Here is a 46,223-nt window from a genome sequence, read left to right on the forward strand (position 1 = left end):
CCTCGCTGCCGCACAGGCAGCTCAGAAGTCCGCCACAATCTCGTCGTGTACGTGCATCACCCTCGCTGCCGCACAGGCAGCTCAGAAGAATGCCGCAATCATGCAATGCGCGAATCATGACCTCGCTGCCGCACAGGCAGCTCAGAAGTGTTTGCGGGTCTACCATCAGGCTGATGTCGTCCTCGCTGCCGCACAGGCAGCTCAGAAGCAGGCCCATCGACAACACTAATGCGATGATAGCCTCGCTGCCGCACAGGCAGCTCAGAAGAGATGCACGATTACCAGGTGGAGGGGGCCGACCCTCGCTGCCGCACAGGCAGCTCAGAAGAGGGGCCGCCGATGCGGACGACATCATCGGGACCTCGCTGCCGCACAGGCAGCTCAGAAGTGGCCCGGGAGCACCATTGTCTCTACAAAGTCCCTCGCTGCCGCACAGGCAGCTCAGAAGAGGAGCGTGAGTTGGTTGCCACCTGTACTGACCCTCGCTGCCGCACAGGCAGCTCAGAAGAAGCACGGCCCTGACGTTCTTGGGCTTCCTGGCCTCGCTGCCGCACAGGCAGCTCAGAAGCTTGAGAGAATGCGGAGTTCCGCATCTAATAACCCTCGCTGCCGCACAGGCAGCTCAGAAGTTCGGGGCTGGGCATTGAGCATCACCAGAGCCCCTCGCTGCCGCACAGGCAGCTCAGAAGGAGAACGCAGGTCAGCGAGCACCGTGGCCGTCCCTCGCTGCCGCACAGGCAGCTCAGAAGGCGTGGCAGCTCGACTATCTCGTCCCCTGACACCTCGCTGCCGCACAGGCAGCTCAGAAGAGAGGCGGTACAAGCGGCGGAGCAGCTGCTCGCCTCGCTGCCGCACAGGCAGCTCAGAAGAAGGGCGAAACGGTAGCAGGCCACACCTTCGCCCTCGCTGCCGCACAGGCAGCTCAGAAGTTGCCGGTGCCTGATGTGTGGGCTCCATTGTCCCTCGCTGCCGCACAGGCAGCTCAGAAGATCTTCCCGCCGTGGGATGTGACCTCTACCCACCTCGCTGCCGCACAGGCAGCTCAGAAGGTCATGCCAATGGTTCCCGAACCGGTCAGGGTCCTCGCTGCCGCACAGGCAGCTCAGAAGTGGTTGAGCTGCTGCCGGTGCCTGGTACGTTGCCTCGCTGCCGCACAGGCAGCTCAGAAGGTACCGGATCGACATCACCCGCACCTCGACCACCTCGCTGCCGCACAGGCAGCTCAGAAGACCAAACAGTTTTCAACCAACCAAAGGAAATCCCCTCGCTGCCGCACAGGCAGCTCAGAAGAACTGAACATGGCCCGGGCGCGCGCTACTGGCCCTCGCTGCCGCACAGGCAGCTCAGAAGCGCAGCGTTTGTCTGTAACACCGAGTCGAGTTCCTCGCTGCCGCACAGGCAGCTCAGAAGTCGGAAGCCAAGCCGATTGCCTTCTGCTCGATCCTCGCTGCCGCACAGGCAGCTCAGAAGTCTGGTCACAGAAGGGAACCGGTGGAGCCACACCTCGCTGCCGCACAGGCAGCTCAGAAGAGCTCCATGACCTCACCGCTCTCACCTTCTGTCCTCGCTGCCGCACAGGCAGCTCAGAAGTGGCCCGGGAGCACCATTCGCTGTTTGCGGTCCCTCGCTGCCGCACAGGCAGCTCAGAAGGTAACCTGGACGATGAGCCGGCCCCGGAAAGCCCTCGCTGCCGCACAGGCAGCTCAGAAGAGGATGATGGAGATCCCCCAGCGCGAATATCTCCTCGCTGCCGCACAGGCAGCTCAGAAGAACTGAACACAGCCCGAGTGCGCGCCGCTGGCCCTCGCTGCCGCACAGGCAGCTCAGAAGTGGACTGGTTGGGTCACCCACTGACCGGCTATCCTCGCTGCCGCACAGGCAGCTCAGAAGAAGGTTCGCTGGCCTCACCCCAAGCGCACTTTCCTCGCTGCCGCACAGGCAGCTCAGAAGTCGGTCAGCTTGGTGGTAACGGCGGCATCAACCCTCGCTGCCGCACAGGCAGCTCAGAAGTGGCTGAAGAGACACATCACAGACCTGAAGAACCTCGCTGCCGCACAGGCAGCTCAGAAGATCGAACAACTGGCCGCAGACTACCACAACGCCCTCGCTGCCGCACAGGCAGCTCAGAAGGCTGATCTGGGCCTTGGTGTACCAGCCTGCCTCCTCGCTGCCGCACAGGCAGCTCAGAAGATGGGTGCCAGCTGGTTTGTGCAAACCTCCTACCTCGCTGCCGCACAGGCAGCTCAGAAGACCGACACACCTGGGTGCTGGCCAGCAACCCACCTCGCTGCCGCACAGGCAGCTCAGAAGTTTACCCAGCGCCGGATGCTGATGGGTGGATTCCTCGCTGCCGCACAGGCAGCTCAGAAGTGGCCAGCCTGTGCCGCCTTGGTCGTCACTGTCCTCGCTGCCGCACAGGCAGCTCAGAAGTGCTGGGGGCTCTGGTAACCAGGCGGAGCAATCCTCGCTGCCGCACAGGCAGCTCAGAAGGACAGCAGGCCATTGAAGATGGCCAAGCGAAGCCTCGCTGCCGCACAGGCAGCTCAGAAGAACGGTATCGAACTGCTCGGCAGTCACGTTGACCTCGCTGCCGCACAGGCAGCTCAGAAGAGGCCGAACACGGCGCGGCCCAGCGGCCCCATCCTCGCTGCCGCACAGGCAGCTCAGAAGTCGCCAGTGGCCAGTACCAGCAATACTTTAAGCCTCGCTGCCGCACAGGCAGCTCAGAAGTGTGAGACCGATGAGGAGTTCGATTACCTTGTACCTCGCTGCCGCACAGGCAGCTCAGAAGCCGGAGCCGTCCGCGTTCTGTAGCAGATACTCCCTCGCTGCCGCACAGGCAGCTCAGAAGCGGCCCCGCTGCACGTAGACCGTGCTAGCCATCCTCGCTGCCGCACAGGCAGCTCAGAAGAAAACGGTAAGCCAAAGAAATGATGGGGATGACCTCGCTGCCGCACAGGCAGCTCAGAAGGTTCGATGAGCGAGATACTCCCACGGCTTATCCCTCGCTGCCGCACAGGCAGCTCAGAAGCGGTCAACCCAGAGGTCCCGACATGAGCATCTCCTCGCTGCCGCACAGGCAGCTCAGAAGTGGTTAAGGTGGAAGATTAAGCGGGTAGTGATCCTCGCTGCCGCACAGGCAGCTCAGAAGTTGGCGAGGAGTGGCAACCAGAGCCTATCAATCCTCGCTGCCGCACAGGCAGCTCAGAAGGATTACGGCGGCATCAGTGCCAGCCTCGGTCACCTCGCTGCCGCACAGGCAGCTCAGAAGTCACCGGTAAATGACCCTTCTGAGGTATAGAGCCTCGCTGCTGCACAGGCAGCTCAGAAGCGCGACACCCCCAGCCGGCGGGCAACTTCGGTCCTCGCTGCCGCACAGGCAGCTCAGAAGGCTGAGCAGATAGCCGCGTTCAACGCAGCCAGCCTCGCTGCCGCACAGGCAGCTCAGAAGAACGAGTTCAACGTCAACGTTGCCGACCTGTTCCTCGCTGCCGCACAGGCAGCTCAGAAGTGGTGCCTCAAGCCCAGCAGCGGCATTAAGCCCCTCGCTGCCGCACAGGCAGCTCAGAAGTGAACACCAGCGATGAACGTGGCTCTGTTAGTCCTCGCTGCCGCACAGGCAGCTCAGAAGAGCTCGCCCGGCGCCGTATCGAAACCCCAGACCCTCGCTGCCGCACAGGCAGCTCAGAAGTGTTTCAGCAGTACATCGGAAGGCCGGCAGAACCTCGCTGCCGCACAGGCAGCTCAGAAGAGAAACAGAGGCGTTCATGGATGAAATGACCACCTCGCTGCCGCACAGGCAGCTCAGAAGCCGTTCATCTTCACCTGCGAGCCGGAGTAGTACCTCGCTGCCGCACAGGCAGCTCAGAAGAGACACCGGGATGATTGCTATACCGTCTCGCACCTCGCTGCCGCACAGGCAGCTCAGAAGAGGACTCGCTGGCTCAGATTGCGGCGGAGACCCCTCGCTGCCGCACAGGCAGCTCAGAAGATCCCGAGCCAGCTTATCAAAGCGCAGGTGCTCCTCGCTGCCGCACAGGCAGCTCAGAAGTGGAAACATCCAACGGCAAGACCCGTATCGAACCTCGCTGCCGCACAGGCAGCTCAGAAGAAGGCCCAGCTTCAGAACCTGCGCAACAAGAACCTCGCTGCCGCACAGGCAGCTCAGAAGTTGCCCCAAGTGCCAGCCGTCACGCCGCTGTTCCTCGCTGCCGCACAGGCAGCTCAGAAGAGTGAAATCACCATCGAGATCAGCAATACCCACCTCGCTGCCGCACAGGCAGCTCAGAAGAAGGCTGACGTAGCCCTTGGCAGTGTCAATAACCTCGCTGCCGCACAGGCAGCTCAGAAGTGACGACGACTGGGGGGAGTGTTCACCTCGGGAATATCTGCTCAGTCGGGTATCACAACCCTAAGCGGGAAAAAGTGTCTGGATCTATGTGGCCAAATCCAAAAGCATAGTGACAATTTCGAATCAGACCGATGTCAAGGGTTTACAACTAGTTAGTTTGCCAGCGAAGGTAAGGGGGCATCCGAGTGGATGATATGTCATTAGCATCAACTCTCGGCCACATACTAGGGGGAGCAGTCGATGGTGAAATGAATTGATATCGTGGAATACCTACTAGTTGCTAAATGTGGTACCCCACGTGGTACCCCAATCCAAAAAGCACAAAGGGCTAGCTTCACTGTTAAGCTAACACTTTGTTTTATATGGTGCCGATAAGGGGGATCGAACTCCTGACCTTCGCATTACGAATGCGCTGCTCTACCAGCTGAGCTATATCGGCGTGGCACTAGATTCCCGAAAACAGTGGGTCAAGTCAATGAGTCCCTCTTCTTTTTATGAATAAGCTCATGGAGTTAGCGTCGGGATCAGAGATCGGCAAACTCCGGGATATGGGCTCTGCCGCGGCTCTCGAGAAAATCGAGCAGGGCGCGTGGGGATCGTGCCAGGATCCTGTCCTGCGGGAAGTTTGCCTCGGTCACCAGCCGATGACAGTGCTCGAAATCCCCCAGGCTGAAAGCCACGTGGGAGTCGGAGCCGAAGGTGAGATAGGCGCCCAGATCCCGCGCTGATTCTACGATGGCGCGGCAGTTTCCTTCGCTACCCGGGCGGGAGTGACTGAAGGAGGAGTTGTTGAGTTCCAGCGCCACTCGGTATTCCGCGGCGGCTTTGACCACGGCCTGGATATCGATGGGGAAGGCGGGGTTGCCCGGGTGACTTATCATGTCGACCCGACCGCTCTTGATGGCGTTGATCATGGCCTGTGTATGAGTTGCCTGATCGCAGGGGGGAAATACAGGTTCGTGGAAGCCGGCCATGATCATGTCGAGCCGTGATTCGTAACGTTCGGGGAAGTCGATCTCGCCATCAATGTTTTTGATGTTGGCTTCGATGCCACGCAGTATGCCGACCCCGTCGACCATCCGCGGCAGCACATGCAGATTGACGAAGTGCCAGAAGTGGGGAGCATCGGCCATGTCCGGGCCGTGATCCGTGGTGGCAAACAGCTTGATCCCCTTCGCCCTGGCGATGGGCAGATAGTCGTGAATGGTACTGTAAGCGTGGGTGCTGGCGACGGTATGGGTGTGGGTATCGACCGTATACTTCATCTTATCTCCCCTTCTGGCGTGAGGCGCCAGCATAGCAAAGGCGGCGGGTCGAGACCACGTTGTGGCTTGTCATACTTTGTCACAAATTGCGTGGGCGTTGACAAAGTTTGAACACGCTTGGCCGCCATGATGGATGAATCGATGCAAGCCTGAACTCGCATCGATGGGTTGGATCCGGATGGTGCAACCTTTTTTTCCCCGCCGTCGCTCCCTGCGACGGTTTTTTTATCCGCGTATCGGTACCAGTGCCAACAGGGCAAAAAAATGCCCAACTAGCATGGAGCAGGTTGGGCGAGACTTAATGCTTAATTACAGTGGCATAGATATAGAGTGTTGTTTGCCCGATAAGTTCCCGCCTTGTTCTCCATTTTTAGCAAAAACATTCCACTAACACCTGTTCACATTCTCTTGACATAAAAGGTTGTGAAACGTACTTTTTAAACATTCGTTTAAGAGAGGTGTTCTGTGAGTAAAATCGATACCAAAAACCGTATTCTCGATGCCGCCGAGGTGTTGTTTGCCGAACGGGGGTTCGCCGATACCTCTTTGCGTCTGATCACCAGCGAGGCCGATGTCAACCTGGCCTCGGTCAACTATCACTTCGGCTCTAAAAAGGAGCTAATCCAGGCGGTGCTCGACCGTTATCTGAGCCTGTTCATGCCTGAGCTGGATGCGCGCCTGAACACCTTGATGGAGCAGGAGCAGCTGACACTGCTGCAACTCTTTGAGAGCTTTGTCGAGCCGCTGATGAAACTCTCGGCAGTGCGGGCCAACGGTCCGGCCATCTTCATGCAGCTGCTGGGGCGCGGCTATATCGACAGCCAGGGTCACCTACGCCGCTTTATCACCGCCCACTATGGCCCGATCTTGATGCGGATAACCCAGGCGATCTCCAAGGCCAATCCGGCCCTGTCGCCAGCGGATCTCTTCTGGCGCCTGCACTTCACCCTGGGCACGGTCGTGTTCACCATGGCCTCCGCCGATGCGCTACGCGACATTGCCCTGGCCGATTTTGGCCAACAGCTCGATGTGGAAGGGCTGGTGCGCAACGTTATTCCTTATCTGGCGTCCGGAGTCGGGGCGCCCGTGGAGTCGACCAGGCTCTCCCTGGCCGTGTAACAACCAACAATAAATCAACGGAAACAGTGAAATAGAAGGAACTTGAGTATGATCACATTGCTTGTCCTGCTGGTGCTGGCGATAGCCGTTGTGCTCGGCGTACCCTCCATCCGTAAAAAGGTGGTAACCCGTCCGGTGTTCGGCATCTTCAAAAAGATATTGCCGCCCTTGTCAGCTACCGAGCGGGAGGCCATGGAGGCCGGCTCCGTCTGGTGGGATGGCGAGTTGTTTCGCGGTAACCCCGACTGGAAAAAACTGCACGGTTACGGCAAGGCCGAACTGAGCGCCGAAGAGCAGGCCTTTATCGACAATCAGGTCGAAACCCTGCTCGCCATGGTCGATGACTTCAAGATCGTCAACGAAACCAAAGACCTGCCGGAGCCTGTGTGGGACTACCTGAAGAAGGAAGGCTTCTTCTCCCTGATCATTCCGAAATCCTACGGCGGCCGTGAATTCTCGGCGATTGCCAACTCCACCATCGTTACCCGCATCGCCACCAAGAGCCTGAGCGTAGCGGTCACCGTCATGGTGCCCAACTCCCTTGGCCCGGGCGAGCTGCTGATGCACTACGGCACCCAGGCCCAGAAAGATTTCTGGCTGCCGGGGCTGGCCAATGGCAAAGAGGTGCCCTGCTTCGCCCTGACCGGGCCGGAAGCGGGCTCGGATGCGGGCGCCATTCCCGACAAGGGGATCGTCTGCAAAGGGATGCACAAGGGTGAAGAGGTGCTGGGTATTCGCCTCAACTGGAACAAGCGCTACATCACCCTGGCGCCCCGCGCCACCGTGCTGGGGCTGGCGTTCAAACTCTATGACCCGGAACAACTGCTGGGTGACAAGGAAGAGCTCGGCATCACCTGCGCGCTCATCCCCACCAGCCACCCTGGCGTGCGCGTTGGCGATCGCCACTACCCCATGGGTCTGGCGTTCCTGAACGGCCCGACCTTCGGCAAGGATGTGTTCATTCCGCTCGACTGGATCATCGGCGGCCCGGATTACGCCGGTCGCGGCTGGCGCATGCTGGTCGAATGCCTCTCCGCCGGTCGCGGCATCTCGCTGCCTGCCCTGGGCACCGCTTGCGGTCACATGGCGAGCCGCACCGTGGGGGCTTACTCCTACGTGCGTAAACAGTTCGGCATGTCCATCGGCAAGTTTGAAGGGGTGCAAGAGGCGCTGGCTCGCATCGGCGGCCTCACCTATCAGCTGGAAGGGGCCCGTCGCATGACCGCAGGTTCCCTGGACTTGGGTCAGGCTCCGGCCATCGTCACCGCCATCTCCAAGTACCACATGACCGAAATGGCGCGCCAGATCATGGATGACTCCATGGACATCCACGCCGGTCGTGCCATCCAGCTCGGCCCGAAAAACTACACCGGCTACGCCTACATGGGTATTCCGGTCGCCATCACGGTGGAAGGGGCCAACATCCTGACCCGTAACCTGATGATCTTCGGGCAAGGGGCCACCCGCTGCCACCCTTACGTGTTTGCCGAGCTGGAAGCGGCCGCCGACACCGACGTGGAGCGCGGTCTCGAGAAGTTTGACGCCCTGCTGATGAAGCACATCGCCTTCGGTGCCGGCAACTTCTTCGGCGCCCTGTTCCAGGGGCTGACCCTGGGTCAGTTCAACGGCGCACCTGTGGCTGGCGAGACCGCCCGCTACTACAAGCAACTCTCTCGCATGAGTAAAGGGCTGGCGCTCTGTGCCGATGTCTCCATGCTGATGCTAGGTGGGGAGCTCAAGCGCAAGGAGATGATATCCGCCCGTCTTGGCGATGTGCTGAGCCACCTCTATCTGGCTTCCGCCACCCTCAAGCACTATGAGGATCAGGGGCGCATGGTCTCCGATCTGCCGTTCGTGCAGTACGCAGTGGAGCGTAACCTCTATCTGATCGGCAAGGCGTTCGAAGGTTTCTTCCAGAACTTCCCGAACAAGGTGGTGGGTGCCGTGCTCAAGCGGGTCGTCTTCCCGCTCGGCGTTGGCTACAAAATGCCGGCAGACGATCGCTGCCACGCCATCTGTCTGGCCATGATGAAGCCGGGCGAGTTCCGCGACCGTCTGACCGCCCTCTGTTATGTCGGCAAGGATGATGCGGATCCGGTCGGTCTGATGGAACGCGCCTTCCAAGCCATGGTGGCGGTACAGCCCTACGAGAAGAAGCTGGTGCAGGCCCAGAAAGAGGGCAAACTGCCCCGCAAGATGGCACTGCCGGAGCTGGTTGCCGCCGCGCTTGCCGGTTCCATCCTGAGCAAGGATGAAGCGGACAAACTGCTGGCCGCCGATGCCTTGCGCTACGAAGCAATTCAGGTAGACAACTTCGCCCCGGGCGAGCTGGAAGGTCTGTCTCAGCCGAACCCAGTGGTGCATGCCGCCTGAGTTTATCGCAGTCACTGAACCTCATGAGAAACCGGCCTGTTTGGCCGGTTTTTTTGTTTGTTCACCATGCATTTACAACCGCGATGACTTCCACCTCCCACCCTGGAGGCGAGAAGCAAGGCCAGCGGAATGGCCGATAACAACAACTCAGGGAGAGTGAATGAATCTCGCCAAAACGGCGATAGAGCGACCTGTCTTGGTGGCGGTCTTGATCGTGCTGATTTGTCTGCCGGGCCAGCTCAGCATCCGGGGACTGCCCATTCAGAATGGCAATCCCGCCATCGCGGTCAGAGGGGCAGGTGGGGCAGCCTGCCCCTCTGACAAGGTCGCGCTGTTTCGCGGCTGAAGCGGCCGCTGCACAATGAAAAACGGCTCCCGCGGGAGCCGTTTTGGTTGCAGTCAGATGGGCTAATTACTCGACCATCATCACCTTGCAGGTGTTGGTACTGCCGACGGTTTCCATCTTGTCACCGTGGGTCAGCAACACCATGTCGCCACTTTGCACCAGCCCCTTGTCCTTGAGCACATCCAGCGCCTCGCGGCACACTTCGTAGACCGGCTTGGTCTCGTCGCCGTCGAACAGCACTGGGGTGACGCCGCGGTAGAGGTTGGTCCAGGCCAGGGTCTTGTTGTGCGGTGACATGGCGAAGATCGGCAGGCCGGAGCTGATGCGGGACATCAGCAGCGGTGTGGTGCCGGATTCGGTCAGTGCCACGATTGCCTTGACCCCTTCCAGGTGGTTGGCCGCATACATGGTCGACATGGCAACCGCCTCTTCCACCGAGGTGAAGGTGTAGCTCATGCGGTGGTTGGAGACGTTTAGGCTCGGGTGTTTCTCGGCGCCCACGCAGACACTGGCCATGGAGGTCACTGTCTCGATGGGGAACTGGCCTGCGGCGGTCTCGGCGGAGAGCATCACTGCGTCTGTGCCATCCAGCACGGCGTTGGCCACGTCCATCACTTCCGCACGGGTCGGCAACGGGGCGTTGATCATGGACTCCATCATCTGGGTCGCTGTGATGACGACGCGGTTCAGACGGCGGGAGTGACGGATCAGCTTCTTCTGTACGCCGACCAGCTCGGGATCGCCGATCTCGACGCCCAGATCGCCACGGGCCACCATGACGGCATCGGAGCCGAGGATGATGTCTTCCATTGCTTCATCGGTGGCGACGGTCTCGGCGCGCTCGACCTTGGCCACTATCTTGGCGTTGGAACCGGCTTCACGAGCCAGTTCGCGGGCGTAGCGCAGGTCATCGCCACAACGGGGGAAGGAGACGGCCAGGTAGTCCACGTTCATCAGGGCGGCTGTCTTGATGTCTTCCTTGTCTTTCTCGGTCAGGGCCGGGGCGGAGAGACCGCCGCCTTTCTTGTTGATGCCCTTGTTGTTGGAGAGGGGGCCCGCCACCGTCACAGTGGTGTGAATGCGGGTGCCTTCGACCAGCTCCACCTTCAGCTGCACGCGACCGTCGTCCAGCAGCAGGATATCGCCGGCTATCACGTCATCGGGCAGGCTCTTGTAGTCGATGCCGACCTGTTCCTGACAGCCTTCGCCCTTGCCGAGCGCGGCATCGAGAATGAACTTGTCACCGATGGCCAGATAGACCTTGCCATCCTTGAAGGTGGAGACGCGGATTTTGGGGCCTTGCAGGTCCCCCATGATGGCGACGTGACGACCGAGTCTGGCGGCGATGTCGCGTACCTGCTTGGCGCGCAGTATGTGGTCTTCAGCAGTGCCGTGGGAGAAGTTCATCCGCACCATGTCGGCGCCGGCACGGATGATCCCCTCGAGGATCCCCTCGCGATCGGTCGCCGGACCGAGTGTGGTTACAATCTTTGTACGTCTTGGCATGAAAGACTCCAGTTTGAAGTTGATATGACTTGGGATACTGCCCCGTCAAGCGCATGGCCCATTGCACCCGCTTGCAAGCCATCTGGGTGGCTTTTGTTACTAAATTACAATACTACACCAAGGAAGGTGGCATAGACAGCCGGGGGCCAAGGCCCCCGCCCGTCAGGAAGCGTGGGGGGTATCAAAGCGGGATTCGCGCAAACCTTCTTTGACTTTCTTCAGGTTTTCGCGAAATTTCATGCCACGGCGCAGGGTAAAACCGGTCGCCAGCACGTCTACCAGAGCCAGCTGGGCAATACGCGATGCCATTGGCATGTAGACATCAGTGTCTTCCGGCACGTCCATGGAGAGCACCAGATTGCACTCGCGGGCCAGCGGGGAATCCTTGGCGGTCATGCCGATGACAGTGGCGTCGTTCTCGCGGGCCAGCGCGGCAATTTCCACCAGCGCCTTGGTGCGCCCGGTGTGGGAGATAAGTACCACCACGTCCCCTTCGCTGCTGTTGATGCAGCTCATGCGCATCATGACGATGTCCTCGAAGCTCACCACTGGGATGTTGAAGCGGAAGAATTTGTTCTGGGCATCGCGGGCGACGGCGGAGGAGGCGCCCAGCCCAAAGAAGCTGATCTTCTTGGACTGGGTCAGGATATCGACGCAACGATTGATGGCGGAGATATCCAGGCTGTTCTTGGCGGCATCCAGACAGGCCATGGTGGATTCGAAGATCTTGGCGGTATAGGTCTCCGGCCCGTCTTCCGCTTCCACGTGGCGGTTCACATAAGGGGTGCCGTTGGCCAGGCTCTGGGCCAGATGCAGTTTGAAGTCGGGAAAGCCCTTGGTATCGAGACGGCGGCAGAAACGGTTAACGGTCGGTTCACTGACGTCGGCCATCTTGGCGAGGGTAGCGATACTGGAATGAATGGCCGTCTGCGGGGAGGCCAGAATGACCTCGGCAACTTTACGCTCTGATTTACTGAAACTTTCCAAATTATTAGTAATTTTATCAAGGGTATTCATCATCACCACCAGGCATTTTTGTAATTTAGCTTCAGTGTCTTTGCACTAAACTCACGGCTAAGCAGGTTTCCAATCAACTTGATGACTATACAAGACAAGCTCTTATCGAAACTAATCTTGGCCCTGCAAAGTATGACTCATGTCTAATTATTTCGTCTTTTTGGTTACAAACTTCCACCCTTCCCGTGAAAACGCTTACAAATGTTGCAAAGCAACAACACTGTGAGCGGGCGCACACTTGCATCCATCAATTGCGCCGCGGGGGGAGGGGCTCGGGTAGAATTGTTGCCAAATAATAATTGCGGGACGGTAAGGGCCGCCCCGACCCAAGTAACGAAGGAGTTGTTTTATGCAGCATACCCATGCACTGGTCGGCGACGTAGGCGGCACCAATGCGCGGCTGGCCCTGTGCGAGCTGGCGACTGGTACCATTTCCCGGGCCAAGACCTATTCCGGACTGGCTCACCCCAGTCTCGAGGCTGTAGTGCGCCTCTATCTGGATGAGCATCAGGTGCAGGTGAGTCAGGCCTGTATCGCCATCGCCTGTCCCATCAAGGGCGACTGGGTCGCCATGACCAACCACTGCTGGGAGTTCTCCATCAGCGAGATGCAGGCAAATCTGGGCCTGACCCGCTTGCAGGTGATCAACGACTTCACCGCCGTCTCCATGGCGGTGCCCGTACTGGCTGATACCGATCGCCTTCAGCTGGGCGGCGCTGCGCCCGTGGCCGGCAAACCCATCGCCATCTATGGTGCGGGCACTGGCCTGGGGGTTGCCCACCTGGTGCAGGCGGGTGAGCAATGGCTGAGCCTGCCGGGCGAGGGGGGTCACGTGGATTTTGCCACCAACAGCGAAGAAGAGGATGCCGTGCTGCAGGTGATGCGCGCCGAACTGGGTCATGTCTCGGCCGAGCGACTGCTCTCCGGGCCCGGTCTGGTCAACATCTATCGCGGTCTGGTGAAGTCCGATGGCCGCGAGCCAGCAGACTTTGCACCCAAAGACATCACAGAGCGGGCGCTGGCGGGCGAATGCCTGGATTGCCGGCGTACCCTCAGCTTGTTCTGCGTGCTGATGGGCCGCTTCGCCGGCAACCTGGCGCTTAACCTGGGCACCTTTGGCGGTGTCTACATCGCCGGTGGCATAGTGCCGCGTTTCCAGGAGTTCTTCATCGGCTCGGGCTTTCGGGTGGCGTTTGAAGACAAGGGACGTTTCAAGTCCTATCTGAAGGATATTCCCGTTTTCCTCATCACCCACGAGGGGCCGGGTCTGCTCGGTGCCGGTGCCTACCTGCGCCAATCGCTGGGCATCAAGTTGTAAGCCGAAACAGGGGCGGCAGCCAATTGTCCCATGGTACAGCTTTGATTCAGTGACCATGGGATAGAGTAACCACACGTACTCAAGAGGCCAGGGCACCATAAGGAATTGGGACTTGTCTTCATCCACTGGGTGCGTTTGTCACCTGACAAGCCTGAACTGTTTCACCGGCCCTTGCGGCCGGTTTTTTTATCTTTTGATCTCCTCCCTGCTCCCGGATTGTCGCTTCCCCTGCGTGATGTGAGCTTGCGGATGCCGGGCTGGGGGAAAAAGGGCGGGATAAAGCACAACGCCTGCGGGCAGGCGTTGTTATTCGTGTCGGGGCTGAGGCAAACTCAGGGCAGGTCCAGGGTGAAGCGGGCGCCCCCCAGCGGCGATTCATCCACCATGATCTGACCGCCATAGCTGTGCACTATCTCGGTGACCACGGCCAGACCTATGCCCTGGCCGGGAGAGCTGTCGGCGCGCACGCCGCGCTGGAAGATCTGTTGCGACTTGCTCGGGTCTATGCCCGGGCCATCGTCCTCAATCGCGATCCGCAAGCGGTCGTGGCGGCGGCTCACCGTCACCCGGATTTCGCTGATGGCGAACTTGAAGGCGTTGTCGAGCAGGTTGCCCATCAGCTCCATCAGGTCCCCCTGTTCGCCGGCGAAGAAGACGTCGTCATCGAATGTGAAGCGGGTCTGCAACTTCTTGTGGCGATAGACCTTGGCGAGGCTGGCCAGCAGCTTCTCGATGAGGGGCACGGGTTCCGTGCCCTTGCTGGCGAGGCGCTTGCGGCCGGTGACAGCGCGGCGCAGCTGGTACTGGATGATCTGATCCATGGTCAGGATCTGCTCACTGATGTTGTCATGGATGTCGTGCCCCAGCTTGATCTCCTGCGCCGTCATCTGGATCAGCGCTAGCCGGGTTTTCAGGCTGTGGGCCAGATCGTTCAGCGCGTGCTGATAGCGCTGGGTCTGTTGGCGTTCGTTCTCCAGCAGCTGGTTGACTGATTCGGTCAGCGGCGTCAGCTCTCGCTCGTAGTCGTCGGAGAGCGCCTCCCGCTTGCCCGCCCGGATCTCGTCGATCTGGCGCGCCATGGTGCGCAATGAGGTCAGGCTCCAGAAGCTGGTGAGCAGCAGCAGGGCACCGAGCAGCGAGTAGGCCAGCAGGGCCTGGCGGATGCACTGATAGAGGTAGCTGCGGGTCTGGATCAGGTAACGCTTGGCCGAGTCGACCATCACCACGTAATAGGTGGTGGGGCCCTCACCGTGATTGCGCAGAAAACGCAGGCTGTAGATGAAGTAGCTCTCGCCATTCTGGATGGTGTGACGCTTGAAGAAGTAGTCCTGATCCAGGCCGCCGAGGTACTTCATCAGATCCTGACAGATGGTGCCCTTGGCGCTGATCACCTCCGGCATGTGCAGGCTGGACCAGCTCAGCTGGCCATCGGCCCGGCAGATCAGGGTATCCAGATTGGGGTCGATGGCATCCGGCGTGATCTTGCCGAGATCCTTGGTGGTATGGAGATCCGGCAGCTTGGATGAGAACAGCTTGGAGAGGTTCTCCTGCATGCGGATGCTGGCCTTCTGGGCCTGCTCCTCGGTGTGGCCCAGATAGAGGATGTAGACGGAGAAGGCCATGATGAGCGCTATGACCAGCATGGCGCTCAGCATCAGCTTGATATGCAGCGAGCGATGGATCAGTCTCATGGGCCGTGGCAGGCGAAGGCGCATCAGCTGCAGGAGAGGTTGAAGATGTAACCCTGGCGCCGGATGGTGGAGATGGGCTGGGTGGTCCCCTCCGGGTCCAGCTTCTTGCGCAGTCGGCTCACCATCACCTCTATGGTGTTGGGGTCCCCTTCACCATCGCCGTAGAGCTGGTCCAGCAGTTGCTGCTTGGAGACTACCTGGCGGGCGTTGCGCATCAGGTATTCGAGGATCAGGTATTCGAAGCTGGTGAGCACGGCTGGCTCACCCGCGATGGTCAGCTCCTTGCGGGAGAGATCCAGCTCATAGTCGCCGGCTTTGACTTTGGGCGAGATGAAACCAGCGCTGCGCCGCACCAGGGCATTGAGCCGTGCCAGCAGCTCGTCTTTCTGGAACGGCTTGACCAGATAGTCGTCCGCCCCGGCTTCCAGCCCCTCCACCTTGTCCTGCCAGTTGCCACGGGCGGTCAGGATGATGATGGGGAAGGGGATCTGCCGCTCGCGCAGCTGTCTGATGAGTTGCAAGCCGTCCATGTCCGGTAGCCCCAAATCAATGATGGCCACGTCTATGGGGTAATCGGCGGCGTAATGCAGGGCCACCTGGGCACTGTCCGTGCTGTGGACCTGATTCTGGGCCTCGGTCAGCAGGGTGGAGAGGTGGTGATTGAGCAGCTTGTCGTCTTCGACCAACAATATTTTCATAAGGTGCGCGATCATGGGGATCCAGGCTGTCAATTAGAGGGTTTATGCCGGGGAGAGTCAATCCGGATCCTATCAGGAGTGCCTGTATCGGGACTGAATCAGGGCATTTTTATTCGCTGGTTAATCATCAAGGGGTGAGGACCTTTGGGTGCTCCGCCTCTTCCCCGGTCTGCTGGTGCCACAGCCGGGCATAGAGTCCCGGTCGTGCCAGCAGCGCCTCGTGGCTGCCTGACTCCACTATCTGCCCCTCGTCCATCACCAGGATGCGGTCGGCGTTGCGCAGGGTGTTGAGGCGGTGAGCGATGCTGATCAGGGTGCGGCCCTGGCGAATGGCCGCCATGTTGGCCATGATGGCCGCCTCGGATTCGTAGTCGAGGGCCGAGGTGGCCTCGTCGAGCAGCAGTATCCTGGGGTTGGCCAGCAGGGCGCGGGCTAGGGCGATGCGCTGGCGTTGTCCGCCAGAGAGGCGGGCGCCCTTCTCGCCCACCTGCTGCCCAAAGCCCTCGGGCAGCTCGCGAATAAAGCCGAGCGCGCCGGCCAGCTGCGCCGCCTGTTCCACCTCGGCCTGGCTGGCATCGGGGCGACAGATGCGGATGTTGTCGCCGATCGAGCCACAAAACAGAATGCTCTCCTGCAGCACCACGCTCATGTTGCGGCGCAATGAGACGGGGTCGGCGATGGCGAGATCCATGTTGTCGACCAGCACCTGGCCGTGCTGGGGCACGTAGAGCCGTTGCAGCAGGCGGGTGAGGGTGCTCTTGCCACAGCCGGAAGGGCCCGTGATGCCGATGAACTGCCCGGGCTCGATGGAGAGGGAGAGATTGGCCAGCACCTCGGGGGCATCCGGCTGGTAGCGAAAGCGGATATGGCGAAATTCGATGGCCCCCTCAAGGGCGGGGACGGAGGCGAGACCGCCATTGCCGTGTTCGGGCGTCTCGTCGAGTATGTCCCCCACCCGGCGCAGGGCGATCAGGGTGTGTTGAAAGTCCTGCCACACCTGAGCCAGCCGCAATACCGGCTGGGTGACGTGGCCTGCCAGCATGTTGAAGGCCACCAGCTCACCCGGGCTCAGCCGACCGTTCAGTACCTCGCCAACCCCGAGCCAGAGCAGCAGGGCAGCGGTGATCTTTTGCACCAGATCGATGCCCTGACCCGCGGCAAGCCCCACCTTTCTGGCCTGAAAACCGCGCCGTAGCTGGCGTGCCAGCAGACGCTGCCACTCCTGATAAAAACGTGGTTCCGTGGCCGTGGTCTTGATGGTTTCGATGCCGGTGACAGCCTCAGTCAGGAAGCTGGTGGCATCGGCATCCGCCTGATACTCGGCCTCGACCCGCTTGCGCACCAGAGGGCCAATCAGCAGCCACAGCAGAAAATAGACGAGCAAGGAACCCAGCACGCAGCCGGTCAAGACGGGGGCGTAATGGAACATGACGCCGACAAACAGCAGGATGAACACCAGATCCAGCACCAGCATCAGGGTGGAGCCGGTGAGGAACTGGCGGATCTGGGCCATCTCCTTGACCCGGGCGATGATCTGGCCGGTCTGGCGCGCCTTGAAATAGTCGATGGGCAGGCCGACCAGATGGCGATAGAGCTTGCCGGACAGCTCGGCGTTGACCTGATTGGCCAGATGGCCGAACACCTGGCCGCGCAGAAAGCTGTAGAGCGGCTCGGCGCAGGCCAGTGCCAGCATGGCCAGGGCAAGCACTTGCAGGCTGCCGAGGCTGCGCCCCACCAGCACCTTGTCGATGATGTTCTCAAACAGCAGCGGGCTGGCGAGGGCAATGAGCTGCAGCACGATGGCGAAGCAGAAGACGTCCCGTACCTGCTTCTGCTGGCGCAGTACCGCCGGGCTGAACCAGCCCAGCCCGAACTTGACCTCGGCCGGGGTGAGATCCTGCTGGGCCAGCAACAGATAGTGCCACTGCGCCGCCTGCGTCGGGCTAGGTAGCGGTTGCAGGCTGCTGGCGCCAGTCGCAGGATCAAACAGCTGCCAGCCGTCCTGTGCTATTGCGGTGATCGTGAACCAGCGTCCCTCCCGTTTGAGCAGAGCCGGCAGTGGCAGTGCCGCCAGCGGGCAACCCGGCCCCTGTGACAGGGCGCTGCGCAGGCCGAGCCGGGCGGCGGCCTCGCGCACCGTCAGATCTTCTGGCGTCAGATCGCACCCCATGGCGTGGGCCAGTTGCCCGGCATCCGCCGCCATCATCAGCTGATGGGCGGCATGGGCGAGGGCGTCCAGGGCGCCATTGGCGATGGGTGCAGGGTCGTTCACGGAGGCCTCGCAGGCCGGTAAAGCGTGCGTCATGGTCATCGCTCCCGCAGTGCCTCGGCCTGGTATTCACGGATCGGGCTCAGCAGGTAGTCGATCACCCGGCGCCTATCCGTCTTGACCTCTGCCACCACCGACATGCCCGGGGTGAGCCGTACCGGCTGATTGTCTATCTGCATCTCGCCCCGGCTCAGCTTGACCCTGGCGGGAAAGACCAGCCCCAGCTGCTCATCCGTGGTGGCATCGCGCGACACGCTGACCAGCTCGCCATCTATGGTGCCGTAACGGGTATAGGGGAAGGCATCCACCTTGATGCTGACTGTCTGCCCTTGGTGCACGAAGCCGATGTCCTTGTTGAGGATCTTCACCTCGGCGTACTGGACTCCCTCATTGGGGACTATGACCAGCAACTGCTGGGCCGGTTGTACCACGGCGCCCTGGGTGTGAATGGCCAGCTGCTGCACTGTGCCCGCCACCGGGGCGCGAATGACCTCCAGATGCTCCCGCTCGCTCAGCTTGGCGAGCTCCTGCTCGATGGCGGTCAGTTGCAGCTGGGCCTGCTGGCGTTTCTCGATCCACTCCCGCTGTTTCTGCGCCTTGAAACCGGCCAGCCGCTCCTGCAGGCTCTGCTGCTGGGATTGCAGTACCTCGAGTTCGGCCCGTTGCTGGGCGAGCTGGCGCTGGGTTTCCAACAGCTCTTTCTCCTGCTCCAGATATTCCACCCGTGAGATGGCCTGGGACTGGCTCAGGGTCCGGCGCGCTTGCAGGCGGGGCCGGATGTTGGCCAGCAGGGTCGTGAGGGAGGCCATGTCTCCCCGTCGGGCGGCCTGATTGGCCTGATTGACCCCAAGCTCGGCCCGCAGGTTGTTGAGGGTGCTCCGGTACTCGTGCAGCTCGCTCTGGTGGTTCTCCGCCAGCGCTTGCTGCTGCGCCAGGGTGAGTTTGGTGTAGTCGGGGTGCTGGGTGACGGCTTGGTTGCCATAGAGCGCCTGATAACGGATCAGGGTCTGATACTGGAACGCTTGTTGCTCACGCAACCGGCTCAGGTCCTGGCTCACCCCCAGGGTGTTGAGGGTCAGCAGCGGCGCGTTGGCAGCGACCGCCTGGCCGTCTTCCACGTGAATGGTGAGCACCCTGGCCTGTTCGTAGGACTGGATAATCTGGCTGCGGCCAAAGACCAGCAGACGCCCGCTGGCGGTGGCCTGGATATCGAGCTGGCCCCAGCAGGTCCAGAGCAGGGTGAGCAGCACACCGGCGCTCAGGGTGAGCGCCGTGATGCGGGCAAAGGGGGAGGGCGGCGTCTCGGCCAGCGCCAGATGGGCGGGCAGGAAGCCGTAGTGGGTCTCCTGCTGCCGGGCCGGACCGGGTTGGCGCAAGCGGCTCAGCCAGGTGCGCAGATTCATGGGGTCTCCTCGTGCAAGTCCTGTTGTAGCTGCCACAGCCTGGCGTAGTGCTGCCCCAGTGCCAGCAGGCTGGCGTGGTCGCCCTGCTCCACTATCTTGCCGCGCTGCAATACCAGGATGCGGTCGCAATGGCGCACGGTGGAGAGGCGGTGGGCAATGGTGATGACGGTGCGGCCGCTGGCGATGTGGCGCATGTTGTGCTGGATCCGCGCCTGGGACTCGTCATCCAGGGCGCTGGTGGCCTCGTCGAAGATGAGGATCCTGGGGTCTGCCAGCAGGGTACGGGCAATGGCCAGCCGTTGGCGTTGACCGCCCGACAGCGAACTGCCCCCTTCCGCCAGCACTGTGTCGTAGCCAAGGGGCAGTCGCAAAATGAACTCATGGGCGCCTGCCAGGGTTGCGGCCCGTATGATGTTGTCCAGGCTGGCGTGGGGCACCGACTGGGCTATGTTGTCGCGCACCGACTTGTTGAACAGGTGGTTTTCCTGCAACACCACCCCCATCTGCTGGCGCAGGTGGGCAAGGGGGATCCGCTGGATGGGCTGACCATCGATGAGGATCTGCCCCAGCTCCGGCTGATAGAGCCGTAGCAGCAGACGGGCCAGGGTGCTCTTGCCCGAGCCTGAGCCGCCGACAATGCCCAGCGTCTCGCCAGGGGCGATGGCGAGGGAGAGATCGTTGATGATGAGGGGGGCATCCGGTTGATAGCGAAAATGCACCCGCTCCAGCACTATGGCGCCTGCGTGGATGCGGCCATCCCCATCGCGCTGATGTTCCGGGGGGAGGTTGAGCATGTCACCGAGTTTGTCTACCGCGATCCGGGTCTGTATGAACTGACCCCACAGCTCGACCAGACGCGATAGCGGCTGTGCCACGTGGCTGGCCATCATGTTGAAGGCGATGAGCTGGCCTATGGTGAGTTGCAGCGCGATCACCTCGCTGGCACCGAGCCAGAGCACGCCGACTGTCACCAATTTTTGCAGCCACATGACCCCGTGCTGGGAGGCATTGTTGAGTTGCTGTACCCGGTAGCCAGCCTCCACCATCTGGCGGGTCTGCTCATCCCAGCGCCGCACGAAACGCGGCTCCAGCGCCAGGCTTTTCAGGGTCTCTGCCCCGGCGACCGTCTCGTTCAAGAAGGCGGTGTTGGTGGCCGCATGGCCAAACTGCTGCTCGACCGCCTGCTGCATGCGCGGCGTGATCCACCAGGCGATCAGCACATAGGCAGGTACCGAGAGCAGGATCACCAGGGTCAGCATGCCGGAGAGACTGGCCATGACGGCCAGGAAGACAAACATGAACAGCACGTCCACCGTCAGGGTGAACAGGGTGCCGGTCAGGAATTCGCGGATGGTGTTGAGCTCCTGCACCCGGGTCACAATGGCGCCCACCTGGCGACGCTTGAAATAGAGCAGCGGCAGGGCAAACAGGTGCTGCACCATGCGCAGACCGAGCTGGATATCGATCCGGTTGGCGGTGTGGGCATACTGATATTCCCGCAATCCGCGCAGGCAGACCTCCACCAGGGCCGTGATCAGCAGCCCGAACACCAGCACATCCAGGGTCGCCCAGGCCTGGTGTACCAGCACCTTGTCCATCACCACCTGAAAGAAGAGCGGGGAGATGAGCGCCAGGATCTGCAACACCAGCGAGAACAGCAATATCTCGCCGAGCAGGCGTTTTTGCTGCAAGAAGGCGGGGATGAACCAGCGGATGTCGAAGCGTCCCTGCCGTTTGCCGACCTCGAGCAGGCGGCCACCCCAGCGTGCCAGCAGGGCGTCTTGTGCTATGACTTGCGGCTTGCCGACTGCCGGATCCAGGATCAGCGCCTGTCCACCCTGGCGCTGGGCCAGCACAAACGCCTCGCCAGAGGGGCTCAGCAGTACCACCGGCAGGGTCAGTTTATCGAGTTTGCGAGGGGGGATATGACGCTGACGAATGCGGGACCCTGTCTGTTGTTGCAGCGTATCGACAATATTGTCAAAGGTATCGTCTGGCGTGGGTGCTATATCTTTAGAGGGACAACCCTGCATCCCGATAATAATATTGAGACACGCTAAAACAGACTCTTCGCTCGCCGTCATAATATATCCGTATGCCGCTGTGACACCCCTCCTGTTTATATGGGGTAAGGTGGCCTGTTGCAGGCAGGGCGCGCATACTAACGAGTCATTTTTTCACTGTCAAATATTATCTTGACTGATAGCCTGCATGATAAAAATGGCCGCACCCACTCAGCTAATAACTTATTACATAATACCAAGACATTAACCTTAATGATTGAGTTGATATTTGTGTTGACATTTTAATTCTGTTTTCAGGTCATTGTTTAATTGAACCTGAGAATGATTTCAAATATGGTAAATATAGTGAAAAGCAAAATGTTAACCTCATGTTATTTTACATGGGGACATTCTTTTCTTTTTTTTTTGTCGTTATGTTTATTGATAATGGAATTTATATGACAGAGCAGTTTGTACAGACAGTATCCAGCGTCAACTATAACAAGGGGATCTTCTCGCTCTATTTCGTCGGACAAGATCCGCTGAAGATGGCGCAAGGTGTCATGGCTGAAAGCGACAACGAGCTGATGCTGAAACAGACGGTCCATATGCCTGCAGCTGGCTTTATGTATATGGTTTCAATGATAAAAAATATGCTTGAAGATCCGCGTATGGCCGCCGAGTTTGACAATTTGATCGCCGCAGGCCTGATCCCGTCAGCCCCCGCTGACGAGCCGCAAGCCGCACCGGCTGCCACAGCACAGGCCGCGCCGCGCAAGAAAAAATAATGTTCCGGTTGGGGATCCAATGAGCTTGGTATTGCAATCAACGGAACCGAACTGGCAACAAAATCAACATATGTTGGGGGGAGTTATACTGCTGAGTCAGCACTCCTCCCTGCACCGGCGTTATTCCGTCGCCGAGTGGCAGCAGCGAATATTGCCTGCCTTTGAATTGAACCAGTTCAGCTATTATGAAGACGCACAAGGACGCCCGGTTGCATTTTGCAACTGGGCGTTTGTCTCTTTATCCATTCGTGACACCTTGCTGGCCGCCGAGCGGGAGCTGATCCGTGAGGATTGGCAATCCGGCAACCATATTTTTATTCCAGAGATGATAGCGCCTTACGGACATGCCCGTGCCGTGGTGAGCGATCTGCGTCGCCGGATATTTTTGCCATGGAAAGGGCAGCGGGTCTGTACCGTGCGTGGTCATGTTCATGCCGAACGTGGTCATTGTGTGCGCAGGGTGCAGTGGTTTTCCATTTAATCATAATGAGTTAATACATGGGACAGAGTGTATGGAGAAGTATTGAGTACTTCTTTACCGGTAATTACACGGCAGATGATGGCAATAATGACATCGATGCCGTTGGCTTTGGCGGCGTCATCCGTGCCTATGGCGGTGACGATACGATCAAAATCGGCTCTATTGGCGCCACCGTCTATACCGGCACGGGGAATGACAGCGTGTACGGCGGCGCCGCCTACCTCAAGGTGGTCGACGAATCCGGCAATCTGACCGTCAAGGGGGCAGCGGGCTATGCGGACATCAGCAAGTCCGAGTCGGGCAATATCCATTTTGCCGGTGCCAGCGGCGGCACCAACATTGATCACCAGGGGCGCGAGGGCGACATCCGCTATCAGGGGGCGGCCTTTGCCAACTTCCTGACCCGCAAGGGGATCAGTGGCAACGTGAGTTTTGAGGGGGCCGGCGGTTACAACAAGCTCTGGCACCAGACAGACAGGGGCGATGTGACCTTCAGCGGTGCCGGGGCGGCCAACCAGATAGATCGTACCTGGCACAGCCAGTATCAGGGATCGCGCGGCAACATCAGCTTCCATGGCGCCGGCGCGGCCAATATCATCAGCTCCCAGGTGGAATCCGGCAACCTATCCCTGAACGGGGCCGGGGCCTACAACAAGGTGTTTCGCAAGGGACGCGAGGGAGATGTCATCTTCAACGGCGCCGGCGGCTGGAACGAGATCTCCCGTCTGCGCCATGAGCATGATACCTATCTGCAGACCCGTGGCGACATCCGTTTCATCGGCGGTGGGGGTTACAACCGGCTGCTGTCCGATGTCGCCGAGGGTAACATTCACTTCAAGGGGGCCGGGGGATGCAACCACCTCTCCCGCCAGGGGGCGGGCAGCGACAGCTCTCCTTTTGCCGGCGCCCGCGCTGACGAGATTGTGCTGACCACGGCCACCATGGGCGGCAGCTGGATCAACCAGTCCCACGCCGTCACGGCCATCAAGTCCAGCCTGCAACCCAATACCTACCTGTTTGCCTTCTTCGACGGCATGTATACCAAGGTCAACCGGATCACGCTCTCCAATGAGGGCGAGCACGGTGCCCTGCGCTATCTCTCCACCTCCTGGTACAAGGAGGGTAACCAGCTCGAAGGGCTTGCCAGCCAGCAGATTGACGATCACCACGGCTTCATCTCGACCCAAACCGATGGCGCCTACCGGCTGAGCGATCTGGTGTTTGAGCGGCGCCAGCGCATCAAGCTGGATGCGGTGGAAGCGGATCTGACCGAAAACAGCTGGATCAACTACGGCGGTGGCGTGAACGTGGCGGCCGCCGACGTGACGCTCTCCAGCGCCAAGATGAGTGGCTACGCCATTTTTGAAGATGGCACCAAGGTCGATGTGAGCGCGATCACATCCCAAGTGCAGGCCAACACCTATGTGTTTGCCAAGCAGCTTGGCCCCTACACCAAGATAGTGGTGGTGGAGCTTGCCAATGACCAGGAGACAGGGGCGCTCAAGTATCTGTCCAAGGCCTGGTACAAGGAGGGAAACCATCTGGCAGGGTTGGCCAATCAGGTCATCTCTGAGCGCACCGGCTTTACCTCCATGGGCAAGGGGAGCTACTCCCTGAGCGAGGTGCACTATCAACTCGATACTGTGACTGCGGTATCGGATCGTCTGCCTGCCACCCGGGAGTTCTCCAGCCAGCTGTTGCTGCCCCGTCAGCAAGACGGCGGCAACAGCAAGGGGGACATCTTCTTCGACGGTGCCGGTGCCGGCAACCTCATCGAGTCCGACGTGACCGAGGGCAACATCCACTTCAATGGCGCCGGGGCGGCCAACGTGCTGATCAAACGCGGTCAGCGTGGCGATCTGGTGTTCCGTGGTGCCGGCCTTGCCAACGTACTGGTGCATCAGGGTGCGCAGGGGAAGATGGATGTCTATGCCGCCGGTGCGGCCAACGTGCTGGTACGCAGCGGGGACGGGGAGTACCTGGCCCGCCTGCTGGCCTATGGCAACATCTCGGTGCAGCAGGGACGTGGCGACAGCCAGGTCGTGATGCTGGGCGGCTACAACACCCACACCCAGCTCGGCGATGGCAATGGTCTCTGGCTGGCCGGCGGTGGGGCAAACGTGCTGACCCAGGTCGGTGAGGGGCAGCTTGATGCCATGCTGGTCGGCGGCGCCAACGTGCTGACCAAGCTGGGTGCTGGCCAGCTGACCGCCGGACTGTTGGGGGGCGCCAATGTGCTGACCCACATCAGCCAGGGGGACGAGGCAGCCGATACCCGCGCCGTGTTGCTGGGGGGCGCCAACGTGCTCACCAAGCAGGGCAACGGCAAGGTGCAGGCCATTCTGGGGGGCGGCGTGAATGTGCTGACCCAGATTGGCCGGGGTGATACCCAGGCGCTGCTGCTGGGGGCCGCCAACGTGCTGACCCGGGTCGGTGACGGCGATCTCTCTGCTGTGATGCTGGGGGCGGGCAACGTGCTGACCCATGTCGGCGATGGCGTAACCCTGGGGGTCATGGGGGCCGCTGGCAACCTGTTCACCAAGGTGGGCGACGGCACGGCCATTGCCGCCATGATAGGCGCGGGCAACCTGTTTACCCAGATAGGCAAAGGCGACGCCTGGGCACTGATGGGCGGGGTGGCCAACGTCTTCACCAAGGTGGGGGATGGCAATGCCCTGGCGCTGATGGTGGCCAAGGCCAACGTCTTCACCCATGTCGGTGACGGCCTGACCGTCGCCCTGATGCTGGCCCAGGGCAACCTGGCGACCAAGGTGGGCAACGGCATGACGCTGGCCGCCATGGTGGGCAATGCCAATGTCTTCACCCATGTCGGCCGGGGCGAGACCTTTGCTGCCATGTTGGGGCAGGCGAACCTGATGACCAAGGTGGGGGATGGCCTGACCGCCGCGCTGATGATTGGCAAGGCCAACGTCTACAGCCACATCGGCAACGGCACCAGCCTGGGGCTGTTCGCCGGTGAGCTGAACGTGATGACCAAAGTGGGCGATGGCACCACCCTGGCGGCCCTGTTTGGCAAGGCCAACATAGTGACCCATGTGGGCAGCGGTCTGACCGGGGTACTGGCGCTGGGCAAGGCGAACATCATCACCAAGGTCGGGGGTGACTTCCTCGGCGTCCTCGCCAAGGCCGATGCCAACGTGTTGACCCACGTGGGCAATGGCACCACGGCCGCCGTGTTGTGGGGCAAGGGCAATCTGCTGACCAAGATTGGTGACGGCACCACTGTGGGCCTGCTCATCTCCGAGGTGGGCAATGTCATGACCCATGTCGGCGCTGGCAGCACCATAGGCCTGGCCAAGGGCCGGGCAAACTTGATCACCAAGGTGGGTGACGGCCTGGTGGTGCAGGGGGCCTGGGGGGAGGCGAACCTGCTGACCCAGGTCGGTGACGGTGACCGTTACAGCTTCGCCAAGGGCCACGCCAACGTGCTGACCAAGGTCGGCGATGGCCGCGAGCTGGCGGTGCTGCAAGGGGAAGCCAACCTGGTCACCCAGGTTGGCGACGGTGACAGTTACACCGGTGCCTGGGGCCGCGCCAACATCATCACCAAGGTGGGGGATGGCCGTCAGGTCGTGCTGGCCAAGGGGGAGGCGAACATAGTCACCCAGGTGGGGGACGGCGAGAGCTATCAGGCGCTGCTCGGCAAGGCCAACGTCGTCACCCGGGTGGGCGACGGCATTCAGGTTACCCTCGCCAAGGGGGAGCTCAACCAGACCACCACAGTGGGGGATGGCCTGAGCGTCACCGCCGCCTACGGCAAGTTCAACAACAACATCAAGGTCGGCGATGGCAGCTCCATCAACCTGGCCTGGGGTGATTACAACCTCAACACCAAGGTGGGGGATGGGCTCAACGTCGCGGTCATGAAGGGCAAGGGTAATGCCAATGTCCAGATTGGCGACGGGCTCGACGTCACTGCGGCCTATGCCCGCCACAACGTGGCCATCAAGATAGGCAATGGCGACTTCTACAGCCTGGCCCTCGCCAGCAGCAACACCAGCAGCAACAAGCTCGGCACCCTGTTTGACAACATCAAGCAGACCCTGCTCGGTGCGGCAGGCAACCAGGCTATCAACTATCTGGTACAGGGCGATGAAGAGGGCCCGCTCAAGGCGCCACCAGCGGCCAGTTTGGGGGATGTACAGGCCCTGAGCGGCTTTGGTCTGGATGAGATTGGCGAGGTGAAATCCTCGCTGGCGAGCGGCCTGACCGGCCAGGTGAGCCAGACTGGCGAGCGGGATGAGCAAGCCATGGACAAGGGGTTGCAGCTCGATGAGCAAGGCCTGGCCAGAGGCGGCGAAAACCTCATCGTCAACGGCGATTTCGAACAGGGCGCCCACGGCTGGCAGCATGCCGGTGAGGGGATCGAAGCAGAGCATTCCGCCACCGCCTACGGGTTGGCTACCGAGGGGCACGGCGCTCGCGTCAGCGAACTCTCTACCGACCGAAACACCCAAATTTCCCAGGATCTTGTCGGCCTAAAGGCGGGCGAGACTGTCACTCTGAACTTCGATTTTGCCCGTCGGGCCAACATCTCGCTGCAGCACGGCATCGAGGTGCTGTGGAACGGCGAGCGGGTGTTTGCCAGCACGGGCGACGCCGACAGCTGGCAGAACAAACAGTTGACCCTGACTGCTCGCGCGGGCAGCAATACCCTGGCGTTTAGCGGCACGGGGGAAAACAACGGCTTTGGCTACCTGCTCGACAACGTGGTCGCCACGGCGGCTGGCAAGGCCGAGATCGGCCAGGTTAGCGCGCAGCTGGTGGAAGATGGCAACGCTGCCCGGGCCCAAGCCGATCGGGCGAGTGCCGATGCCGACAAACAGCGGCTGGAGCAGGAGAAAGCGCAGCAGCTCGCTGCCATCTCGGGCGCTCAGGCCCAGTTGGACGCCACCGACGAGGGCAAGCTGGCAACGAATGGTCAGGCGCAGCGTACCGCCATCGAGGCAGAAGCGCGCGACATCACGGCCCAGCTCGACACCCTGGCCCGTCAGTTTGAACCGCTCAAGCAGCCCGAAGCGGCCACCATCCCGTCCGGCCAGCACTGGCGCCATGGTTTTGCCGACCGCTTGCTAACCGATCTACAAGGCGACCTGGAAAAGGCCAGTGGCACGGCAGGTGAGGCGATCGCGGATGCCAGATCCCGCCGTGAGCAGCAGAGCCAGCAGGTCGATGCCGCCCTGGCCCAGTCCAAATCTGGCCAGCAGCGCAGCGAGCAGTTGCAGGGCGAGGCCCGGGCGCAGGGGCAAAGCCGGACCGAGCAGGCCGAGCAGCGTCGTCTCGATGCCCTGACCCGCGATGCCGATGCCCGGCAGCGGCAGCAAGAGGGCGAGTCGAGCGCCAGCAAGGCGCAGGCCGCAGGCGAGCAGGCGAGCAGCCAGGCCAGTCAGCAGGCAACACAAGCCAGGCAGAATGCGGCAAGCCTGAAACAAAGCTGCGACAAGCCGAGCCATCAGGAAGTGAATAACGGCCAGAGTCCGATTGCGGCACCCCGTCTGCCGCAGGCCGGTGAGCTTGATGTGCCGAATGCCACCGGCTTGTCGACCGATGCTTCCGCCAGCGCCCAGCCATCGGCCATCGATGCCGCCAATGGCGTGAGTGAACAGGAGCAATCCGCGCTCGATGGCGCCTTGGCTGCCGTCAATCGCCTCCAGATCAATGCCGGGCTTCGGGCTCATGGCACGCCCGCCATCACCCTGCCCGGCATGGTCGGTGAGCGCGAGGCGGACACCACTACTGTGCCGGCGAGCCATGCGTCTTCGCGCCGCAGCGCCGAGTTGGGCCTGTCCGGGGTCTCCCTGGCCGGGCTGGGGAGCCCGGTGCGAGGCCCGGCCGTGGCTGTCCCCGAGACCGCCGGTTTTGCCTTCGAGCTGCTCAAGCGCGAAGACAACGACTTCATCGACTCCACCCGTCGCCAGCTGGGCAAGCTCTCGACCGACTTGCCAAGCGAGCGACTCAAGGCGGTACGCGAGGCCGTGGTACGGGTGCAGCAACAGCCATCGGAGGCGAATCTGGGGCTGTTGGAGCAAAGCCTGTCCCAGTGGCAGGCTCGTGACCCCAAAGAGTTTGCCCAGCGCGGTGAGCTGGTGACGGCGCTGCGCTTCGAGGTTGCCTCCTTGCAGAGCCACACCTTCGCCTTCAGGGCCAAGGCTGCCGGTGTGTATGGTCTGGCACTGCCGCCGGAGCAGACAGCCCGCTTTGAACATCAGCTGCTGTTCGACGGCATAGGCCGGATCACCGGCGCTGTGGGGGAGTTGAGTGCCACCGACATCGCCCGGGTGACCGAGCTCAGCATTCGTCCGCTCACCGACACCAACTCCAACGCCGAGCGGCAGGCGCCCCGTACCGAACATGACAGTCTGATCGCGTTTGCCCATCAGCTGGGTCAGTTCGACACGCCGCAAACCCGCTTGCTGGCCGACGAGGTCAAGGCGATCTGGTTCTCTGGCGAGGTGAATGGTCCTCGCACCATTGCCTTGTTTGAGACCGCCAGCAAGACGCTGGGCGATCAGCCGCAGCTGCAGGTACTGGCACAAGCCTTGCTGGCCGATGCGAACAAGAGCAAAACGACCGGCCAGTACATAGACAACCTGTTTGGCCGTCGTTTCGACTCTGAGATTGCCCATGCGCTGGTGACCTCACCGTCGCAGGCGGCGATCGATACCTCTGCGCAACTGGGCGCCAGGCTGGTGAAGGAGTTTGGCGACTGGATCCAGACACTGCAGCTGGACGAGGCCACCCAGAGCCAGCGCATCGACAAGAAGATGGCGGCATTCGCCGAGGCCATCAAGAAGGAGACCCGTCCCTGGTTCAGCCGGGTGCCCAGCCTGACCGATTTTCTGGCCGAGCCGAATCTGGCCACCTTCAAGCAGATGATGACCCGGGTCGACAACGGCTTCGATGTCATCAAGGTGCCCTTCCTGGCGGTGAAGATGGCCACCCATCCCGAGCTCGGCATGGACATGGCCGACTGGAAGAGAGAGGGGGATCACTTCTATAGCAACGTCATTACCAAGGCGCGCTCGACCAGCACCGAGATCGCCTCTGCCAAGGACGGTTTGCTGCAAGTCGACTTGCCGGATCGCACCACCAGTGACTACGGCACGGGTCTGCACTACCAGCCTGCCGGGGAAAAGTACGACGACTTCCTGAGCGGGCGCAGCGTGGCCGATGGCCGCATACTGACGCCGGGCAAAGAGACCACCTTCGAGCGCAACGCGCTGGACAAAGGCTTGCCCGTGGTGACCGGGGCCTCCGGTTCCACCAACATCATGGTGCACCTGAACAACTACCTGGCGGCGAAAGAGCCGGGCTACTCCCCGAGTCAGGCCTACCTCAACACCCTTGCTTTTCTGGTATTCGATGGCGGCCACTCGGTGAACGAGAGTCTGGCGGTCTATCAGGCGTTGCAGGCGAGCGGGGATGCGCTCAAGCAGGTGCTGGAGAGCTACACCGCCAACTACCGGGATCTGGTGATGCTGGCGGGGGATGCCGGCAAGGCGGCGGTGCAGGATGCCCTCGATCGTGCCTTTGGCCGCACCCTCGATTTTTATCAGCAACACGCCCACTCGGCGCAGCTGGCTGAGCTGGCTGAGCTGGCCGCACTCGGGTCGCCGCGCAAGGTCACTGCCCCGGTCGAGGTGGTTGAACCCGCATCATCCGGCAAGCCCGTCTCTATGGAGAGCGACGGCTCGGCACCGGTAGACAGGCAGTCACTCAACCCTCTGACCCGGTTTCTCAATGACAACCTGTATGGCACTCGGGATGAGCGACGTCAGGTGGATGAGATGACCCGGCAGTTGCTCGACCATGCGGTGAGCAAGGGGGAGGCTGCACAAGTGACCCTCCAAGGGGAGGCTGGCCGTCTGTCGGGTTATCTGCACAAGGGCGCCTCTCGTGACGGTCAGGGGCAGAAAAACCAGCCTGGCGCCAGTCCCGAGGTGGTGCTGTTCCTGCACGGCTCGGGCTCTTCTGCCGAGGAGCAGGCCGATGCCGTTCGCAGTCATTACCAGAAGCAGGGCATCGACATGCTGGCAGTCAACCTGCGCGGCTACGGGGCCAGCGATGGCGGCCCCAGCGAACAGGGGGTCTATCAGGATGCCCGCACCATGTTCCGCTATCTGGTGGAAGAGCGGGGTGTGGCACCGGACAAGATCCTGATCCACGGCTACTCCATGGGCGGCCCCATCGCCGCCGATCTGGCCCGTTATGCCGCCGAGCAGGGCAAGCCGGTGGGGGGGCTCTTGCTCGATCGCCCCATGCCCAGCATGAGCAAGGCGATCAGGGCCCATGAGCTGCCCAATCCGGGCGGTCTGGTCGGGGCGATCGCCAAGGCGGTCAACGGGCGCTTCTCGGTTGAGAAAAACCTCGACGGCCTGCCCAAGAGCACGCCCATCATGCTGCTGACCGACAACGAAGGGCTTGGTAGCGAGGGTGAAAAACTGCGGGCCAAGCTGGCCGTGGCCGGGTATCAGGTTAGCGGTGAGCAGACCTTCTATGGACATCTGGCCAGCAACCGGCTGATGGGCCAGTACGCCGAGCAGATAGTCGGCGATCTGTTCAACCGCAGTCAGTCAGAGGCGGGTGCCGAGGCGTCGCTCAAGGGCATCGATGGCATCAAGCGCGATCTCAAGCGCTACCAGGAGGCGCTCGCCCCGCAAGTGGGCAGCAACGGCGTGGCCAAGGACATACGTACCACCAAGGCGTTCCTCGCGGGTTACCAGCAGGGGCTGGCTGGCAAGGTGGTTGACGGCTTCCAGCCCGACATGAGCATGACCCAGCTGGTCGATCTGTTCACTCAGCCGACCCTGACGCCACAGCAGCAGGGGGCGCTCGCCTGGGAGATCGAGAACCGGGCGCTCAAGAGCACCATCAAGCCCAAGGTTGAACAGTTCAACCGCCTGTTCCGTGACGTGGCCTCGCAAGGGGGCGCAGATCCGCTGGCAAGGGAGCACCTGGCTCCCCAGTTGCTGCTGCTGAACCTGGCGGATGACGGCTTCGGCGGTCGCTGCGATCCCCTCTCCAAGCTGGTGCTGGTCGCCAAGCAGCTGGAGAGCGAGGGGCAGCCGGATCTGGCGCGGCGCATGATGGAGAAGCTCTACTCTGCGGCCGCCGTCATCAACAATCCGGATCGCTACTCGGCCGCCGAGCTGGACAACGCCCGCAAGCTGGTGGGCAGTCTGGCAGAGATCCACAACAACACGCCTGCGTCCTACAACTACGACAGCCTGCGCAGCATCAAGTACGACATCGTCAAGGATAAGTGGGAAGGCAAGAGTGCCATCTCGCTCGATAGTGTGCTCGGCAAGCTGACCGCCAAAGGGAATGCCGCCCCCGTGCTGCTGGAGCTGGATGCGCCGGGCCACGCCATGGCCGCCTGGTCCAAGCAGGGTGAGTCGGGCCGGGTCTACGGTTTCTACGATCCCAATGTGGGCATAGTCGAGTTCTCCTCCGCCGAGAAATTCAGTCGTTACATGACCCGCTTCTTTGGCAAGGAGGGGCTCGACATGGCGAAGGGCTACCACCTGACGCCGGGAGCGGATGGCAAGCCGCTGTTCTCCCGGGTGACCGAGATGAACGGGGATGCGCTTGCCCGCTTCAAGCCGTCGAAGGATCTTGCCAACAAGATCACGCTGCAGGAGATCCTGCAGTTGCCGGTGTTTGATGAGAGCCCGATGACGGGGCAGCCGGGCAAAGGGGTGAAGCAAGAGCGGGCAACCAGCCTGTTTACCGACGTCTACAGCCCGGATGAGTTGAAAAAAGCCGCCCAGGTGTTTGCCAAGCCGATTGGCGAATCTTATCAGGGGATCCTGGATCAGCTCACCGTGTTGCACAGTGCGACCGGGCAGGCGCAGGTGGAGGCTGCATTGCGGTTGAACAACCTGATCGACGGCTATCTGGCCAGGCACGAGAGCTCTGGCAGAAACCCGGCGCTGAGCCAGTTGCAGAGCCAGCTCAACGACGGTCTCTATCGCGGTGAGCTGGCGTCACTGCAAGCCGATGTCGCGGCACTGGCCAAGCGTCGCCCCGATCTGGCGGCCCTTGTCATCGGCAAGGCTGCCGAGGAGGCGAATGGCAAACATCCGGGTCTCACCCAGATGTTGCTGCGCTGGGCGGCAGAAGATCCCTATCTGGCGGTCAAGGGGGGATACCAGGGGCAGGCGCCTGCGGATCTGCCGTTTGATGCCAGCTTCCATGTCGTGCTCGGCGAGCAGTATGACGAGCTGAAGAAGTGGCTGGCAGACGCCCAGTCGAAGGGGCTGCTGAGCAAGGCCGTGCTGGACGAGACCGGCAAGGTGCTGCATCTGGGCTACTCCTATCAGGAGTTGCAGGACATGACGGGGGATCAGTCTGCCCAGATGACTGTCTACTTCATCAAGGAGGCAGCCAAGCAGGCTGCGCCCGGCTCCGAGCTCTCTGCCGAGATGATCATGCTGGACCAGTTTGCCGACCGCCGCTATCTCGGCGAGCTGGAGTCACGCCGCCTCGAGCAGGTTGAGAATATCTATCACAGCAGCAAGCAGACCGATGTGGCGGCCTGGGATGCCCGCTATGCCGGGAATGCCCTGCGGGATCTGCACGATCAGGTGGCACAGGAGAGCACGCTGGCGGGGCAGCTGTCACGCCTGCTGGAGAACCGTAACGGCCTGCTGATCGGGGAAACCCATGGCAGTGACGTGAATGGTTTGCGCTTCGTCAACGAGCAGATGGATGCCCTCAAGGCGCAGGGGGTGACCGTTATCGGTCTGGAGCACCTGCGCGGTGAGCTGGCACAGCCGCTGATCGACCGCTATCTGGCGGGGGGAGAGATGTCCCCCGAGCTGGCAACCATGCTGAAAACCAAGCATCTGGATCTCTCCCTGTTCGAGCGAGCGCGTGAGAAAGGGCTGAGGATTGTGGCGCTGGACGATGGCAGCACGGCAAGACCCGCGATTGCCGGGACTGAGCACGGCCTCATGTATCGCGCCGGGGCGGCCAACAACGTCGCAGTCGACGTGTTGGGCAAGTTGCCGGCTGGCGAGAAGTTCGTCGCCATCTACGGCAGCGCGCACCTGGCTTCCCACAAGGGGATCGAAGGCTTTGTGCCCGGTATTACCCACCGTCTGGGGCTGCCCGCCCTGAAGGTGGATGCGGATAACCGCTTGCACCTGCAGGAGGATGACACCCGCCAGCGGGTCGAGTACGGCGATGTCGCCAGGAAATGGACGCCTTTGGCGGGCCTGGACGGTGTGGATCAGCCGGTACGCAACCAGCAGGTTACCCAGTGGCAGCAGCCTGAGGTGACACCGGTCCGCCAGGGGGGGGAGACCCGCTTCGATGGCCAGATCATCATCCAGACCGAAGATGATCCGGTTGCCGCCAAAGCGGCGGCCAGTCTGGCGGGCAAGCACCCCGACCACAGCGTGGTGATGCAGTTGGATGCGGATGGCAACTATCGGCTGGTGTATGGCGATCCTGCGCAGCTGGCTGGCAATATTCGCTGGCAGGTGGTGGGTCACGGTCGCGACGGTGACGAGCAGAACAACAGCCGACTCAGTGGCTACAGTGCCGATGAGCTGGCCGGGCGTCTGCGCCGGTTTGGCGATCGCCTGCAAGAGGCGGGGGTGGCGAGCAAGCCGAGCTACGTCAGTCTGGTGGGTTGCTCCCTGGTGAGCGACGATCAGCAGACCGGCTTTGCGAGTCGCTTCATCAAGGCATTGAAAAATGAGGGGATCAACGCCCAGGTATCGGCCCGCAGCAGTGAGGTGGCGGTCGATCTGGCTGGTCGCAAGCACACCCGTGGTGAAGATGATGTCTGGGCCCGCAAGGTGGCTGGCAACAAGGTGGTGCTGACCCTTAACGAAGCCGGCGAGCCTGTGGTGCACACCGAGCTGGTGCGCGGCGGCGTGGCCGAAGGGGATATCGATCTGGCCAAGGTGGGCCGGGGTGACGGCGAGCGCCGCGCCCGTGGTGCCATCGCCGACAACGACGAAACCTTCGTCGCCCCCGAAAAACAGCATCAGTCCGAGCCTGCTGCGGAAAGGACCGACAATGCCGTCAGCTACTCCGGCAATATTCAGGTCAATGTGGGGGATGGCGAGTTCACCGCCATCAACTGGGGCACCAGCAACCTGGGTGTCAAAGTGGGTACGGGGGGCATGAAGTCGCTGGCCTTCGGCGACAACAACGTCATGGTGCACATCGGGGATGGCGACAGCAAACACAGCCTGGACATTGCCGGTTACCGGGCTCTGGAGGGGGCCCAGCTGTTCGTGGGTCAACGCAACGTCAGCTTCAACCTGGGGCGCAGCAACGATCTCATCGTGATGCTGGAGAAATCCATCCCCACGCCGCCCATGGTCAACCCCTTTGGCGGGGCGGCCCGCATCGCCGGTGCCCTGCAGCAGATTGCCGGTGATGGCTCCCAGCCGGACTGGGTTGTCAGCCAGTGGGAGCAGTGGACCCTGGCCGGGGCTGACAAGTTCGTGGCGGACATGGCCGGGCTGGATCAGACCAGCAGCGTCAAGTACGGCTCGCTCACTGCGCTCGATAGCGACCATGAGCGCAGCAGTCGCGGCCTCAAGAGCGATCTGGAGGCGACCCTCAACAAGGCGTTCAACAAGCGCATTTCTGGCGGTGGTCAGGGCGAACAGGGACCTCTGAGCCGGGCGGACAAGCTGCGCCAGGCCAACGAGAAGCTGGCGTTCAACTTCGCAGTTGCCGGGCAGGGGGCCGATATCCAGGTCACCACGGGCAACTGGAACTTTGTGTTTGGTGACAATATCCAGGCGATTCTGGACACCAACCTGGGCTCCCTGTTCGGGATCCTGACCCAGGAGTTCACGTCGACCGGGCAGGCCAAGACCACCTTTACCTTCACTCCGACCGATCTGCCGCGCCAGTTGCAAAACCGGCTGCTGGGCCGACTGGCCGGGGTCGGTGCCGACACCACGCTGGCGGATATTTTCGGGGTGGATTACAACGCCCGGGGCCAGCTGGTGGCGCGCGATGGCGCGGCCATCGATGCGCCTGCGCTATTGCAGGAGATGCTGGGGGTCATCGCCGAATTTGGTGGTGATCAGCTCAAGAGCCTGACCGATCCTGCCAAGTGGCTCGACAGCCTCAAGGCCGGGCTGGATATGGGGACAGATGCCCTCGGCGACTTTGCCCGCACCCACGGCTTGCAGGCGTCGGCGCCCGAGGAGGCCAAACCCGGTGAGGTGACGGTGCAGCAAGGGGAGGGCCAAGCCAAGGCCGCTACCCAGCCGGCCGCCACACAGGAGAAGGCGTTCGGTTTCAATGCCCTGAACCTGCCGAACCTGTTTGCAACCTTGTTCAACGGCGACAAGCAGGCGGAGATCAAGGCGCTGGCCAGCAACCTCAAGCAGAACCTGACGGCGGACTTGCTCAACATGGAGGAGCAGACCTTCGACTTCCTGCGCAGCAGTGGTCACCTGCAGGGGGATGGCGACATGCACGTCTCCCTTGGCAACTACAACTTCAACTGGGGGGGAGACGGCAAGGATCTGGGGGCCTACCTCGGCGACAACAACAACTTCTGGGGTGGGCGCGGGGACGATGTCTTCTATGCCACCGGTACCTCCAATATCTTCACCGGCGGTGCCGGTCAGGACACAGGCATCATGATGGGACGGGAGAACATGATGTTTGGCGGGCAGGGTGACGATGTCGCCGTGCTGGCTGGCCGTGTCAACCGCGCCTTCATGGGCGATGGCAACGATCAGGTCTTTATCTTCGGTGAAGAGGGGATAGTGGAAGGGGGCGCAGGCCAGGACTATCTGGTCACCTCCGGTAACTACAACCAGATCGATGCCGGTGCGGATCAGGACTTTGCGGTGACCATAGGCCATCACAACCAGATCCGGCTGGGTGAGGGGGATGACGTTGCCATTGTGTTTGGCAACCACAACCGCCTGCTGGCGGAGCATGGCAACAATCAGGTCAAGCTGATGGGTTATCACGCCACCATCCGGGGTGGTGACGGCCGGGATCGACTGATCGCCGACCGGGTCGCCAAGTTCAGTCAGCTCGATGGCGGCGACGGCGATGATCTGCTGGTGCTGGGCGGTTATCAGAACCGCTTCAGTGGCGGCACCGGCGTTGACAGCTTCGTGTTCAGTGGCGAGGTGATAGAAAACCTGGTGCAGGACATCGGCAAGGAGGATTTCATCGTCTTTAACGACGTCAGCTGGCGGGATCTCTGGTTCAAGCGCAGCGGCTACGATTTGCAACTGCTGGTCAACCGTCACACCGACGGGGCGAGCGAGCAGGGCAAGTTCGAGCAACTGGGCTGCGCCACCTTCAGCAACTACTTCGCTGACAACCGGGCCCAGCTGGTCATAGGCCTTGGCGAACAGCAGGCAGAGGGCGAGCGCGCCTACACGGCGCTCTCGCACCATGCGGTCGACAGCCTGATCCAGGCCATGAGCAGCTTCGCGCCCGAAGCGGGCGACATGGGACTGATCAATCGCCTCGACAGCCAGGCCAACAGCCTGGTGCAGTCTGCCTGGGGGGATGTGATACAGGGTCGGGCGCGCGTCGCCTGAGCGACCTGAAGCTAATCCAATGACATGCAAAACCTGCTCTTCGGAGCAGGTTTTTTTATGGGAAAACAGTGGGAGTGAGCCGCCTTGCCGGTGAATAGGTGGGGGCTGCCGAGCTCAAGAACCATGAAATGGCGATATTTCCCGAGTACGAATATTGGTTAGGTGGGGTATATGTCGTTGAAAAAGCGCGCGGGCAGGGTGACGCCAGGCGCAGCAGTTTGCGCCCCGGTTCAGCGCGCATAACCATTTCGTGCGATCAATAAAAAAGCCAGTCAGGGTCACTGACTGGCTTTTTAGCGACGCTTGCCGGGCAGGCGCCGTCACCGACTGCGGGCTTAGCCTACCAGGCTGGCCCACAGGTCGTATTCGTCCGCTTCATCGATGCGAACCTTGACCAGATCGCCGGGTTTGAGGCCGGTTTCACCGTTGAGGTAGACCAGACCGTCGATCTCGGGGGCATCGGCGGCGGAGCGACCGGTGGCACCCTCTTCGTCCACCTCGTCGATCAACACCAGCATCTCTTTGCCAACCTTGCGGGCCAGCTTGCGGATGGAGACCTGCTGTTGCAGCTCCATGAAACGCTGGAAGCGCTCTTCCTGAACCTCTTCCGGTACCGGATCCGGCAGCTCGTTGGCTTTGGCGCCTTCGACCGGGCTGTATTTGAAGCAGCCGACCCTGTCCAGCTCCGCCTTGTCGATGAAGTCCAGCAGCATCTGGAACTCTTCTTCGGTCTCGCCGGGGAAGCCGACGATGAAGGTGGAGCGCAGGGTGATCTCGGGGCATATCTCGCGCCACTTCTGGATCCGCTCCAGGGTGCGCTCGACAGTACCGGGGCGCTTCATCAGTTTCAGGATGCGCGGGCTGGCGTGTTGCAGCGGGATGTCGAGGTAGGGCAGCACCTTGCCATCGCGCATCAGCGGGATGACGTCATCCACGTGCGGGTAGGGGTAGACGTAGTGCAGGCGTACCCAGATGTCGAGCTTGGCCAGCTCTTCGCACAGGGCCACCATGCTGGTCTTGACCGGCATGCCGTCGTAGAAACCGGTGCGGTGCTTCACATCGACGCCGTAGGCGGAGGTGTCCTGGGAGATCACCAGTATCTCTTTGACGCCCGCCTCTTTCAGGCGCTTGGCTTCGGCCAGCACGTCGCCAATGGGGCGGCTCACCAGATCCCCGCGCATGGAGGGGATGATGCAGAAGGTGCAGCGGTGGTTGCAGCCTTCGGAAATCTTCAGATAGGCGTAGTGGCGCGGGGTCAGCTTGACGCCGTGGGCCGGCACCAGACTGGTGAAGGGGTTGTGAGTGGGCTTCTCCACATATTTGTGGACGTGACCCAACACCTCTTCGTAGGCGTGGGGGCCGGTGATCTCGAGCACCTTGGGGTGGATTTCGCGGATCTGGTTCTCTTTGGCGCCGAGGCAACCGGTGACGATTACCTTGCCGTTCTCGGCCAGTGCTTCGCCGATCGCTTCCAGCGACTCTTGCACCGCGCTGTCGATAAAGCCGCAGGTGTTGACGACGACCAGCTCGGCATCGTCATAGCTGGGCACCACGTCGTACCCTTCGGTACGCAGCTGGGTCAGGATGCGTTCTGAATCGACCAGGTTTTTGGGGCAACCCAAGGAGACGAATCCTACTTTGGGGGCCTGTTTTGTGTTGGACATCGCTCAATCACTCTTAGGTGGCTCTTCTTTTAGGGCGCGGATTTTACCGGAATGGTTAACCAAAAACTATACAGCCAGCACGGCAGAACCGAACAATATCTCTGGCGGGGCAAGATTGCCTGGGGGTGACCTCAGTCACGACGCCACTTTGGGGGGATCTCTCTGGGGCAGAGCGAACTGTCTACCCGATCACATTTTGTTGAGTTTTCAGTTAACAAGATGGGAGCTGATTGGTGGGTTTCATTATACTCCCATCAGGCAGGCTCACCAGCAGGGAGAACGGGATGGATAGCTCATTTGGCGAGAGAATGCAGAATGTGCACGCCACGCTCAGGCAACGTTTTGACAAGGTGAGCCGGGTGGCCATCGCTATCTATGACCAGCACACGGATCGGCTCAAGACCTTTGCCCACAGCACCGAGGGGAGATCCCCCCTGATGCAGTACGAGGTCAAGTTGAGCGAGGTGCCCTCTCTGCGCTATCTGGCCGAACATCAGCAACCCAGGGTACTCGACAGCCTTGACTCTCTGCTGGGCTCGAGCTCGGAGCACAGCCGCAAACTGCTGGAAGCGGGGTATGCCTCCAGCTATACCGAGCCGCTGCTGTTTAACAGCAGGCTGTTTGGCTTTCTGTTTTGCGATGCGATGGAGCCGGGTTACTTCAACGAGCCCATTCGCAGCGAGCTGTCAGCCTATGCCCAGGTGCTGTCGGCCATCATGGCGGTGGAATTTTTCTCCATTCAGACCCTTGGCGGTGCGCTGATTACGGCGCGGGAGTTCAGCCGCTATCGGGATGAGGAGACCGCCAACCATCTGCACCGGATGTCGGCCTACTCCCGGCTGATCGCCAAGACGTTGGCCCCCACCTGCGGCCTGAGCGACGAGGAGGTGGAGTTTATCTATCTCTTCTCCGGGCTGCATGACATCGGCAAGATTGCGGTGCCGGACGCCATCCTGCTCAAGCCGGGCCAGCTGACGCCGGAAGAGTTCGAGATCATGAAGACTCACCCCGGCAAGGGGCGGGAGATGATCAGCCTGATGATCAACGAGTTTGGCCTCGATGGCATTCACCACACCGATATGCTGACCAATATCATCGCCAGCCATCACGAGCGCTTTGATGGCACGGGCTATCCGCAAGGGCTGGCGGGGGAGGCCATCCCGCTGGAGGCGCGCATCGTGACGGTGGCCGATGTGTTCGATGCGCTGACCAGCGAGCGCCCCTACAAGCAGCCCTGGCCGTTCGAGACGGCGTTTGCCTATCTGGAGGCGCATGCCGGCAGCCAGTTCGATCCCGCCTGTGTCGAGGCGGCGCTTCGCAACAAGGAGGCGTTTCGCGTCATCCATCAGCAGTATCAGGATCTCGCCACCCAATAGAATGTGGCCATTGCGCCCCCCCTCGCTCAAGCCTGTTATCCGCCCTATCCGCAAGCCATGCCGGTCACGGCACTCCTCACCTGCCTGGGCAGGGGATCAGTAGCAGCTGTGACGTGGGCTTTCCTCCTTGCCCTGGCTCAGACAGTCCACACAGTAGCGAGCTTTTTTCAGTATGTTGGCCTGGGTCTGACGGGAGATGTTCATTACCCCGGCGCCCTGTTGCTGCATGCCTTCCAGATCCACCAACTGCAGCGCCTCAAACTCGTCGGCGGTCAGGGTTACCTGTTCCAGCTGGTGCATGGAGCGGCCATTGGGTTTGAAGCCGTTGTGGGCGGGGTGGCCACCGAACTGGCGGGCAATTTGGGGTCTGGGCATGGGGGATCCTGATTGGCATATGGCAAGTTAAGGGAAGATGTGACTCGGGTACATGATCGGTGGATCTGAACGAGAAGCACAAACAGCGCCAGCGTATCCCCTGATGTCAGGAGGCATGGTGAAAGGGGGAGTTCATCCGTCGATCCAGGCTTGTAACTTGATCATTTCAATGTTTCTTGTATAGTTGAAATTATGAATCTGAGAGCGAAGGTGAACAGCATGAACAAAGAGACGGCCACCAAGGTGTTTGAATCGCTCGCCTCCGGCATTCGGCTGGATGTGTGGCGGTTGCTGGTCAAGGCGGGGCTGGATGGGCGGGTCGCAGGCGAACTGGCCAGCGAGCTCAATATCGCCCCCAATACCCTCTCGTTTCACCTCAAGGCCATGCTCAATGCCGGCCTGTTGTCGGTGGTGCAAGAGGGGCGTTTTTTGCGCTACCGCGCCAACATTCCCCTGATGCTGGATCTGATCGGTTATCTCACCGAGGAGTGCTGCGCCGGTCACCCCGAGGCGTGCGGCGTGATGCGCGCCGAGTCCACCTGTTCCCCCCATGTTCTGCCTGCGCAGCCCTGCTGCAACAAGGAGTAATGCCATGTCAGCCATTCAGGTTTTTGATCCCGCTCTCTGCTGCTCCAGCGGTGTCTGCGGCACCGAGGTCGATCAGGCATTGGTCACCTTTGCCGCCGACGTGGCTTGGGCCAAGGAGCAGGGGGTTGCCATCGAGCGCTTCAATCTGGCCCAGCAACCCATGCAGTTTGCCGAGACCCCGGCCGTTAGCGCCTTTCTGACTCATGCCGGGGAGGAGGGATTGCCGCTGGTGCTGGTAGAGGGGCAGGTGGTGTTGACCGGCCGTTATCCGAGCCGCCGCGAGCTGGCCCGCTATGGGGGTCTGCCCGTGCCGCAGGCGGCGATCAAGGGGATCGTCAAGGGTGATTGCTGCTCCGGCAGCGGTTGCTGCTGATCCTCTGAGTCAACCCAGATCCCCCAGCCGGGCTAGCCACTCTGTCGACAGGAGTTCGTCATGTTTCAGTTTCTGACCGATCCGCCCCCCTTTTTCTTTTTCACCGGCAAGGGCGGGGTGGGCAAGACCTCGCTGGCCTGCGCCAGTGCGGTGGCCCTCTGTGATGCCGGCAAGCGGGTGCTGCTGGTGAGTACCGATCCCGCCTCCAACGTGGGGCAGGTGTTTGCCACCGAGATTGGCAATCGCGTCACCGCCATCGCCGCTGTGCCCGGCTTGTCGGCGCTGGAGATAGATCCCCCTGCGGCGGCCAAGGCTTATCGGGAGCGGATCGTCGGGCCGGTGCGGGGCAAGTTGCCCGAGAGCGTGGTGCGCAGCATAGAAGAGCAGCTCTCCGGCGCTTGCACCACTGAAATTGCCGCCTTTGACGAGTTCACCGCCCTGCTCACTGACCAGGGGCTGCGCTCGGAATATGATCATATCGTGTTCGATACCGCCCCCACCGGCCACACCATCCGGTTGCTGCAACTGCCGGGGGCCTGGAGCGAATTTCTCGAGCAGGGCAAGGGGGATGCCTCCTGCCTTGGTCCGCTGGCGGGGCTGGCTAAGCAGCGCAGCCAGTATGCCGAGGCGGTTGCCGCATTGGCAGACGGGAAACAGACCCGACTGGTTTTGGTGGCCCGCGCCCAACACTCAACCCTGCGCGAAGTGGCCCGCACTCACGAGGAGCTGGCCGCCATCGGTTTGTTAAACCAGCAGTTGGTGATCAATGGCCTCTTTCCCGAGGACGCCATTGCCGGTGACTCGCTCGCCTTGGCCCTCTGGCAGCGTGAGCAACAGGCCCTTGCCCAGATGCCGCAGGGGATCAAGGGGCTGGCGCAGGATCATATCCCGTTGCTGGCTACCAATCTGGTGGGGGTCGAGAGCCTGCGCCAACTGCTGCAACCAGCGGCGATGGCCGAGCTATCCCCTGTTGCATCATCCTGTATCCAGCATGAGCAGCCTGAGCTGGGGTCGCTGGGGTCGCTGGTGGACGAGCTGGCCGCCGATGGCCACGGCCTTATCATGCTGATGGGCAAGGGCGGGGTGGGCAAGACCACGCTGGCGGCCGCCGTGGCGGTGGAGCTGGCCAGCCGCGGCCTGCCGGTGCACCTCACCACCTCGGATCCTGCCGCGCACCTGAGCGAGACTCTGGCAGGCGCCTTGTCCCATCTTGAGGTGAGCCGCATCGACCCCCACGCCGAGACCGGGCGTTACCGCGCCCAGGTGCTGGCTACCAAGGGGGCCGCGCTGGACGAGCAGGGGCGGGCACTGCTGGAGGAGGACTTACGCTCCCCCTGCACCGAGGAGATCGCCGTGTTTCAGGCCTTCTCGCGCATCATCCGCGAGGCGGGCAAGCGCTTCGTGGTGATGGATACCGCCCCCACCGGCCACACCCTGCTGCTGCTCGACGCCACCGGCGCCTACCACAGGGAGATAGCTCGTCAGATGGGCGGCAAGGGGATGCACTTCACCACGCCCATGATGCAGTTGCAGGACCCCAAGCAGACCAAGGTGCTGATCGTTACCCTGCCCGAGCCCACGCCAGTGCAGGAGGCGGCAACTCTGCAGGCCGATCTGCGCCGCGCCGGCATCGAGCCCTGGGGCTGGCTTATCAACCACAGCTTGCAGCAAGCTGCGGTCAGCTCGCCGTTGCTGCAACTGCGGGCCGAGCGTCAGTTGCCCCATATCGAGGCGGTCGAGCAGCAGCATGCCAGCCGCTACGCCGTGGTGCCGCTGCTCGCCGAGGAGCCGGTGGGGCCGGACGCGCTGCGCCGCCTCTGCCAGCACCATGAATTGCCGCCCCGGCCCGCTGTCGGGGCGGCTTGGCTATGCCGTTAACTTGTTATGAATCCGTGTTTTTAACCTTTTTTTAACCTTGTTTTGAACCTTTGTTGAACAAATTGGAGATGCGGGATTGCGCCGCATCGGGAGCTGTGATGTCTGCAATATGTGATGCCAAGGCAGTGCCTGCCATCGGCTTTTTTGAACGTTATCTGACCGCCTGGGTCGCCCTCTGCATTGTGGTGGGGATTGGCCTCGGGCAGGGGTTGCCGGATCTGTTCAAGGCGATCGGTGCCATGGAGCTCGCCAAGGTCAACTTGCCGGTGGGGCTGCTTATCTGGGTGATGATCATCCCCATGCTGCTCAAGATCGACTTTGGCGCCCTGCATCAGGTGAAGGGCCATATGAAGGGAATTGGCGTCACCCTCTTTATCAACTGGCTGGTCAAGCCCTTCTCCATGGCCTTCCTCGGCTGGCTTTTTATCCGCGTGCTGTTTGCCGACTGGCTGCCGGCGGATCAGCTTGACAGCTACGTGGCGGGGCTGATCCTGCTGGCGGCGGCCCCTTGCACCGCCATGGTGTTTGTCTGGAGTCGCCTCACCAACGGCGATCCTTACTTCACCCTGTCGCAGGTGGCGGTGAACGACCTCATCATGGTGTTTGCTTTCGCGCCGCTGGTGGCGCTGCTGCTCGGGGTCTCCAGCATAGTCGTGCCATGGGATACCCTGCTTACCTCTGTGGTGCTCTATATCGTCATTCCGGTCATCATTGCCCAGCTGCTGCGCAAGGCGTTGCTGCGAAAGGGGCAGGCCAGTTTCGATGGTGTCATGACCCGTATCCAACCCTGGTCGGTGGCGGCCCTTTTGCTCACCCTGGTGCTGCTGTTCGCCTTTCAGGGCAACGCCATCATAGAGCAGCCGCTGGTTATCGCTCTGTTGGCGGTACCGATCCTGATCCAGGTGCTGTTCAACTCGGGATTGGCTTACTGGCTCAACCGCAAGGTGGGGGAGAAGCACTCGGTTGCCGGCCCCTCTGCCCTGATCGGTGCCTCCAACTTCTTCGAGCTGGCGGTGGCCGCCGCCATCAGCCTGTTCGGCTTTCACTCTGGCGCCGCGCTCGCCACCGTGGTCGGCGTGCTGATCGAGGTGCCTGTCATGCTGCTGGTGGTGCGCGTCGTCAACGCCAGCAAACCCTGGTACGAGGCGGGGCTGAGCCGTTAACTGATGGCCGCTAACTGATGCTATCCATTTTCTATTCACTTGATTAATGAGAGACACGCAAATGAGTGCAATCACCATCTATCACAACCCGGAATGTGGCACCTCTCGCAACACCCTGGAGCTCATTCGCAACAGCGGCGTGGAGCCCACGGTTATCCACTATCTGGAGACGCCCCCCTCCCGCGAGCAGCTGGTGACGCTGATCGCCGCCATGGGCATGCCGGTGCGCGAGCTGCTGCGCAAGAACGTGCCCCCCTACGAGGCGCTCGGGCTGGCGGAAGATCGCGTCAGCGATGAATCGCTTATCGATGCCATGCTGGTCCATCCGATCCTTATCAACCGTCCCATCGTCGTGACGCCCCTTGGCACCAAATTGTGCCGTCCGTCGGAAGTGGTGCTCGATATTCTGCCCTCCCGGCAACAAGGGGCCTTCGCCAAGGAGGATGGCGAGCAGGTGGTGGATGAAAGTGGCAAGCGCCTCAAGTAGTACCCGCGCTCAGGCGTAGCGCAGACATGATAATGACCACGAGGGCGCCTGGCGCCCTCGTGCACAGGTGCAGCAGCCAGGGCCGCGTCACTCGTTGACCGCGCCGTGAGCACCGCCTTATCCGGCGTCATCCAAATCTGCTACTGTGACTATCGACTCATCACAGAGGGTAGATAACAGCATGAAAATTCGATTCCTGGTGATTGCAACGACGCTGGCACTGGCGTCGACCCCCGGTCTGGCCGATTGGGCGAAGCTGAAGGCTGCCGCCTCCGATCTTGGTACCGCGGTGAGCGAAACAGGCAAGGAGGTGTGGCAGGATGTCAGTGACTTCTCCAAGAAGAGCTGGGCCTCCATCTCGGCCTGGGGGGAGGAGGCGTTCAATACTGCCGGAGTCTGGACCGACAAGAGCATAGCGACCGGCAAGGAGTGGCTGAAGGTCGCTGACAAGAAGCTTGACGAGATGTTGAATCCCAAGACGGCGCAAGAGGCAAGGGTGGCGCTCAATACCATGGCCGATACTGCGCTGGTGCGACTGTTCAACGAGCAGCCCTCAGCCAAGTTGTTGTTTGACAAGGCCTATGGCTATGCGGTGTTCGATTCGCGCAAATTCTCCCTGATGCTCCATACCAACCAGGGGGCTGGCGTCGCGGTCAATCGTAACAGTGGCGAATACACCTATATGAAGATGTTTGGCGCGGGGCTCGCGGCCGGGATCGGGGGTAAGTTCTATCAGCAGGTGATCCTGTTTGAAGACAAGGCCAGATTCGATGCCTTCGTGACCCAGGGCTGGGAAGCCACCTCGGAAGTGGGCGTGGTGGCAGGCAAAGAGAGCGCCGAGCTGACCGCCAAATACAACGGTGGCATGGCCATCTACCAGATCGGCGAGAAGGGCTTGCTGCTCGATGCCAACATCTCGGGATCCAAATACTGGATAGATGAGGAGCTGACGGAAAAGAGCCGGTAACGGTGTCGTTATCGGCTGATCACAGCAGGTAATGGCGTTGCCATCATCTGTCTATCAAGGTTCGCATGGCGGGAACGGTGCCAGGGTGAACGCCTCAATAGGGTTGAAACCTTTGCCCTGACTGGTACCCAATAAAAAAAGAGGGAGGCATCATGCC

24 protein-coding genes, 1 tRNA gene and 1 CRISPR repeat array are annotated in these 46,223 nt (G+C 61.3%); of the genes, 14 read left to right on the plus strand and 11 right to left on the minus strand.

Annotated features, from left to right (window positions below):
• Positions 1-4,351: direct repeats of the CRISPR family, unit length 28 nt; unit sequence CCTCGCTGCCGCACAGGCAGCTCAGAAG.
• Between the two features lie 363 nt (positions 4,352-4,714).
• Together BN1129_RS18730 and BN1129_RS18735 are read right to left on the minus strand one after the other, a co-directional pair.
• Positions 4,715-4,790 (minus strand) — tRNA-Thr (locus tag BN1129_RS18730).
• Between the two features lie 85 nt (positions 4,791-4,875).
• Positions 4,876-5,616 carry a phosphatase gene (locus BN1129_RS18735; protein WP_042038597.1) on the minus strand — a complete coding sequence of 247 codons (741 nt, stop codon included), beginning with the start codon at positions 5,614-5,616 and terminating at the stop codon, positions 4,876-4,878.
• A 465-nt stretch (positions 5,617-6,081) separates the two neighbouring features.
• Here BN1129_RS18735 and psrA point away from each other — a divergent pair, with 465 nt between their 5' ends.
• The 3 genes from psrA (at position 6,082) to BN1129_RS18750 (ending at position 9,454) form a co-directional block, all read left to right on the plus strand.
• On the plus strand, positions 6,082-6,735 hold the full coding sequence (gene psrA, locus BN1129_RS18740; RefSeq protein WP_042038599.1) for a TetR family transcriptional repressor PsrA: 654 nt from the start codon (positions 6,082-6,084) through the stop codon (positions 6,733-6,735).
• A gap of 48 nt (positions 6,736-6,783) precedes the next feature.
• Positions 6,784-9,108, plus strand: a complete 2,325-nt coding sequence (locus tag BN1129_RS18745) for an acyl-CoA dehydrogenase (protein WP_042038601.1) — start codon at positions 6,784-6,786, stop codon at positions 9,106-9,108.
• A 160-nt stretch (positions 9,109-9,268) separates the two neighbouring features.
• Entirely contained in the window at positions 9,269-9,454 is a 186-nt protein-coding gene (locus BN1129_RS18750; protein WP_042038602.1) for a hypothetical protein, read from the plus strand.
• Positions 9,455-9,520: 66 nt separating this feature from the next.
• Here BN1129_RS18750 and pyk read toward each other — a convergent pair whose 3' ends face one another.
• A complete protein-coding gene (gene pyk / locus BN1129_RS18755; protein WP_042038603.1) occupies positions 9,521-10,960 on the minus strand; it encodes a pyruvate kinase in 1,440 nt (479 codons plus the stop codon).
• Between the two features lie 162 nt (positions 10,961-11,122).
• Entirely contained in the window at positions 11,123-11,977 is an 855-nt protein-coding gene (locus BN1129_RS18760) for a MurR/RpiR family transcriptional regulator (protein WP_167335294.1), read from the minus strand.
• Between the two features lie 349 nt (positions 11,978-12,326).
• On the opposite strand from BN1129_RS18760, the gene glk reads away from it, so the two are divergent.
• On the plus strand, positions 12,327-13,295 hold the full coding sequence (gene glk, locus BN1129_RS18765) for a glucokinase (RefSeq protein ID WP_042038605.1): 969 nt from the start codon (positions 12,327-12,329) through the stop codon (positions 13,293-13,295).
• 332 nt (positions 13,296-13,627) lie between these two features.
• On the opposite strand, the gene BN1129_RS18770 is transcribed toward glk, so the two are convergent.
• The 5 genes from BN1129_RS18770 to BN1129_RS18790 form a co-directional block, all read right to left on the minus strand.
• A complete protein-coding gene (locus tag BN1129_RS18770; RefSeq protein WP_042038606.1) occupies positions 13,628-15,010 on the minus strand; it encodes an ATP-binding protein in 1,383 nt (460 codons plus the stop codon).
• Positions 15,010-15,684, minus strand: coding sequence for a response regulator (locus BN1129_RS18775; protein ID WP_042038607.1), 675 nt, complete (start codon positions 15,682-15,684; stop codon positions 15,010-15,012). The genes BN1129_RS18770 and BN1129_RS18775 overlap by 1 nt, the downstream gene beginning before the upstream one ends.
• 127 nt (positions 15,685-15,811) lie before the next feature.
• Complete coding sequence (locus BN1129_RS18780; protein WP_084204697.1) at positions 15,812-17,989, minus strand: type I secretion system permease/ATPase; 2,178 nt, start codon at positions 17,987-17,989, stop codon at positions 15,812-15,814.
• A 2-nt stretch (positions 17,990-17,991) separates the two neighbouring features.
• Complete coding sequence (locus BN1129_RS18785; protein ID WP_042038610.1) at positions 17,992-19,356, minus strand: HlyD family type I secretion periplasmic adaptor subunit; 1,365 nt, start codon at positions 19,354-19,356, stop codon at positions 17,992-17,994.
• Positions 19,353-21,440: a peptidase domain-containing ABC transporter gene (locus BN1129_RS18790; RefSeq protein ID WP_042038611.1), complete on the minus strand. Its 2,088-nt coding sequence runs from the start codon at positions 21,438-21,440 to the stop codon at positions 19,353-19,355. The genes BN1129_RS18785 and BN1129_RS18790 overlap by 4 nt, the downstream gene beginning before the upstream one ends.
• Before the next feature lie 353 nt (positions 21,441-21,793).
• Here BN1129_RS18790 and rtxH point away from each other — a divergent pair, with 353 nt between their 5' ends.
• The 3 genes from rtxH to rtxA are packed head-to-tail and all read left to right on the plus strand — an operon-like array spanning position 21,794 to position 37,195.
• Complete coding sequence (gene rtxH, locus BN1129_RS18795; RefSeq protein WP_456497083.1) at positions 21,794-22,147, plus strand: protein RtxH; 354 nt, start codon at positions 21,794-21,796, stop codon at positions 22,145-22,147.
• A gap of 19 nt (positions 22,148-22,166) precedes the next feature.
• Positions 22,167-22,628, plus strand: a complete 462-nt coding sequence (gene rtxC, locus BN1129_RS22815) for an RTX toxin-activating lysine-acyltransferase RtxC (RefSeq protein ID WP_084204700.1) — start codon at positions 22,167-22,169, stop codon at positions 22,626-22,628.
• 17 nt (positions 22,629-22,645) lie between these two features.
• Positions 22,646-37,195 (plus strand): MARTX multifunctional-autoprocessing repeats-in-toxin holotoxin RtxA, encoded by a 14,550-nt coding sequence (gene rtxA, locus BN1129_RS18805; protein WP_042038614.1) that lies wholly within the window; start codon positions 22,646-22,648, stop codon positions 37,193-37,195.
• Positions 37,196-37,530: 335 nt separating this feature from the next.
• Here the strand turns inward: rtxA and rimO are convergent, their stop codons facing one another.
• Entirely contained in the window at positions 37,531-38,859 is a 1,329-nt protein-coding gene (rimO, locus tag BN1129_RS18810; RefSeq protein WP_042038615.1) for a 30S ribosomal protein S12 methylthiotransferase RimO, read from the minus strand.
• A 284-nt stretch (positions 38,860-39,143) separates the two neighbouring features.
• Between rimO and BN1129_RS18815 the strand changes: the two genes are divergently transcribed.
• On the plus strand, positions 39,144-40,235 hold the full coding sequence (locus BN1129_RS18815) for an HD domain-containing phosphohydrolase (protein WP_042038617.1): 1,092 nt from the start codon (positions 39,144-39,146) through the stop codon (positions 40,233-40,235).
• Between the two features lie 96 nt (positions 40,236-40,331).
• On the opposite strand, the gene BN1129_RS18820 is transcribed toward BN1129_RS18815, so the two are convergent.
• On the minus strand, positions 40,332-40,610 hold the full coding sequence (locus tag BN1129_RS18820; protein ID WP_042038618.1) for a DUF134 domain-containing protein: 279 nt from the start codon (positions 40,608-40,610) through the stop codon (positions 40,332-40,334).
• 219 nt (positions 40,611-40,829) lie between these two features.
• Between BN1129_RS18820 and BN1129_RS18825 the strand changes: the two genes are divergently transcribed.
• The 6 genes from BN1129_RS18825 (at position 40,830) to befA (ending at position 46,066) form a co-directional block, all read left to right on the plus strand.
• A complete protein-coding gene (locus BN1129_RS18825; RefSeq protein WP_042038619.1) occupies positions 40,830-41,198 on the plus strand; it encodes an ArsR/SmtB family transcription factor in 369 nt (122 codons plus the stop codon).
• 4 nt (positions 41,199-41,202) lie between these two features.
• A complete protein-coding gene (arsD, locus tag BN1129_RS18830; RefSeq protein ID WP_042038620.1) occupies positions 41,203-41,571 on the plus strand; it encodes an arsenite efflux transporter metallochaperone ArsD in 369 nt (122 codons plus the stop codon).
• Between the two features lie 60 nt (positions 41,572-41,631).
• Entirely contained in the window at positions 41,632-43,449 is a 1,818-nt protein-coding gene (gene arsA / locus BN1129_RS18835) for an arsenical pump-driving ATPase (protein WP_042038621.1), read from the plus strand.
• 98 nt (positions 43,450-43,547) lie between these two features.
• Positions 43,548-44,612, plus strand: coding sequence for an ACR3 family arsenite efflux transporter (gene arsB, locus BN1129_RS18840; protein ID WP_042038622.1), 1,065 nt, complete (start codon positions 43,548-43,550; stop codon positions 44,610-44,612).
• 61 nt (positions 44,613-44,673) lie between these two features.
• Positions 44,674-45,099 carry a glutaredoxin-dependent arsenate reductase gene (arsC, locus tag BN1129_RS18845; protein ID WP_042038623.1) on the plus strand — a complete coding sequence of 142 codons (426 nt, stop codon included), beginning with the start codon at positions 44,674-44,676 and terminating at the stop codon, positions 45,097-45,099.
• Positions 45,100-45,280: 181 nt separating this feature from the next.
• A complete protein-coding gene (gene befA, locus BN1129_RS18850) occupies positions 45,281-46,066 on the plus strand; it encodes a beta cell expansion factor BefA (RefSeq protein ID WP_042038624.1) in 786 nt (261 codons plus the stop codon).
• The last annotated feature ends 157 nt before the right edge of the window (positions 46,067-46,223 follow it).

The sequence above is a fragment of the Aeromonas popoffii genome (assembly GCF_000820025.1).
In the GTDB taxonomy this organism is placed as follows: Bacteria; Pseudomonadota; Gammaproteobacteria; order Enterobacterales; family Aeromonadaceae; genus Aeromonas; species Aeromonas popoffii.

Coding starts and splice junctions, on each gene's coding strand:
- BN1129_RS18775 (WP_042038607.1), bottom strand. CDS start 15,684: ATGAAAATATTGTTGGTCGAAGACGACAAGCTGCTCAATCACCACCTC.
- arsC (WP_042038623.1), top strand. CDS start 44,674: ATGAGTGCAATCACCATCTATCACAACCCGGAATGTGGCACCTCTCGC.
- BN1129_RS18780 (WP_084204697.1), bottom strand. CDS start 17,989: ATGACGCACGCTTTACCGGCCTGCGAGGCCTCCGTGAACGACCCTGCA.
- BN1129_RS18825 (WP_042038619.1), top strand. CDS start 40,830: ATGAACAAAGAGACGGCCACCAAGGTGTTTGAATCGCTCGCCTCCGGC.
- BN1129_RS18815 (WP_042038617.1), top strand. CDS start 39,144: ATGGATAGCTCATTTGGCGAGAGAATGCAGAATGTGCACGCCACGCTC.
- BN1129_RS18750 (WP_042038602.1), top strand. CDS start 9,269: ATGAATCTCGCCAAAACGGCGATAGAGCGACCTGTCTTGGTGGCGGTC.
- rtxC (WP_084204700.1), top strand. CDS start 22,167: ATGAGCTTGGTATTGCAATCAACGGAACCGAACTGGCAACAAAATCAA.
- BN1129_RS18770 (WP_042038606.1), bottom strand. CDS start 15,010: ATGCGCCTTCGCCTGCCACGGCCCATGAGACTGATCCATCGCTCGCTG.
- rtxA (WP_042038614.1), top strand. CDS start 22,646: ATGGGACAGAGTGTATGGAGAAGTATTGAGTACTTCTTTACCGGTAAT.
- BN1129_RS18735 (WP_042038597.1), bottom strand. CDS start 5,616: ATGAAGTATACGGTCGATACCCACACCCATACCGTCGCCAGCACCCAC.
- BN1129_RS18820 (WP_042038618.1), bottom strand. CDS start 40,610: ATGCCCAGACCCCAAATTGCCCGCCAGTTCGGTGGCCACCCCGCCCAC.
- BN1129_RS18790 (WP_042038611.1), bottom strand. CDS start 21,440: ATGACGGCGAGCGAAGAGTCTGTTTTAGCGTGTCTCAATATTATTATC.
- glk (WP_042038605.1), top strand. CDS start 12,327: ATGCAGCATACCCATGCACTGGTCGGCGACGTAGGCGGCACCAATGCG.
- arsB (WP_042038622.1), top strand. CDS start 43,548: ATGTCTGCAATATGTGATGCCAAGGCAGTGCCTGCCATCGGCTTTTTT.
- BN1129_RS18745 (WP_042038601.1), top strand. CDS start 6,784: ATGATCACATTGCTTGTCCTGCTGGTGCTGGCGATAGCCGTTGTGCTC.
- arsD (WP_042038620.1), top strand. CDS start 41,203: ATGTCAGCCATTCAGGTTTTTGATCCCGCTCTCTGCTGCTCCAGCGGT.
- rimO (WP_042038615.1), bottom strand. CDS start 38,859: ATGTCCAACACAAAACAGGCCCCCAAAGTAGGATTCGTCTCCTTGGGT.
- rtxH (WP_456497083.1), top strand. CDS start 21,794: ATGTTTATTGATAATGGAATTTATATGACAGAGCAGTTTGTACAGACA.
- BN1129_RS18785 (WP_042038610.1), bottom strand. CDS start 19,356: ATGAATCTGCGCACCTGGCTGAGCCGCTTGCGCCAACCCGGTCCGGCC.
- befA (WP_042038624.1), top strand. CDS start 45,281: ATGAAAATTCGATTCCTGGTGATTGCAACGACGCTGGCACTGGCGTCG.
- pyk (WP_042038603.1), bottom strand. CDS start 10,960: ATGCCAAGACGTACAAAGATTGTAACCACACTCGGTCCGGCGACCGAT.
- BN1129_RS18760 (WP_167335294.1), bottom strand. CDS start 11,977: ATGAATACCCTTGATAAAATTACTAATAATTTGGAAAGTTTCAGTAAA.
- arsA (WP_042038621.1), top strand. CDS start 41,632: ATGTTTCAGTTTCTGACCGATCCGCCCCCCTTTTTCTTTTTCACCGGC.